40 protein-coding genes (2 of these 40 only partly in view) are annotated in these 57,671 nt (G+C 33.5%); 35 read left to right on the forward strand and 5 right to left on the reverse strand.

Annotated elements, in window-relative coordinates; translation table 11 throughout:
• The 3 genes from EV142_RS05395 to EV142_RS05405 form a co-directional block, all read left to right on the forward strand.
• Positions 1-808, forward strand: the 3' portion of a protein-coding gene (locus EV142_RS05395; protein ID WP_132033416.1) for a helix-turn-helix domain-containing protein. It extends 332 nt beyond the left edge of the window; the window shows 808 of its 1,140 coding nt (coding positions 333-1,140); its start codon lies off the left edge, out of view; its stop codon occupies positions 806-808.
• A gap of 91 nt (positions 809-899) precedes the next feature.
• Positions 900-1,760 (forward strand): alpha/beta fold hydrolase, encoded by an 861-nt coding sequence (locus EV142_RS05400; RefSeq protein ID WP_132033418.1) that lies wholly within the window; start codon positions 900-902, stop codon positions 1,758-1,760.
• A 33-nt stretch (positions 1,761-1,793) separates the two neighbouring features.
• Positions 1,794-2,039 (forward strand): transposase, encoded by a 246-nt coding sequence (locus EV142_RS05405; RefSeq protein WP_262710761.1) that lies wholly within the window; start codon positions 1,794-1,796, stop codon positions 2,037-2,039.
• Positions 2,040-2,134: 95 nt separating this feature from the next.
• On the opposite strand, the gene EV142_RS05410 is transcribed toward EV142_RS05405, so the two are convergent.
• The 4 genes from EV142_RS05410 to EV142_RS05425 all read right to left on the reverse strand — a co-directional run bounded on the left by EV142_RS05410 (position 2,135) and on the right by EV142_RS05425 (position 11,550).
• A complete protein-coding gene (locus EV142_RS05410; RefSeq protein ID WP_132033420.1) occupies positions 2,135-3,766 on the reverse strand; it encodes a RagB/SusD family nutrient uptake outer membrane protein in 1,632 nt (543 codons plus the stop codon).
• A gap of 20 nt (positions 3,767-3,786) precedes the next feature.
• A complete protein-coding gene (locus tag EV142_RS05415; RefSeq protein WP_202978483.1) occupies positions 3,787-6,942 on the reverse strand; it encodes a SusC/RagA family TonB-linked outer membrane protein in 3,156 nt (1,051 codons plus the stop codon).
• Between the two features lie 126 nt (positions 6,943-7,068).
• Positions 7,069-9,810 (reverse strand): glycoside hydrolase family 95 protein, encoded by a 2,742-nt coding sequence (locus tag EV142_RS05420; protein ID WP_132033422.1) that lies wholly within the window; start codon positions 9,808-9,810, stop codon positions 7,069-7,071.
• 681 nt (positions 9,811-10,491) lie between these two features.
• On the reverse strand, positions 10,492-11,550 hold the full coding sequence (locus EV142_RS05425; RefSeq protein WP_132033424.1) for a hypothetical protein: 1,059 nt from the start codon (positions 11,548-11,550) through the stop codon (positions 10,492-10,494).
• 741 nt (positions 11,551-12,291) lie between these two features.
• On the opposite strand from EV142_RS05425, the gene EV142_RS05430 reads away from it, so the two are divergent.
• The 14 genes from EV142_RS05430 to EV142_RS05495 all read left to right on the forward strand — a co-directional run bounded on the left by EV142_RS05430 (position 12,292) and on the right by EV142_RS05495 (position 31,305).
• Positions 12,292-13,299 carry a hypothetical protein gene (locus EV142_RS05430; RefSeq protein WP_132033426.1) on the forward strand — a complete coding sequence of 336 codons (1,008 nt, stop codon included), beginning with the start codon at positions 12,292-12,294 and terminating at the stop codon, positions 13,297-13,299.
• A 228-nt stretch (positions 13,300-13,527) separates the two neighbouring features.
• On the forward strand, positions 13,528-15,315 hold the full coding sequence (locus EV142_RS05435) for an endo-1,4-beta-xylanase (RefSeq protein ID WP_132033428.1): 1,788 nt from the start codon (positions 13,528-13,530) through the stop codon (positions 15,313-15,315).
• A gap of 118 nt (positions 15,316-15,433) precedes the next feature.
• A complete protein-coding gene (locus EV142_RS05440) occupies positions 15,434-15,790 on the forward strand; it encodes a hypothetical protein (protein ID WP_132033430.1) in 357 nt (118 codons plus the stop codon).
• 137 nt (positions 15,791-15,927) lie between these two features.
• Entirely contained in the window at positions 15,928-17,859 is a 1,932-nt protein-coding gene (locus tag EV142_RS05445) for a glycoside hydrolase (protein WP_132033432.1), read from the forward strand.
• 318 nt (positions 17,860-18,177) lie between these two features.
• A complete protein-coding gene (locus EV142_RS05450; protein WP_132033434.1) occupies positions 18,178-19,014 on the forward strand; it encodes a phytanoyl-CoA dioxygenase family protein in 837 nt (278 codons plus the stop codon).
• Positions 19,015-19,031: 17 nt separating this feature from the next.
• Positions 19,032-19,970, forward strand: coding sequence for a sugar phosphate isomerase/epimerase family protein (locus EV142_RS05455; RefSeq protein ID WP_132033436.1), 939 nt, complete (start codon positions 19,032-19,034; stop codon positions 19,968-19,970).
• A gap of 28 nt (positions 19,971-19,998) precedes the next feature.
• On the forward strand, positions 19,999-21,204 hold the full coding sequence (locus tag EV142_RS05460; protein WP_132033438.1) for a Gfo/Idh/MocA family protein: 1,206 nt from the start codon (positions 19,999-20,001) through the stop codon (positions 21,202-21,204).
• A gap of 9 nt (positions 21,205-21,213) precedes the next feature.
• On the forward strand, positions 21,214-22,911 hold the full coding sequence (locus EV142_RS05465) for a GMC oxidoreductase (protein WP_132033440.1): 1,698 nt from the start codon (positions 21,214-21,216) through the stop codon (positions 22,909-22,911).
• 112 nt (positions 22,912-23,023) lie between these two features.
• On the forward strand, positions 23,024-23,596 hold the full coding sequence (locus EV142_RS05470; RefSeq protein WP_132033442.1) for a gluconate 2-dehydrogenase subunit 3 family protein: 573 nt from the start codon (positions 23,024-23,026) through the stop codon (positions 23,594-23,596).
• Between the two features lie 127 nt (positions 23,597-23,723).
• Positions 23,724-23,933, forward strand: a complete 210-nt coding sequence (locus EV142_RS24205) for a hypothetical protein (protein WP_202978484.1) — start codon at positions 23,724-23,726, stop codon at positions 23,931-23,933.
• Between the two features lie 313 nt (positions 23,934-24,246).
• The gene (locus EV142_RS05480; protein ID WP_202978485.1) at positions 24,247-25,446 is read left to right on the forward strand and encodes a glycoside hydrolase family 88 protein; all 1,200 of its coding nucleotides are present in this window, start codon (positions 24,247-24,249) and stop codon (positions 25,444-25,446) included.
• 515 nt (positions 25,447-25,961) lie between these two features.
• A complete protein-coding gene (locus tag EV142_RS05485; RefSeq protein ID WP_132033444.1) occupies positions 25,962-28,604 on the forward strand; it encodes a glycoside hydrolase family 3 C-terminal domain-containing protein in 2,643 nt (880 codons plus the stop codon).
• 136 nt (positions 28,605-28,740) lie between these two features.
• Positions 28,741-29,697, forward strand: coding sequence for a nucleoside hydrolase (locus EV142_RS05490; protein WP_132033446.1), 957 nt, complete (start codon positions 28,741-28,743; stop codon positions 29,695-29,697).
• Positions 29,698-30,234: 537 nt separating this feature from the next.
• A complete protein-coding gene (locus EV142_RS05495) occupies positions 30,235-31,305 on the forward strand; it encodes a hypothetical protein (RefSeq protein WP_132033448.1) in 1,071 nt (356 codons plus the stop codon).
• 557 nt (positions 31,306-31,862) lie between these two features.
• Here EV142_RS05495 and EV142_RS05500 read toward each other — a convergent pair.
• Positions 31,863-36,050, reverse strand: coding sequence for a two-component regulator propeller domain-containing protein (locus EV142_RS05500; RefSeq protein WP_132033450.1), 4,188 nt, complete (start codon positions 36,048-36,050; stop codon positions 31,863-31,865).
• A 1,044-nt stretch (positions 36,051-37,094) separates the two neighbouring features.
• On the opposite strand from EV142_RS05500, the gene EV142_RS05505 reads away from it, so the two are divergent.
• The 18 genes from EV142_RS05505 to EV142_RS05590 form a co-directional block, all read left to right on the forward strand.
• Complete coding sequence (locus EV142_RS05505; protein WP_132033453.1) at positions 37,095-37,661, forward strand: RNA polymerase sigma-70 factor; 567 nt, start codon at positions 37,095-37,097, stop codon at positions 37,659-37,661.
• A gap of 409 nt (positions 37,662-38,070) precedes the next feature.
• Positions 38,071-39,966 (forward strand): glycoside hydrolase family 2 protein, encoded by a 1,896-nt coding sequence (locus tag EV142_RS05510; protein ID WP_238698654.1) that lies wholly within the window; start codon positions 38,071-38,073, stop codon positions 39,964-39,966.
• Positions 39,967-40,056: 90 nt separating this feature from the next.
• Positions 40,057-40,899, forward strand: a complete 843-nt coding sequence (kduI, locus tag EV142_RS05515; protein ID WP_132033455.1) for a 5-dehydro-4-deoxy-D-glucuronate isomerase — start codon at positions 40,057-40,059, stop codon at positions 40,897-40,899.
• Between the two features lie 22 nt (positions 40,900-40,921).
• Complete coding sequence (locus EV142_RS05520; RefSeq protein ID WP_132033457.1) at positions 40,922-41,710, forward strand: gluconate 5-dehydrogenase; 789 nt, start codon at positions 40,922-40,924, stop codon at positions 41,708-41,710.
• 12 nt (positions 41,711-41,722) lie between these two features.
• The gene (locus EV142_RS05525) at positions 41,723-42,853 is read left to right on the forward strand and encodes a DUF4861 family protein (RefSeq protein ID WP_238698655.1); all 1,131 of its coding nucleotides are present in this window, start codon (positions 41,723-41,725) and stop codon (positions 42,851-42,853) included.
• Positions 42,854-42,877: 24 nt separating this feature from the next.
• A complete protein-coding gene (fucP, locus tag EV142_RS05530) occupies positions 42,878-44,347 on the forward strand; it encodes an L-fucose:H+ symporter permease (protein ID WP_238698656.1) in 1,470 nt (489 codons plus the stop codon).
• A 16-nt stretch (positions 44,348-44,363) separates the two neighbouring features.
• A complete protein-coding gene (locus tag EV142_RS05535) occupies positions 44,364-46,013 on the forward strand; it encodes a UxaA family hydrolase (RefSeq protein ID WP_132033459.1) in 1,650 nt (549 codons plus the stop codon).
• A gap of 39 nt (positions 46,014-46,052) precedes the next feature.
• Positions 46,053-46,817: an SDR family NAD(P)-dependent oxidoreductase gene (locus EV142_RS05540; protein ID WP_132033461.1), complete on the forward strand. Its 765-nt coding sequence runs from the start codon at positions 46,053-46,055 to the stop codon at positions 46,815-46,817.
• Positions 46,817-47,554 (forward strand): (Fe-S)-binding protein, encoded by a 738-nt coding sequence (locus tag EV142_RS05545; RefSeq protein ID WP_132033463.1) that lies wholly within the window; start codon positions 46,817-46,819, stop codon positions 47,552-47,554. Before EV142_RS05540 ends, EV142_RS05545 begins: the two co-directional genes overlap by 1 nt.
• A 31-nt stretch (positions 47,555-47,585) precedes the next feature.
• Positions 47,586-48,260: an SGNH/GDSL hydrolase family protein gene (locus tag EV142_RS05550; RefSeq protein ID WP_132033465.1), complete on the forward strand. Its 675-nt coding sequence runs from the start codon at positions 47,586-47,588 to the stop codon at positions 48,258-48,260.
• A gap of 77 nt (positions 48,261-48,337) precedes the next feature.
• Positions 48,338-49,717 carry a lactate utilization protein B gene (locus tag EV142_RS05555; protein WP_132033467.1) on the forward strand — a complete coding sequence of 460 codons (1,380 nt, stop codon included), beginning with the start codon at positions 48,338-48,340 and terminating at the stop codon, positions 49,715-49,717.
• Positions 49,718-49,720: 3 nt separating this feature from the next.
• A complete protein-coding gene (locus EV142_RS05560; protein ID WP_132033469.1) occupies positions 49,721-50,305 on the forward strand; it encodes a LutC/YkgG family protein in 585 nt (194 codons plus the stop codon).
• Positions 50,306-50,351: 46 nt separating this feature from the next.
• The gene (locus EV142_RS05565; protein ID WP_132033471.1) at positions 50,352-51,206 is read left to right on the forward strand and encodes a fumarylacetoacetate hydrolase family protein; all 855 of its coding nucleotides are present in this window, start codon (positions 50,352-50,354) and stop codon (positions 51,204-51,206) included.
• An 89-nt stretch (positions 51,207-51,295) separates the two neighbouring features.
• The gene (locus EV142_RS05570; protein WP_132033473.1) at positions 51,296-52,123 is read left to right on the forward strand and encodes an amidohydrolase family protein; all 828 of its coding nucleotides are present in this window, start codon (positions 51,296-51,298) and stop codon (positions 52,121-52,123) included.
• Positions 52,124-52,132: 9 nt separating this feature from the next.
• Positions 52,133-52,912, forward strand: coding sequence for an SDR family oxidoreductase (locus EV142_RS05575; RefSeq protein ID WP_132033475.1), 780 nt, complete (start codon positions 52,133-52,135; stop codon positions 52,910-52,912).
• A 966-nt stretch (positions 52,913-53,878) separates the two neighbouring features.
• Positions 53,879-54,973 carry an AraC family transcriptional regulator gene (locus EV142_RS05580; protein ID WP_132033477.1) on the forward strand — a complete coding sequence of 365 codons (1,095 nt, stop codon included), beginning with the start codon at positions 53,879-53,881 and terminating at the stop codon, positions 54,971-54,973.
• Positions 54,974-55,199: 226 nt separating this feature from the next.
• Complete coding sequence (locus tag EV142_RS05585; RefSeq protein WP_132033479.1) at positions 55,200-57,365, forward strand: T9SS type A sorting domain-containing protein; 2,166 nt, start codon at positions 55,200-55,202, stop codon at positions 57,363-57,365.
• A gap of 189 nt (positions 57,366-57,554) precedes the next feature.
• Positions 57,555-57,671 carry the beginning of a PA14 domain-containing protein gene (locus EV142_RS05590; protein ID WP_132033481.1) on the forward strand. Its footprint extends 2,619 nt past the window's final position, so 117 of the gene's 2,736 nt are visible here — the first part of the coding sequence; it begins with the start codon at positions 57,555-57,557; its stop codon lies beyond the right edge, outside the window.

Genomic DNA, 57,671 nt, shown 5'->3' on the forward strand with positions numbered 1-57,671 from the left:
TATTTCTCACTTCCTTGAAAATGATAAAATAAAAACAGCCAGTGATAAGAAAATTGAATATTATGCTGTATTCGTTTTTGGTATTTTATTTTGTGTAATGGTAACTGCATATTGTATTGCCGCGTATATAAAAATTGATAAGTATCAAAAAAAGCTCTATTTATATTCTTCTAATATTGAGGCTGTAAACCTAAATTGGCTAAAGCAGATCAGTATCTGCGTATTAGTTTTAGCCTTTATTTGGCTGGCAGATATTTTATTTCAGTTATCCGATGCTTTTTTCTTGTATGATTATTTTTCAAGTTTGGTTAATTTTTTTGGAATTTGTTTCATTGCTTTTCATTCATTAAAACAAAAAGAAGTTTTTCCATTTAATAACGAGCAGAAAAATGAAATTAATGCTGTAATCAGTGAAACTTCTATTGTAGATGACAGCAGAAAAAAACTAATCTCTGATGAAAAATTAATCGAAATGAAACTTTTACTGACTGAATTAATGGAAAAAGAAAAACCATTTTTAGATTTTGAACTGAGCCTATTAAAACTTGCCTCACTGTTAAATACGTCCCCACATTTACTTTCTTATATTATCAATACCGGATTTAATGAAAACTTCTATCAATTCATCAATAGATATAGAATTGAGCAGGCCAGGAAAATGATACTCGATCCTAAAATGGAAAATTTAAATCTAATCGGTATCGCTTACGAATCTGGATTTAATTCCAAAACTGTATTCAATACCACCTTTAAGAAAATAACAAATCAAACCCCGTCAGAATTTAAAAAAGCATCAAATAAAATCTGATTTAAAAAAAACATGTTCGGATTCATAAGTTAGAACTTTCCTTAAGCAGATAAACCAAATATTTGCCGGTAATTAACTTAAATAAAGAATCATGTTTAAAGCAAGTTCCAATCTTTTTAAAACCCTTTTAATAATAGCGATTTTTTTCATTTCATGCTCAAAAGACGATGAAAATGCCGCAGGTTATTCTGAATCCTTTGTAAATCTAAACACTCACAAATTAAGAGCCTACAACGTCAATATAAAATCAAAATATCTGGTTGTATGTGAATCTGGCTTAGGAGACGGACATGAATCGTGGATGCCTTCGGGGAAAAAATCCGAATTAGTTAACCTCTCGTCCGCAATCAATTCCGATATTTTAATTTACGACAGGGGAGGTTATGATAAGTCTGGTATTGATAATGAGCCAAGAAATATTAATACATTACGTCGTGAATTGGAGGCTGTGATTGCTCAATATGCAGACGGACGCAAAATTGTATTAGTAGGACATTCATTAGGCGGCATGATAGTACGTGATTATGCCATAAAAAATCCCGATAAAACAGCCGCAATATTGTTTATAGACCCAATGCATGAGAAGTACAATAATCCAGACGCAGGAAACATACTTTATGATGCAATGGTAAAAGCGTATGGTATAAATTACGGGCCTACAAGAGAAACTAAAGAAATTGCTGTGGATATTGCTTATGGTGCTTCATTACCAGTCCTGCCTAATGTTCCTGTAGTTGTACTGACAAGTATGAAATTGGATAAAAACAATAATGCAGCTGATGAAATCAATAAATTAAATAGAGAAAAATGGTTTCAGGCTCATGAAGAATTAGGAAATGGCCTTACCGATTTTACACATATCGCCACAGTAAAATCGGGACATTATATCCATCATGAAGAACCTGCGCTTGTAATTGATAATATAAAATTTCTTCTTTCGAAATTACCTTAAGTTTTGTGTCAAAAAGAAAGTAACTTCACAGCAATTAAAGTTTATAACAGGCGTTCTTTCTCAAAGATTAAAATTCGGCAGTGTAAATATCTCAACAATATTGTCGAACAGGACCATCGTTTCATCAAGTGGCACATCCAAAACGGATTAGGTTTTAAAAGTTTTGAATCAGCCAAACGAACGCTAAGCGGAATTGAAGTTGTGCATATGCTGAGAAAGAATCAAATGGTTGGATCAGGGATATCTATGTTTAAATCATTATGTAAATTGGCGGGCTAACTGTTAAATTACTTAAATTCTTATATTTGATTCTGGCAGATGCGACAGAACCAAAAAAAAGTCGTTTAAAATTAATTAAACGACTTTTTGTTATATTACCAATTTGGATTTTGTTTTAAATTTGGATTCAAACCTATTTCATTATTTGGAAAAGGCCATAAATAATCTCTGGAAGCGTTGAATTTTCGAGTGGTACTTCTTTGAGTAATTATAAAATTTTCTTCGTTTAGTAGAGGGATGGATGAGGTACCAAATTCGGTGAAGAAAAAGCTTCCTAAAACTTCTTTTGGGAGCTCTATCTCTGCGGTTTTCCATCGGATCAAATCCCAATAGCGAAAACCTTCAAGTGCTAATTCTACTCTGCGCTCTCGTCTTATCTCGGTTCTCATGTCCAAATTATTTGCTGCCACAAAAGCATTTGTTAGTTTTGGCATCGAAACTCTTTCTCTTAATAAATTAATAGAAAGGTTAAGATCATTATCACTAATACTGTTATTTAATTCAAAAGTAGATTCCGCGTAAATTAATAGTACTTCCGCATACCTTGTAACTGGCTGGTCAATATAGGAATTCGAATTAGTCCAATCTGCCATATTAGCATAAGATCTGTTAGCAAAACCTGTTTTTGTAAACCCTAAATTAGGTACTGTAAATACGGGAGTTGAGGTAATATAGGGATCTCCTGTCTTTAAAAACCTCGCTCCCATTCGGGGGTCTCTGTTTATGAAAACTTCGGCTGTTTTAGTAGGGGTAACATATAGCGGAGATTTTGTTATCGTTAAGCCATCTGTCATCAGGTAAGAATCTGCCAATGCTTTTGTGGGGTTTGAACCTCCTAATTCTAAAGTTCTTTGAGAATTGTGAGAAATGGTGTTTTCAGTAATACTTTTACCATATTGTTTTACTACTATATTTTCTTTATTAAGAAAGCCTTCACCTTCGTATTGTAATAACTGGAAGTAATTATTGAACAAACGATGCTGGCCTGAATTCATTACCTGATAAGAAGCATTTTTTGCTATGGTGAGATGTTTTATAGGATCTCCATATCCGTGGAATTTTGCCCTTGTACCTTCAAACAAGGCCACTTGAGCTTTTAAAGTCAAAGCAGCAGTTTGTGAGATTCGCCCATAATTTTCTGTTCCTAATTGTGTAGCTGTTCTTAGCTTTAGAACTGCATCATCCAAATCGGCATATATAGCATTTATAATTTCCTCCCTTGATGCCTGTGGAGCCTGCAGCTCAGGTGAGTTTTCTGTTAATGTTTTTAAGATTAGCGGAACCCCTCCATAACGTTGCAGCAATTGATAGTAGGACCATGCCCTAAAATATTTAGCCTCTCCAACGTACCAATTTACATTTTGTTCCAATACTCCCGATGACAGTGCAATTGTAGATTTTTCTATTAAATTATTAGCAGCTCTTATGGTAGTATAATCATATTTATAAGTGTAGATTAAGTTATCATCTGTGGATCCGGCAATTCTTGATCCATCGCTAATGGCATCCGGAAAAGAACCATAAGCATCATCAGACATGATATCTGAAGTCACTGGTAAAATGGCAAATCTTGAATAAAAATAATTTGCTGCTGACTTTAAATCATTTTCGGTTTTCCAGAATGACTCGTCGCTTACAGTTGTTTCTGGAAGTCGATCCACATCACACGAAATGATAGTTGCCGTAAAAAATAATAGGGCAACGATTGTTTTATATTTTAGTATCATAATTAATAGTTTAGGAAAAATTAAAATATTAGGTTAATTCCCAATGAAGCCGTTCCAAATAGTGGGTAATCAGCATAATTAGCGTTCTTTTGTTCTGGATCAAAGGTTTCTTTAAAAATACCTAATTTGGATATTGTAGCAACATTCTCTGCTGAGAGATAGAATCTGATTTTGGTAAAAAACAATTTATCACTTTTTGGTAAAGAATAACCAAATTGTATATTTTTAAGTCTGGCATAGGCTCCATTTAAAACCCATCTGTCAGAGGTAATGTAATTGTGAGATCCTCTTAAGTAAGGTCTTGGAAATGCAGCATCTTGATGCTCTGGTGTCCAATAATCCGCATGAATAGCTAATGGACTAATCCAAGGTTGTGCGAATGGTGTTATCATTTCTGAGTTAGGCATAAAAGACCTTTTTCCAACTCCTTGAATCATCATGCTAAAGTCAATATTTTTCCAACTTGCATTTGCATTAAAACCAAATAAATATTGTTGTTGATCTTTACCTAATAATACCAAATCACCGTGGTCGGCTGCTGTACCCTTACCAGCATTTATTTTGCCATCTCCATTTTGGTCTACATAGGCAATATCACCCACACCTGTTAGCGGAGAATATACCGGTGCTGCTGCCAATTGCTCCGGGGTGTTAATATATCCTGCAGCGGTTTGATATCCCCATATAGTATTTAAGGAATATCCTTCGATTAAGGTGTTGGTTCCGATTCCTAAGACACTGATTCCAGCATACTTGGTCAATTTGTTTTGATTATCTGATAGGTTAAATCCGACTCCATAGTTAAAATAGCTTCCTATTTTACCATTATAATTAACAGCTAATTCCCAGCCCCATGATTCTAAGACTCCATTATTAATTTTTGGTGTTCCAACACCAAGAGTTGCAGGTAAACGCAAAGGCGTTAACATGTTTTTATTTTTTTTGGTGTAGTAGTCAAAACTACCGGTCAGTTTATTTTTGAAAAAACCAAAATCAAGTCCGTAATTGAATGTCTCCACTGTCTCCCATGATAAATTGGAAGAAGGTATTGTACTTTGGTAGAAGTAAGTCGTCTTTGTTTCGGAACTTCCTAATACTATATTAGTATTATTGGTAAGCATGTTTAGGTAATCGTAATATCCAATACCTTGAGCGTTACCTAGTTGCCCATATGAAATCCTTGGTTTAAGTACAGAAATAAAATTTACATGTTGAGAAAACCATTCTTCGTTCTGTATATTCCATCCTGCAGAGATCGATGGAAAAGTTTTTGTACGTAATCCAGTGGCCAAGCGGGAACTCTCATCTGTTCTTATAGTAGCTTCAATTAAATATCGTTCTTTATAATTGTAGTTAAAACGTGCGAAAACAGATTGACTTGCATACGTGCCAATATTTTGGCTATTGGTTTTAGAAGTTGGATCTCCCAAATTTAGTGCAGGAAGATCGTTACTTTTTAAACTTGTTGCACCAGAATTAACACTTGAAAATCTATAATCTTCCATTTGATAACCCACTAATACTGACAACTTATGATTTTGAGCTATTGTCAGATTATAATCGGTCAGGAATTGGAAATTGTCAGTATTTAATACTGATTGGTCCAAGGTATATGAGTTTGGATTATTCTGATATGAAATTGGTTTTATTTTGCCCCATAATTCTACAGTTCGTTTAAAAACTTCGGAATCTTCGGATCTTATTTTATGTCCATATATTGCTCTAAATTTAAGCCCTTTTGCTAGATCCTTTATTGTCATTTGGAAGGAACCATCAATATCATCAATTGTGCGTCTGTTATATCCCCCTTGTGAAAGTAGGGCATAGGAGATATATCCGCCTCCAATACCGTTTAAACGTCCTTCAGGTGTGAATATAGGATATCTTTGCCTCTGTTTATAAAGATTGCCAAGTAATCCATTACTGCCATTAATAGCCATCGAAGGTTGATTGGTATCGTGCTGTGCATAAGATACCTTTGTATCCAGGTAAATGTATTTATTTAATTCAGTTCCAATATTCATACGAACATTCAAACGTTTGAAGTTATCTTCACCCACTTTAAACATTCCTCCTTGATCTAAATAGCCTAAAGAAAACAGATAATTTGTTTTAGCAGTTCCTCCACGCGCACTTAAATTATAAGTGTTAATGATTGAGTTATCTCGTAGTATCTCTTTATTATTATCTTTTTGGTTATAAAAAGTATACCCATTAGGATCTTGTGGGTTTTCGATATAAGGTACGCCATTTTGAATATTAAGTAAATCAGCAGCAGAATATTCATCAGCAACTCCAGCGTTTTTTCTTGCAAGATTTGCCATACTTGCTTCGTCAAATAGCGAAAGTCTTTGCGGTATATACAGTGGTTTTTGAATTGCTAGATTATTGGAAAAGTCAAAGGTAGTTTTACCTTCTTTTCCTTTTTTAGTAGTTACCAATATTACCCCTCCCGCTGCTTGTGCGCCATAGATGGCTGCGGCTGCCCCGTCTTTTAAAACACTTAAGCTTTCAACATCTGTAGGGTTTATAGTTTGTAAGTTAAACAAATCAGTTGCAACCCCGTCAATAAGTAATAATGGATTCACTGCTCCATTTGCTGAAGTTGCGCCACGTATTTGAATATTTAGGTTTTCATTACCCGGTTGCCCGCTTGTTCTGGTTATGTTCATTCCAGGAACTGTCCCTTGTAAGGCAGTTGCTAAACTTGTTACTGGACGGTTTTCAATTGACTTTGAAGTTACAGTAGAAACGGCCCCGGTTAAAGTTGCTTTCTTTTGAGTTCCATATCCGACTATGATTACTTCATTTAGTTTTGCAGTAATTTCTTTTAAATTGATATTTAATACCGATGAACTTCCGATTACCACCGTCCTAGTTTCAAATCCAATAGAAGAAAAAACTAATTGGTCATTTGTGGATGCATTAATTTTAAATCGCCCATCGTAATCGGTCTGAGCGCCATTTCTAGTTCCTTTGACCAATATAGAAACGCCAGGAAGCGGCATTTTATTTTCATCTTCAACCAGTCCGGAAATCACTTTATTTTGTGATTGTCCGTGGATAGATGTAAGCAATAAAAAAACAGCAATAAACAACTGTCTTAAAATTCGGAGACTAGATTGTTTTTTTTGATCTTTTTTATTTGCCATTTTTTTTGTGGTTTTTAATTTCATAATATTTTACTATTTAATGATTGGTTTTAATTTTTGTTAGTTAGTTAAGTTTTTTCTTTTCACAGGCAATTTTAATTTAGAGTGTATAATTGTTTTATAATATATTGACCAAGCAAATACTTGTTTTTATAATTTCTGTTTTTCAGGTGCTAAGTTTACTGTTACACCATTACTTTCTGTTCCATTTTTGTTAATTGCAATTACTTTAAATACATAAAGTTTTCCTTTTGCATTTGCCGGTATTATAAAAGGTACAGATGTGTCGGTAACTTCTTTGGCTATTAGTTCGTAATCAGGTAGATCTCCTGTATGGGAGTAAACATTGTATACAGTAGCATTTGCACTTTTCTCCCAGTTCAATATTATTTTTTCACTACTGATTTCTTTAATAAGAAGATTGGAAACATCGAAAACTTTGCTGTTTAATGGGATGGATTTGATATGATAAATTTCTCCTGGGTTTGTTTCAAATGAAACAAAATTCTTTTTATTTGCTGATTTGATAATTACTTTATTAGAGACTTTTTCAATAATTGATTTTTCTAAATTTGGATATCGCAAAGTGCAAATGCCACCTTTGTTTGATTTCACAAATATATCATAGGGGCTGCTATTGCTCCATGCTACCGAAATTTCAAAGTTTCCTCGTGCCATCAGACCTTCATAAAAACCTTTATCCCATAGTGTGGGCAAAGCAGGTAAAATATCAATATATCCTTCATGACTTTGTAAAAGCATTTCAGCCACACCTGCAGTTCCTCCAAAGTTTCCATCTATTTGAAACGGTGGATGAGTGTCCCATAAATTAGGTAAAGTGCCCTTTTGCAGCAAGTTTTGATAAATTTTGTACGCCCTGTCTCCATCTTTTACGCGCGCCCAAAGATTTAGGCGGTGCGCCATTGCCCAACCTGTTGATAGATCTCCTCTTAAATTGAGGGTTTTTTTTGCTGCATCTAGCCATGCAGGGGTATTGCTGTTGATCATTGTGCCAGGATATAATCCCACCAAATGCGAGATATGCCTATGATGAGGGTCGCCAATTTCACCATAAAAATTTTCTTCTCTATATTCTTTAATTTGTCCCGAAGCCCCAATTTGAATGGGATCTAATTTAGCAAGCTGTTCAGTTAATTCCTGAACAAACTCATTTTCGTTATTTAAAATTTTTGAAGCTTTAATTACATCATTATGGTTTTCAAATATCATCTCTTGGTCAAAGAGACATCCAATAGTAGAATAGTGAATACCTGTTTTCTTGTCTCTTTGTTCCGGTGAATATGAAGGAGATGTCAAAAGGTATTCACCTTCTTTTTTTACCACTTTTGATAAAAAGTTTGCCATTCCTGTAATTGCCGGATAAACAGTGTTTTCTAAAATAATAGGATCACGAGTAAAATCATATTCATCCCAAAATAATTTAGCGGTTAAGCCCCCGGTACCTGGTCCAGAATGTCCCCCCGGACTACTAATACTATAGGCGTTTGCTCCCGTACCAATTGTCCAGCCATTATCTCCATTATTTGGGGATAAAGCTGCTGGATTGTATTTTTTAATATAAGAAGTAGCCAGTTCTTCAGCTTGTTTTCTATAAGCTTCGTTATAATCAACAAATGGTTGGAACAGCTCAGAGAGATTGGTGTTGAAAACGGGCCAGTAATTCATTTGAATATTGATATTATGCCAATATCCTCCTGTCCATGGAGTTACATCATACTGGCTCCATATTCCTTGTAAATTTGGAGGGAGAGTATGTGGTCTTGAGGAACAAATAAGGAGGTATCGTCCATATTGGAAATAAAGTTCTTCCAAATAATGATCAATCTGCCCATTTTTATAATTTTGAAGTAACTCGTCAGTCGGTATTTCAGGTATTTTAGAATTTAAAGAAATATTTACTCGTGAGAATAAATTTTCATAGTCCTTTTGGTGACTTTCAAGCAGTTGTTTATATGTTTTACTTGATGCTTTTTCAATAATAGATGTTACATTTTCATGCGGGTCAGGATTTCCTGCTAGTTTTTTACTTGGATTATTCTCCGTAAAAATAGTAGGCTTAAGTTGGTAATTTGTTCCCACAGTAACAATAATTGTTACTTCATTTGCATTTGTCACTTCAATCTTGCCGTTGTTGCCATATTGGTCGTTAACAGCCTTCATACTCCCACCTGTAGGAATTACTTTAAATTGGCCTTCAAATTTGATTCCATAATATTCACCATTTCCTGATAAGGTGATTAAATCATTTTTGGCAATTACTTTTCCATTTCGTCCATTAAAATTTGATGCTTTACCAAATTCTTTTTTATAAGGTATTTCGGGTCTTAATGTAAAAGATATTTTAGATTTTTTGTCTGCGGTAAGTCTTATTACAAGTACTTTATCCGGATAACTGGCAAAATATTCTCTATTATAAGTTACTCCGTTTTGCTTGTATTGAATAGTTGATAAGGCATTATTTAAAGATAAACTTCGCTGATAATTAGAAGTAGTTGTGTGATTAAAATCTATATAAAGTTCAGCAAAATTGGTAAGTCCACCTCCGCCATATAAACTTTTACCAGCCATGCTATTTTCTGTTATTTGTATTCGTTCTGTTGTGGTTCTTCCAAACACACTTGCACCAAAATAACCGTTGCCGAGAGGTAAAGACCACTCTTCCCAAGCCCTATCTACTGGTGTAGCCTCAACTAAACTTTTTTTATTCAGTGAATCATTATATATTTTTGGTATTTCTGGCGCAGGTTCGTTGTACCATAGTTTCCAAGTTGTTTCCGGATGTTTCTTTTGGGCAAAGGATTGATAGCTGACAATTATAAAAAAAAAGCAGAAAATTCTAAGACAGATACCTTTGATAGATTTTTTTTTCATTTTATATTTTGTTTATAAAATTATAAGATTTCGATTTGTGATGAAATAGCACTCTATATTACATAAACATCTCAAACATGTAATAGGAGTACTTTGTGATGAAATTATAATTATAAAATACCATATTAAGAACTCAAAATTTTGATTATTTGATAAAAAAATGTCTTTTTAAGTAGATTAAACATCAACAATATACTAAAGCAGCGTTTTGTTGTATAGTTTTGATTTAAAAAAAATAATTGAAACCTAAGATTTTAATTATATGATAAAAAACATCTACTTTATTGATAAACATCTGAGATAGGTCAAAGGAGTACTGTGTCATAAAATTTAATTTTATTTGACAGAAAAACATTTTATTTAGTAAAAAACATCCTACTTTTATGATTTGGTTTGTAAAGTTTATATTTTCTAATACTACCTATTTATTGAAATAGCAAAATAAATTTTTATTTGCATTACTTCAATTTGAAAAAAATAACGTTTGCAATTATTCAATTAAAATATCAATTTAAAAGTTATATAAAAGTTGTTTGCTAGATTTTAAAAATGAGAGCTTACTGTATTATAAAATAAAAATATCTTTGCTGATAGAGGAAGAGTAAAACATCAGAAATAGCATTATATAGATTCATAATGCCATTTCTGAAGATAAAAAAATCATATGATTGTGGTAAGTCACTAAATTTTCAATGATCTGTTTTGCCATATTTCCAAATCGTCAAATAATACTTTTAATGTCCTGCCTTGGGATGTAAAAGCCTTAACAACATCATCACTGCAATATAATTTTAGGGCATTAAATTCTTCGATTCCATCTGGTGTTTTGCTTAGAGAACTATTATAGGTATACCCTGTTTTGTTAAATACAACAATTGTCTTTCCTCCAGTCGGTGTTACTGCAACATAAAACTTTCCATTGTCGGCATTTCCTTCCTTGATATAGATTTCTAGGGTCATCCAGGTGTTTGTTGGTACTTGGAAATTAGTATTAAGCTCTTCCCATGCCTTGGACCAGCTGGCACCTCCATTTATGCAATTTTCACCTTTAATGTAAAAACGTAAAGGGCCTGTATTTCCAGGTATACTCTTTGTTATCCGTAGGCTAGCTTTAAATGCTTGATTAATATTTTGAAGGTCATTGTCATTGCCATATTCAAATAAGATAAACCATCTGTATAATTCTGGGGCAGTAGATTGCTCCAGCGTTTCCCATTGCGGAAAATAAACTTTTATTTTCTGGTAATATTCTTTGGGTTTAGTAGCAGGGTTAGCAATTAACTCTCCTGCGATTCTGGCTTTGCAGAGGCCATTTGGGTACGATTGATCTGGCGCATAACATGTGGTGGCATTTTTAATTTCGCATTGTAACACTTTAGCGTTTAATGCTGGGTCTACATTTGGAGCCATAACAATACTTGCCTTACGGTCATTATTGTTTCCGGACTCATAGTTTATGTGAAAATCGTTGAAAGGTGTGCCATCTTGAAGGGTGGAGGTCCAGTCATTTCCAGATTCAAGTCCTATAATATCTTCCCTTTGTGCATTAGTACCGTATGGACCAACAATTGTATTTCCTTGAAAACCTGATTTAAATACGATTGTCCCACCAGTAAAGTCTGACTCAGAATCAAGTTTATCAGTTGCTGTTACGTTTTCATTTTTTTCATTTTTTTCGCATGCTATTAGTACCCCTAGGAGTATAGATGTAAAAACAAAATGTTTTATTCTTATTATCATAATATTTAATTTAGTTAATTTTTAGTTTAGGGTTAATAAATTACCATTTTGGTTTTACTTGGAATTTTTATACATGGGCAGTTTAATTTAGGTTTGTTAATTATTTATTAATATAAGCACATTATTTATTTCTTTAAAAACTGCAGGAATTATTAAAGACACTTCTTTGTCCGTAACTTTTCAGTCGTGCCTAAAGTTCAGTGAGATTTACGTCTATTTGTATAGCTATTTCAAAGATTCTAAGTTGTTGAAGGTTTTTTGAATAAAAGAATGAGTGCTTACAATTATATAAACAATTGAAACATGTTGGCGGAGTAGTTTGTTATGTACTATTTTACTATTGGAAATAATCAGTTTCATTTATGGTGAAAATTATATTTTATATATCAATACAGTATTTTACAAAATAACACATATGAAATTATTGAAAGTAACAATTAGAGGCTTAATAATCTTTGTTTTATTAAAGTATTGTAGTAGTTGAGTTATAAGTAGGGAGGTGAATATTAATAAAAATGGCACATTTAACATAATTTTCCAAATTGCAGTACTCTGCATGTTTGATTTGAATGTATAGTATTAAATGCTTTTATATTAAACTTTAATTTTTGTGATTATTTGAAAAAAATATAATCCTAATTAGTTACTTGTAAACTGAAATTTTTAAATCAAAAAACAATCAACTTTATTATAAAAATACTGTTTAATTGTAAAGTAATCTAACTAAAAAAATCAATACTTATGAATACAAAATATTTTATTATTTCCTCTTTTCTTTTGATGTCGTTATTAAGTGGTTGTACAGCAAATAAAAATACTGTAAATGGAAATTCTACTGTTTTAACGGGTGGTGATTTACTTTTTCAAACTGGTTTTGAAGGGACTTCTAAAATGGTACCTAGAACCAGAAATGAAGCGGGTGTAGAATCACATCATTATGAAACTGATGATATTGTTGGAGTTGATAACACTTTAGCTGACCACAATGATTTTGTAAAAGATTTAGATGAAAACCCTAAAGCAGGTGAGTTTTTTGTTGAATATACTGGAGGAGATTCTACAAAAAGATATGTGAAAATAATACCTGAAATTGGCAACCCTAAAAACCACGTTCTACAATTTTGGCTAAACGACTGGTGGTTAGCAACAGAAAATCAAAAGAAAGCTCGTATTCAGGCAGATATATATAATATTAAGTCAGGGTTTAAAGAGTTCCACCAATCTGTGAGAGTTTTTTTGAATGATGATTTTAAAGCATTAGAGAAATATCCCAGTCCAATCACTTGGCTGACTATTTCAGAATTTTGGAATAATGAGTGGTGGGTAACTACCGAAAAGTATGGATTTAGAGTTACTCTGGGTATTGGAAAACCTACAGCAGCCGAAAGTAAATTACATTTTATTCTAAATGCAGAAGATGCTGGACAAAAAGAAGTTTGGAATGATAATGACCACTCTGCAGTAGAAGTGCCTATTGGAAAATGGTTCACTATGAATTATTATTATAAAGAAGGTAATGATAAAACTGGAAGATTTTATATGACCATCACTCCCGAAGGAGAAAAAGAACAAGTGGTTTTTGATGTTACAGGCTTTACACACAATACTTATGATCCTGCTCCAAATGGGGTAACAGGATATAGCCCACTTAAATTATATACTTCTAAAGAATTAGTACAGTTTATGAAAGATCAAAACAAGACCCTTCAAATTTTTTGGGACGATTTTAAACTTTGGAGGAATAAGTGATTTTTAATAATCATTCTATATAACCCTCAAATTGATTTCAAACTAACGTTTTTTAGAGCTTTTTCTTCAGTTTCATAAAACCTTTTGCCTCAGTTAGAACGGATTTAATATGTAGCTAAATTCATTTTTTTAGTATGATTCTAAAATGTAGATTTTTATCTGCACAGCCAAACCTATGTCCATTTTGTTCGTAGTGTTTTAATAACAACAATTAATTTTTTTAAAAAAATGTATAAAATTTTCACTCTATTCCTATCGTGGTTATGTTTTATTAATGTAGCTGAGGCTCTAGCTCAAGTTCCTTCAGGAACTTTCATTTTATTGACAGACGGAATAGCCGCATTGCAGCCCTTTGGATATTTGCAACAAGATGGTGTTGTAAAAATGATAGATGTTACAAATCAACCTTTTCAACAAGCTTTAGAAATCAACACCTATAATTTAGAGTCAAAAAAAGGAGATATAGGTTTTAATGCAAATATCAATACTACTTTGGATAAAGGAGAAGTTCTTTTAATTTCTTTTAAAGCCAAAAATATAGAAAGCAAAAGAGAAACCGGAGAATCTTTTATAGAAGTGAGATTGGATCAATTGGTTAATAATAAATACGTTTGGCCTTCTCATATTGAACGTGGAGTTTCTATAGGAAACCAATGGACTGATATTAATATTCCTTTTGTAATTGAAAAAGATGCAGAAGCTAAAGATTTAAAATTTGTTATAAAATTTGATTCTTATTCAGAAAAATTTCAAATAGGTGATTTTAAATTTATTAATTATGGTTCAAATATAAAGTTGAGTGACTTACCTCGTTCTGTAGTAAGATATAACGGAGATAAGCCTACTGATAGCTGGCGAAAGGAAGCTGATGAAAGGATTGAGAAGTATAGAAAAGGAGATGTTGCTGTTACGGTTTTGGATAGTAAAGGAAAACCAGTTTCCGGAGCAAGCGTTTGCATTAAATTAAACAGGATTGCATTTAATTGGGGTACGGCAACCAATTCATCTATTATATTGGATAATACAAGTAAAGATGCTAAGATTTACAGAGATACTATCTCAAGATATTTTAACCAAGTTGTTTTCGAAAATGAGGTTAAAGCTAAAAATTGGGAAAGTACCGATCATAGTAAAACGGTTCAATCATTGGATTGGTTTAAAAGTCATAATGTTGATGCTCGTGGACATGTCATGTTGTGGCCTTCTTTTCAAAATTCTCCTCAATTGAGAAAATTTAAAAATGATACTACAGCACTAAGAAAAGCCATTTTAGATGGAATTGACGTAGAAACTACAGTGATGAAAGGTCGATTTACAGAATGGGATGTGATTAATGAGCCTACTTTGCATCATGATGTTTTTGATTTATTAGGTAAATCCGAAATGATAAATTGGTTTAAAAGAGCTCGAAAAGATGCGCCAGGAGTTAAATTATTTCTTAATGATTACACTATGTTTCATGGTAAAGGAGTAAATTCATCAAGTGAGAAATTTTATAAAATTGCTAAATATTTAGTCGATAATAAGGCAGAAATTGATGCCATAGGGGAACAAGCACATATAGGAGGTACTCCGCCAGGAATTCCAGAAGTTATTGAAAGATTAGAATACTTTGCAACTTTAGGTTTACCAATACAAATCAGTGAATTTGATATCAATAGTAATGATGATGAATTCAAAGCTAATTATATGCGCGATTTTATGAAAGCCGTTTTTAGCCAGCCCTCAACCATTGGTTTTGTACAATGGGGTTTTTGGGAAGGCATGCATTGGTTTCCTGTAGCTGCACTATGGGATAAAGATTGGAATATTCGCCCACAAGGTAGAGTATATACTCAGTTAGTTGATAAAACATGGAATACTAGTGTTTCGGGAGAAACGGGTAAGAATGGAATTTTTAAAACTCGTGGATTTAATGGTAATTATGACATTATTGTAAAGTATAAAGGTAAAGAAATTACTAAAACAGCAGTTCTGAACCAGAATGGGTTAGCTATAAATGTAAGTGTTCAATAATATTATTTTTTAATTAAATAGAAATGAAAAGAGTAATAGTATGCATCAGGAATGATAAGAGAAGATTTTTTTGAAACCATAAAACTGATTAAATAATTATATAAAATTATACCACATCATGAAATTTAGATATGTTTTTTTTAAAAGAATATTTTTTAAATGCCTACTTATTTGGAGTCTTATTTTTGCTTTAAACGGTTCAGCCCAAACAAATGGAGTCTTTATAAATGCTGGAGATACTTTAGAGAACATTACGGTTTTAAACAACTATCAAAAACCTTTGGTTTCTATTTCTTCTCCTTGTGATTTGTTAACCATGAGGAATTATTCCTTAATAATGGTGTGGAGTTTAAACAATCAAAAGATTTTGAATCTTATCCCAAAACGCATGTGGTTTATGCAAAATGTATTTTCAAAAATAAAGGGGAATCAATTCTGGTTAAGAACAATTGCAAAGGGAAAGAGATTTATCTAAAAACAAGTGGAAGCATGGCAATTGAATCTGATTTTTCTGCAAAACTGATTCAGGGTGAAGGTAAAGTATATGTAGAATCTGACATAAAGGGCTTAAGCCTTAATCTTTAATTTTAGTTATTAATAAATATATTTCAAATGAAAAATAAATTCCTTTTAACAATAGTATTGTTATTCGCCTTTAGTCATGGTTATGCCAAGATATGGAAATTGTCAAACCAAAATATAGAAGTAAGTTTTGATGATCAAACGGTAAAATTTAGCTTTTTAGATAAAAGATGTAATAAAGTTTGGAAACAAGATTTACCTACAGACGGTGCAAAGCTGATTAAAACCACTCAAAATAAGGAGAATCTTGTTTTGAAATTTTCTGGAAAGTTGCCATTTGAGCTAGTTCTTACTCTAACTCAAGAAGCCGCTGTACAGCTAGAAATAATTGCAGATAAGAAAGCCTCAATGCAGGATTTTGCATTCCCATCTGCTTTACAGGCACCTGATAAAAATCATTATGTTTTATTTACAGAAACTGAAGGATTGTTAGTCCCTGTTGATGATACCAACTATCCAATGATAGATGGTAATATGTATTTCTGTGGTGGAGGAACAGCAATGTCTTGGATTGGTATGACTGATAAGGATTTTAAAACGGGCTTTATGGCTATAATAGATACTCCTTATGACGCTAAATTTGTTACTAAAAGAGCAAACGGATTAATTTCTTTTGAGCCAGTTTGGCAACCTTCTATGGGAAAATTTGGGTATAATCGTAAAGTTACTTATCATTTTTTTGATAAAGGGGGCTATGTGGCACAATGTAAAGAGTACCGAAAATACATTTGGAAACAAAACAACGTCATTACACTTAAAGAAAAGGAAAAAAGATTTCCTGCCATTTCAAAATTGATTGGTGCAGTAAATTTATATGTTTGGGATGCGGCAAGAACTATAGATTTTGCAAAAGAATTAAAGCAATCTGGTATTGATAAAGCATTGTTTTTATGGGATGCCAATCACACCCCTTATCCTGTAGTGGGATATGATAAAATGTTAAAAGATTTGGGTTTTGCCACTGGAGCTTATGATATTTATACAGATTTGCATTACAGAGATTCTATCAATTATAGAGTAGATCTTAAAGGACCTATGCGATTTGAACGTACCGCATTCCCAGGTTTATTTAAAAAATTGGCGGCCATCAACAAAGATGGTAAAACCTATTTTAATCAATATGGACATACCATTTGTCCCGCTACTGTCCAGCCTCATATGATAGAAAGAATGGATAGAGAATTGAAAGAATATGAGCATGAAACATACTTTTTGGATGTTTATCAAGCAAATGGATTATTTGAATGTTACAATCCAGAACATCAGCTCACTCGTAAGCAATTTGCTGAACAAGTAAATAAAAATCTTCAATTGATAGAGGATAAATATGGTTTATATACTGGAGGCGAGTGGGGCGCTGATTATGTAGGATCAAACAGTATATATGCTCATGGGATGATGACGCTTCAGAGAACTTGGTGGGGAAAAGAAATTGATGAAAAAGGAAGTATTTATTGGTCAGGGGACTGGAAAAGCAATCCAAATCCTTCTATTATGAATAGAAGTAGTGTTGCACCAGATAAATATTTAAAGTATTCTATAAACGAATATACAAGAGTACCACTTTACGAGTTAGTGTATCATGATGCAGTTATCACTTCATGGCGTTGGGAAGATGGAAACCATCACATGCCTGCCATTTGGTGGAAAAAAGATTTGTTTAATATTTTATACGGTACTGCACCATTGTGGAGTCTTAATAAAGAAACTTGGGATGATTATAAAAAAACATTCATTCAAAGTTATCAAAATATTTGCCCTTGGCTGCAAAAAATAGGGTACGATGAATTAGTTTCTCATCGCTTTGTAACACTTGACCATGAGGTTCAGGAAAGCATTTTTTCTTCAGGCAAAAAAGTGGTTGTTAATTTTAGTGATGATGATGTGACCTTTGAAGGAAAGAACATCAAAGCAAGAGGGTTTATCACATTTGAAAATTTATTATCAAAAAGTCATATTTAATACTTGAATCCGATTTTTAATTGATTTAAAGTCTTTTGCTTTTCTCGGACAAGTTTCTTTAACCTTATAGTTATTTCAATTAATAAAATATTTTGTTTATTTTAAAAATCAGCACTTTAAAAGCGAAAGATCAATCGAATTCAGGTTAATAAATTTCTATTAATTCATTATCAATAAGTACAATTTGCTACACTGTTTAAAAAAAAGAATATTAGATGTACTCCATTGATAATATTCAGTTGTATGGTATAATAAGAGCAAGGAATTTCTAATAACCTGATTCTTGATTTATTTTGTATAAACTTAATATTTTATATCATGTCTAATTTATCACAAACACAAGTTGAAGACTTTCATCGTGACGGTTTTATCGTTATTAAAAACTTTTGCAGTGCAGAGGAAACTCAAAAACTTTATAACACAGCAACTGGAGATCAAAATCTGATTAATAATGCCTTGGATTTAAACGATCAAACAGGTAAAAAAACCAAACTTTCTTTATGGTTCAAACCTGGTAATGACGTTTTTGGATACTTAACCCGTAGTAAAAAAGTGGTTGAAGCAGTAACTGATTTATTAGATAGTGATGCTCCAGTATGCCATTTTCATTCTAAGTTAATGCAAAAAGAACCAAAAGTAGGTGGCGCATGGGAATGGCATCAGGATTATGGTTATTGGTATAAAAATCAATTTATGTTTCCTGATCAATTAATTAGTATAATGGTGGCTTTGACTCCTGCAAACAAAGCAAATGGCTGTTTGCAAGTCATTAAAGGGTCACATAAATTAGGAAGAATTAATCATGGTTTTGCTGGCGAGCAAGTTGGTGCAGATATGGTGATGGTTGAAAATGCATTAAAAACAATGGAATTAGTCTATTCCGAATTAGAGGCTGGTGATGCTCTTATCTTTCACAGCAATTTACTCCACCGCTCAGAGGCAAATTTATCGGATCATCCAAGATGGTCTATTATTTCCTGCTATTGTTCACAATCTAATTTAGCATATAATGAAACTTCTACCTCATGGAAAACTCCCGTTGAAATTGTACCCAATGAGGCTATTTTAAATTGGGAATCAGAGGCTACAGTAGATGCAGATTTTTTGAAAAAAGAAAATGATCCTGCACTTAAATCAACAGGTTGGGAAGGGTAATTTTTATAAAATTAAATATGGAAAAATCAAATTCTTCAAGGAGAACTTTTGTAAAAAATAGCGGACTCTTTTTGGCTGGAGCATTGTTAGCTCCAAATATTTTTAGTGCCAGTGCAACTACTATGGATTTAGTAAAATCTAAGGTAAAAGTAAATGGTCATTTATGGCTTTATGCCAGTAAATATCCACCCAATTGGGATTCTACTCCTAATTTGGAAGCAGCTTTCGCCGATATGAGCGCCGCTGGGTTGGATGGTATCGAATTAATGGATATCAATCTTACACACGATGACTCGGTAAAAAACATTAAACATTTAATTGATAAATATGATTTTCCAGTTTCAGGTACTTCTTATGGTGTAGGTCCTCAAATGTGGGATAAAAATCAACATGATTTTATCATTAAAGATGTGACACAATCATTAAAAAGGTTGTCACAGCTAAAAGGCAAAACCTTCGGAATATCAGTAGGAGAAGCTAACCGACTAAAAACCGAAGCTGAACTTGATGCACAAGCTGAGGTTTTAAAGAAGATTTTTGCAATAAGTAAAGAAGAAGGAATAGAGGCTAATCTCCATAATCATACTTATGAAGTAGAAAATGGAATGCATGATCTAAAAGGGACATTGGCCAGAATACCAGATATTAATCTTGGACCCGATTTAAACTGGCTGATTAGAGCTGGAATAAACCCTATTGATTTTATAAAACAATACGGCGATAACATTGTTTATATGCATCTTAGAGATCAATATTCAGATGGAACTTGGACAGAATATTTAGGACAAGGAGCAACAGATTTTAAAGCCATTGCAAATGCATTAAAAGCAATTCCTTTTAAAGGGTCTAATGTTGCTATAGAACTTGCTTTTCCTAAAGATTTCCAACCCGTAAATCCCTTAAAAGAAGATTGGAAATTGAGTAGAGAGTATGTAAAAAACACTTTTGGCTGGTAAACAGCTACTAACTATAAAAAAATAAATAATGCGAATAGCAATTTTAGGTTCTGGTTTTATTGCCAGATTTTACGCTACATCTTTGCACGCTCAACGCCGTAAAGATTATATTTTAACTGTGTATTCAAGAGATATTGAGAATGCCAAACGTTTTGCCGATGATTATCAATTGGCACATTTTACCAATGATATTGACGAGGCTATTAATCATCCCGATGTGGATGTGGTTTTAATATCCTTACCTAATGATTTACACGAAATGGCTGTAGCCAAATGTGCTGATGCCAAGAAACATGTTTTATGTACAAAACCTTTAGGACGAACTGCTGCTGAAGCCAAGAGAATGCTCGATATGGTAGAGAAAGCAGGAATATTTGGAGGTTATTTAGAAGATTTGTGTTATACCCCTAAGTTTTTAAAATCAGTCTCCGCCATTCAGCAGGGGAGTATAGGTCGAATTTTATGGACAAAATCCAGAGAAGCGCATCCTGGGCCTCATAGTGATTGGTTCTGGAATAAAGACAAATCGGGTGGAGGTGCTATTATAGATTTAGGATGTCATTGCATAGAAATTGGAAGAAATTTTATTGGTAAACAAGTAAAACCTATTGAAGTAATGTGCTGGGCAGATACCCAAGTGCATCCTATTGAAGCCGAAGATCATGCCATAGGATTGGTTAAATATGCAAATGGAGCTATGAGTCAGTTTGAAGTAAGCTGGACATTTAGAGGCGGAATGGATTTGAGAGATGAGGTAATGGGAACTGAAGGTTCTATTTGGCTAAACAATTTTCTAAGAACAGGTTTTGAAATTTTTAGCACCGGAAAAGGAGATAATTATGTTGCAGAAAAAGCCGAAATAAGTAAGGGCTGGTTATTTCCAGTAGGAGATGAAGCGCATGAATTGGGCTATCCAAATATGTTTACAGATATGTTTACGGCTATTGAAGAGGGCAGAGATGCTTTGGAAACTTTTTATGACGGCTATGTTGTGAATGCCATAATTGATGCCGCTTATTTATCGGCCAAAACAAAAAAATGGGAACCCGTTATTTTGGAAGACTGGAGAGGTGAGGAGATTGTGGACAAAAAACAAGAACTGGTATCCTTTGATGAAAATTATTTTCTGATTAAAGAGGAGCTTATGCCTAATGAAGATTTAAAACGAATTTTAAAGCATAAGGCTACAGGAGAAGTAATCCAAAAGATATTTAAAATAGAACAATTCAAATAGCATAATTATATGGTTAATATAAATAGTGGAGGGGTTGAATCCAACTCCTATGATGCAATTGTAATTGGCTCTGGTATCACTGGAGGCTGGGCAGCGAAGGAATTGTGTGAGCAAGGTTTAAAAACACTGGTGATTGAAAGAGGAAGAATGGTAGAACATATTAAAGATTATCCAACTGCTCTGTTAAATCCGTGGGAATTTGAAAATAGAAACAATTTAACTTTAAAACAGAAACAAGAAAATCCCATTTTAAGCCGCTGTTATGCTTATGAAGAAGCCACAGACCACTTCTTTGTAAAAGATGATTATCATCCTTATATTCAAAAAAGACCATTTAACTGGATCAAAGGATATCAGGTAGGGGGAAAATCCCTTATGTGGGCAAGATGGACTCAGCGTTGGGGAGTGACTGATTTTGAGGCAAATGCCAAAGAAGGAATTGCTGTCGATTGGCCAATCCGATACGATGATTTAGCTCCCTGGTATAGTTATGTAGAGCGTTTTGCTGGCATCAGCGGCAATAGAGATGGACTTGCTCAAATTCCGGATGGAGAATTTCTTCCTCCAATGGACATGAATTGTATAGAAACGCATTTGCAAAAAAGTTTAAAATCTAATTATAATAACAGGCATCTGGTAATTTCCAGAACTGCAAACCTCTCCCAGGCTTTGTCAGGAAGAGGGCCATGCCAATACAGAAATCTTTGCTTTAGAGGATGTCCTTTTGGCGGATATTTCAGTAGTAATTCTACTACCATACCTGCAGCTGAAAAAACAGGAAACCTGAGTATGCTTACTAATGCTGTTGTACATTCCATTATTTACGATGAAGACAAACAGAAAGCCAAAGGTGTTAGAGTAATAAATGCGTTAACCAATGAAGTTACAGAATATTTTGCAAAAATAGTTTTTGTTAATGCTGGTACACTTAATTCTACATTAATACTAATGAATTCGACATCTTCTCGCTTTCCTAACGGGATGGGGAATGATAGTGGTGAGCTTGGTCATAATTTAATGGATCATAATTACAATGGGAGAATAAGTGGCGAATATCATGGCTATGAAGATCAATATTATGCAGGGCGTAAACCAACGGGAAGCTATTTGGCCAGATTCAGAAATTTCGGAAATGACAAACAAAAAGATTTTTTGCGAGGATACGCATTTGCCTGTAATGGTTCAAGAGAAATAAAAGATGATAAAGGAGTTTCGTTTGGGGCTGATTTAAAGAACACTTTGACAGAACCCGGGGTATGGAAAATGGGTTTGGTAAGTATGGGAGAATGTTTGCCTTCACATGAAAACAAGATTAGTTTAAGCAAAGATAAAAAAGATCGATGGGGAATACCTTTATTAGAAATTGACGCATCATTTGGTGAAAACGAAAAAAATATGATGAAGGATATTCTCAAAAGCGGTGCAGAGATGCTGGATAAAGCAGGCTTTATAAACATAGAGGCTTTTGATACCAATGATGCAATGGGCTTAGGGATACATGAAATGGGGACAGCCAGAATGGGACATTCTTCCAAAACATCAGTACTCAACAAACATAATCAGGTATGGGGAGCAGAGAATGTTTTTGTTACAGATGGATCTTGTATGACCTCTGGTTCCTGTCAAAACCCTTCACTCACTTATATGGCAATAACCGCTAGAGCTGCGCATTATGCTGTCGAAGAATTAAAAAAAAACAACCTGTAATTAGGTAAGAAGGATTCATTTTTTTTATAAAAAAATGTTCATCCTTTTTCATTTAGTGGGTAGCATGTTTTTTTAACCCAACCAAGGAAACAATAGTTAAAGAGATTGACATATGAAAAGAAGAGAAGCAATAAAAAATCTGATGCTTTTTACAGGAGGGACTATTTTATTTTCCGCTGGTTTATTGGCAGGATGTAATTCACCAGCAGGAAGAACCTTTATCTCAAAACAAGACATTTACTTTTTGGATGAAATTGGTGAAACTATTATCCCTACTACAGCTAGATGTGGAGGAGCAAAAGCTGCTAAAATTGGTTTGTATATGAAAATGATGGTAAACAAATGTATTACTAATGAGGAAAGACTGATTTTTTTAGAAGGATTAAAAAAAATTGAAGATGCTGCTGTTGAAAAGTATAGAGTTGAATTTTTATCTATGAATTCTGACCAGAAGAAAGAGCTTTTTTTAAATATTCAGTTGGAAGCTGAAAAATATAAAAAAGAGAATACGAGTAAGCCCTCAGCACCTATCCATTATTTTCAATTGTTGAAAGATTTAATAGTAAAAGGTTATTTCACTTCCGAAATAGGAGCTACTGAGGCACGTCGTTATGAAGCCATACCAACGAGATATATTGGATGTATAAATTATAAAAAAGGGGATAGGGTCTGGGCTACAAGTTAATGTTTTGCTTTCATAATAAATATTGAGTACTATATTTTGAAACTATTTTTTCAAATATTCTTCACTTGATCAGGATAGTAAAGAGATAAAAAAAATAGGCCAATAATTAAATTTAAAATACAATTTTATGCAAATTAAATTTTTTTGTCCACGCTGGGGTTCGGAGTCACTTTCATGGGTTGATTTCTGTTCAAAAGTAAAAAAGGCTGGATATGATGGTGTGGAATCTCCTGTTTCTTTGGATGAGCAGGAAAAAAAGGAAATGAAAACTGCCATCGAAAGAACTCCATATTCATTCAAGAGTAGGGCATTGCCAACAAGTAGCACAAGTCTCTGATCCAAGAGCGAAAGCATGGACAAATGAACTGGAAACTCACTTAAATTGGTGGCATCAAATTATTGTAAAAAGAGCCGCTTAAAAAGCTAATTTATTAACCATTACGCCCAAATTTGGGCCTTATCCTTATATGCCGGCTCTTCCGCTTACTAATATGCCAATTGCCTATCAATGGGATATTAATCTTTACATGATGAATTTATTAAAAGACAGATAGCGGGCTTATGTATAATGGACAGTTAAATTATAAAGCACTTAATAATTACTCAGCATTATCTTATATAAATATTTTAACTAATTAAATTACATAACATTGAAAACATCAATTATAAAATATCTTTTTCTTGTGCCATTTTTATTTATACGTATTCCAATTTTTGCTCAGACAAAAATTGATGTAGAGAAAGAATTTCACGATGCAGCCTTGCAATATGAAGGAATATTAAGAACTCATCCAGATATCGCGAAATTTCCTCAATCTTATAGTCATGACGGTAAAATTATGGATAGATCCGCTGATTGGTGGTGTAGTGGTTTCTTCGGCGGTTCCCTTTGGTATTTGTTTGATTATAACAGAGAAACAAAATGGAGAAATGAAGCTTATAAATGGACTATGGCTGTTGAAAGCGAAAAAAACAATACAACTACGCATGATTTAGGATTTATGTTATACTGTCCCTTTGGAAATGGGTACCGTATAACTCATGACCCTGCCTTTAAATCGGTGATGTTAACTGGCGCAGCTTCTTTGGCAAGCCGATTTAATTATGATTATGGGGTTATCAAATCTTGGGATGAGTGGAAAGGGTACGATTATCCAGTGATTATCGATAATATGATGAATTTGGAATTCTTATTATGGGCTGCAAAAGCATCAGGGAATAAGAAATTTTATAACATTTCTGTTTCTCATGCTGATAAAACTATGAAGAATCATTTTCGTAAAGATTATAGTAGTTATCATGTAGTGTGCTATGGAAAAGATAACAAAGTGTTGAAACAAGGTACTCATCAAGGCTATGCAGATGGTTCTGCTTGGAGCCGCGGACAGGGTTGGGGTTTATATGGCTACACCGTAATGTATCGAGAAACTGGAGATAAAAAATACTTGAAACAAGCAGAGCATATTGCCCAATATATACTCAATCATGCTAATCTTCCTGAAGATAAAATTCCTTATTGGGATTTTAATGATCCGGCTATCCCAAATACAGAAAGGGATGTTTCAGCTGGAGCTGTAATCTCATCAGCATTATTTGAATTAAGTCAATATAGCAACAAACATAGTAAAGAATATAAGGACGCTGCCACAACAATGTTAAGCAGTTTGACAAGTCCAAAATACAAAGCTGAAATTGGAACAAACGGTAATTTTTTACTGAAGAACAGCGTGGGATCTAAACCACATCAATCGGAAGTGGATGTACCATTAGTGTATGCTGATTACTATTATCTTGAAGCATTGTTGCGGTACGATAAGTTGATGAAGATAGGAAAGTTAGATCTAAACTAAGATAGATTTCTTTTGAGCAATCCGTTAGGTAAACGATTATTTACGAATTATCACTAAGCATTTTACCAATTTTTTTACATGTTAATAGAAATAAACTATCTAAACATATGATTAATTTTCCATTTGTTAATTTCTATTTTTTTTTTGTAATATCTAAATATTCAAAAAAACCGTACTATTCTTTTACAAATCGTTACATACTATTTAGTCATGTATATATTTTTTTTGATTTTTTTATAAACATGTACTCCTTGAGCAAAATTGAATTGTATTAATAGTAAGATTAATATGAATTAAAAATGCCTAAAGGCATAATAATGCTCTTACTATGCTTCAAAACTTTGATAAAGACCTTGGCAAAGGTTATTGAAAACGAAGGAACAATTTTTAAATATCTTCTTTTATTTCGAAAGGTAAAAAAAATTGCTGCGTCTAAACATAATTATATTTCATATTGAGTCTATCATCCTGCTACAATAACTTAAAAAAGTCAATTAAAATTTAATACAAATTTCATGTTCAAAAAACCTACCCTACTATTACTTATTTTTATTGGTCATTGTTTTTTTGCGCAAATTTCTTTTGCACAAAATGAAAAAAACTATTTAAATCAAAAGTTAACTACTGAAGAGAGAGTGGATGATTTAGTTTCTAAACTTACCCTAGATCAAAAAATAAAACTTTTACAATATAAAGGTTCATCTATAAAAACCAACGATTTGGATATACCAGCATATAATTGGTGGAACGAATGTTTGCATGGGGTTGCCAGAGCCGGAAGAGCAACAGTTTTTCCCCAAGCCATTGGATTGTCAGCAACATGGAATGCCCCTTTTATTGAAAAAGTAGCATCTGCAATTTCTGATGAGGCAAGAGCCAAATACGATCATTTCTCAGCACTTGATAAGAGGGGAATGTACCAAGGCTTGAATTTTTGGACACCAAATATCAATATTTTTCGTGACCCAAGATGGGGTAGAGGTATGGAGACTTATGGGGAAGATCCTTTTTTAACTGGAACAATGGCGTCTTCATTTATTAAAGGGCTGCAAGGTAATGATCCTAACTATTTTAAAACCATTGCGACTGTTAAGCACTTTGTTGTGCATAGTGGTCCCGAACAAACCCGCCATCGTTTTAATGCGGAAGTGACTAACCTTGATTTTTTTGAAACCTATACTCCAGCCTTCAAAATAGCCATTCAAGATGCAGGAGTTTATTCCTTAATGTGTGCCTATAATAGTTTCAGGGGTGAGCCATGCTGCGGAAGTTCTTACCTATTAGAGGATATTCTTCGCAAGAGATGGGGTTTCAACGGATTTATTGTAACGGATTGTGGAGCTGTAGATGATTTTTTTAAAGATGGTACTCACGAGATAGTTCACACGCCAGAAGAAGCTTCGGCTTTGGCAATCAAAGCAGGAGTAAGTTTAGAGTGTGGTGATATTTTCAACGCTTTGGATAAGGCTGTAGAAAAGAAATTAGTGACAGAAGCGGAGTTGGATATTGTTATAAAGCGTTTGTTTGCCGCAAGGTTTAGATTAGGAATGTTTGATAAAAAAGGGGACAATCCGTTTGATAATATTCCTTATAGTGTTGTAGAAAGCACAAAACATCAAGAACTTTCTCTACAAGCTGCGAGAGAGTCAATAGTATTACTTAAAAACGGCAATGCTTTTTTACCTTTAAACAAGAGTGTTAAAACAATTGCTGTTATTGGTCCAAATTCAAATGATGAAGAAGTAATGCTGGCTAATTATAATGGATTTCCGACAACTATCATTACTCCCTTGCAAGGTATTAAGAATAAAATTCCAAAGGCAAAAGTGTTGTATGCCAGAGGATCTGCCCATGCAGAAGGAGCACCATCATTGGAAATTATTACACCAGCAAATTTTTTTCAGGATGCTTCCGGTTTAGAGCCGGGTTTACATGCCAAATATTATAATAACATTAGCTATAAAGGTGAACCAGTAATTTCCAGAGTTGATGAAAAAATTGATTTTAATTGGATGGATAATTCCCCAATTAAAAACTTAAATGAAGAAGATTTTTCTGCAAAGTGGTCTGGATATATTAAAATCCCTGTCAGCGGAGAAATCAATTTTAATATGTTTGGTGCCGAGGAATATGAACTTTTAATTGACGGTAAAAGCCAATTTTCTTTTTCAAGTATTTATAGCCCTGGTTACAAGTCAGTCAATTTAAATTTTAAAAAAGGCGAAATCCATAAAATAGATATTAAGTATGCCAGTCGTGGTGCAAATGCGCAATTGAAATTGTCATGGGGCTTACCAGATCAAAACCTAAAACTAGAAGCTTTGAAAATTGCCCGACAGGCTGATGTGGTGATTATGTGTATGGGGCTTTCTCCGAGGTTAGAAGGGGAGGAAATGGATGTAAAATTAGATGGCTTTGATGGTGGTGACAGAACAGAAATAGTCTTGCCTAAGGTGCAACAAGATTTGATAAAAGAAGTGAAGGCTTTGGGAAAACCAGTCGTTTTAGTTTTGCTGAATGGTAGCGCATTAGGTTTGAAATGGGAGGATGAAAATTTACCGGCCATAGTAGAGGCTTGGTATGGTGGACAAAAAGGTGGCGAAGCTATTGCGGATGTTCTTTTCGGTGATTATAATCCTTCAGGAAAATTACCAGTTACATTCTACGCATCGGTAGATGATTTGCCTGCTTTTGATAACTACGATATGAAAGGCAGAACCTATAAATATTATCAAGGAACACCAGTTTACAAATTTGGTTACGGATTGAGTTATACGAAATTCTCTTATGATAAATTAATAACTAAAGAAGTCTTTGGCATAAACGAAGAAATAAATTTGTCCGTAGATGTTGAAAATATTGGAGAAAGAGAAGGTGATGAAGTCGTGCAGGTTTATTTAAAGCATTTAGATTCAAAAGTTGCTGTTCCGTTAATTTCATTAAAAGCATTCCAAAAAATTCATTTGAACAAAGGAGAGAAAAAAACGATTTCATTTACTCTTAAACCGTCTGATTTTTCGGTGATTGTAGAGAATGGAGATGCAGTTGTCAATCCCGGTAAATTTGAAGTTTTCTTAGGAGGTGGTCAACCTAATGGAAAGAATTCAAGTGTACTTAGTAAGGAAATTGAATTAAAAAAAGAGCCCAAAAGTTTTTAATAATCAGTATTTATAAATATCAAAAACAATTCTGATTAGACCTGTTTAATATTGATTGTTTTTGTATTGCATTAAAAGTTAGCTTGAAAATTATAAAGAATCATATTTAATCAAAAAATAAATGTTATAAATTGAAATGAAAGAGTTACCAATATCCAAAATTTTTCTTTTGTTAATCCTTTGCTTGTTTATCAACCATGAAAATGCTCTTGGTCAAACACAAAAGGTGTGGCTAGATGCTGATACCGGCAATGAAACCGATGATGTTTATGCTATTGTGAGATTGTTGAATGAACCATCCATAAATCTCATTGGGCTGAGTTCCGCACATTTTAATAATGCAGATCTGGTAGCTTTTGATAAATGGAATCAATATAGTGCAAATGACATTAATACTGTGAAGATATCCCAGCAGTTGAATGAAGAAATTTTGAATTTAAGTGGTAAGTCAAATATCAGTCATCCCATAGGTGCTGATAGAGCTATGGGAAGGGCTTGGGGTGGCAGTCAACCTCGTAATTCAGAAGCTGCAAAACAGATTATTGCAGCTGTAAAAACACTTTTGCCAAAAGAAAAATTACATATAATATGCTTAGGGGCATTGACAAATATTGCATCGGCCATTGCTATTGATAGCACTATAGCAGATCATATTAAATGTTATTTGTTAGGAGCAAAATATAATATTCAAGACGAATTTTGGGACAAAAATGAATTCAATATACGTAATGATTTAAATGCATTTGATTATTTGCTCAATACTCCTTCAGTGCAGCTGATTATTATGCCTGTTACCACAGCTGAGCCTTTCAAATTTGAAAGGGATAAATTATATACACTGTTCAATGATAGTAATCCTGCTTTACAATATATGGCACAACGCTGGGCGGATACCAATCCAAACGATACAGTGAGAACTTTATGGGACGTTGCCTTGGTTGAGGCCTACTTAAACCCCGTGCACGCCACTATAAAAATGATAAAAACACCTCCAGAAAATGTTTCTCGTTCTATTGGAGTTTATATAAAATTTGATAATAAACAATTAATAAATAGTTATTTAAATTCTATTCAAATTTTAAAGAAAAGTTGATGGACAAAATAATGCACTCTTAAGTTTTTCGGGTTAAATAGTCTGCAGTTTTAAAAAATAATTTAAAAATTGAAAGCGTTTTGTTTGCGGGTGTATATCGTAAAGTTTTTTACTTAATATACTTTTTGTTTTGCATCAATAGTTTTTAGGTGCAAAGAATACTATTATAAAAAATCCGACAGCAATGATAAAGCGTGCAGAATAGTTACTTTTTGGTCATTAAAAACACAAAGTTATTGCTTATAATCGTTCGCAATCAGAAGTGTTTACAAGAAAATTATCAATTTATTATGTATTTCTGGTTTTGGCAGTTGAAGATTACCGAGTTTTTTTATTAATCAGAGCCAGGTTTGATTTTTTCAGCTAAAGACCGTTTAGGAGATAATCTTAAGTAAACATTAGTATAAACTAATTATCACCTTATAACAAACCAATGAAAAATGTAAATTCATTTTTTTTTGCGGTCTCAATTTTTAGCATTGTTTCATTTTAACGAGACAATCCTTAACTAATTACTAACCAATAATTTTTTGCAAAATGACGAAATTAAAAAAATATTGCGCATTTGCTGTAATTATGGCGATCACTCTTACGGCTTGTACCGAAAACAGCATGACACCAGAATCGCAAAGCGAGCATCTATCCAAAAAAAGTGGATCAGTACTAAAAACAGATATTTTCTTTGCATCTTCACAGTTAACAGGAGGTACATTATTATTTAAATCTGGCTTTCAAGGAGGGACACAAGTTAGCACTATAAGTTCAAATCGGGATGACATCATCGGAGATGATTATGGATATGATTGGACCAGCACGTTGCAAGGCAGTTCAAGCTTATTTAATGACTTTTACATTAATTATGAATCTGGTGCATCTACGGACAGAATAGCTAGCATTGTGCAAACTCCCAATACTGATCCTGCCATTTTTGCAAAATCCATGCAATTCAAAATAGATAATGCAACGACTTGTTATGCACCTTCTCCTTCGTATCCCAATGGAAATTGCAAAGCCCGTATTTCGGGGGAGCTTTTTTCGAGAACACCTCAAAATACAAAAGAGTATTACCAAAAAGTTAAAGTTTATCTCCCAGATTGGCAATATCTAGAGCAATCAACTGCTCCAGTGGCGGGTGGCTGGTTTATCTTATGGGAAATGGGAAATGACCCTCTTCTTTACAATAAGTTTAAAGCCAATTTACAAATTAGAAAAGCAATTTCAGGATCTACCGGGGCTTTACGTTTTTATGTAAAGGGTGAAAACACTTATAATAATGCCATAAATTGGAGTACATTATGGGAGTATTTAAACACTAGCTTTCAGGTGCCTACCAATAAATGGATGACCATTGAAATTTATATGAAGGAAGGTGATGCAAGTAATGGAAGGTTTTATGTTACTGCTACGCCTGATGGCGAGAGTACATCTGTTATTTGCAACATATATGGCACTACTTATAATATTAACAATACGGTAAATGGGTTTGAAACTTTCAATCCGATGAAAGCGTACTGTTCTTCTGAGGTAATTGATGCATTTAAAAATAATGGAAAATCATTAAAGGTGCTGTTTGATGATCTTGAAATTTGGAGCAACAGGCGTCCTTAGTTTTTTATTCTAATTTATAGGTCTCAAATAGACTTTAAAAATATACACTCTCAGCGTATCTCTCTTTAGCTTCTAAAATTTTTAGACACAGATTTTATAATTAAAAGGGTTTAATTTCTTGAAATCAATTTAATTCGATTTAGCAAAATATTTATAACCGCAAAGGACGCAAAGAAAGATTATACTTTGTCTTTAAAAACGCAAGGTTCGCAAAGCTTTGCGTACCTTGCGTAATACGTTGTGTTCTTTGCGTTTAAAAGTTAGCAACTTTTTGTCAAAGTCCGTCCACCTTCTTGACTCGAGTGATAGTGAACAGACGAGGTAAATCTGTGGGCAATTTTACTTTTTGGTCCAATTTAATCTTGAGATTTTAGCTAACCAAATCTATAGACTTTCATTCCATTGAGGTTTAAATAGGTTCCGAATTAACAATCATGCCATCGAAATCAAAAATCACATTTTTTATTTTCATAACTCTTGTAGGTCTATTGATTAAACAAAGGCATATTCTTTGTTATGCTATCAAAATTAGAAAACAAAATTTTTAAAAAATAGATTTAACCCTTTCTATCCAACTGTTGTTGAAACTTTGATGGAGTCATTCCAAACTCTTTTTTAAATGCATTGGTAAAATACGATTGCGATGATATTCCCACACGATACATCACCTCAGTAACTGAGACGTCTTCATTTGTCAAAAACTCCATAGACTTTTTCAATCGGATGGTTCTGATGAACTCGTTACTACTCTGACCAGTAATATCTTTTATTTTTTTGTAAAGTTTACTTTTACTAACACCAATTTCTCTGCTTACATAATCAATGTTCAATTCTGGATCTTCTAATTTATCCTCAATAATTTTTAACAATTGATCCATGAAATCTTTATCTTTTGTAGAGTGCACCAAATCCCTAACTTCTACCTGGTAATCTTTTAGATAACGCTCTTTAATTTTTTGTTGCTGATTGAGCTGATTTTTTATGGTTAAAAGTAATAAATCAGTGCTCACAGGCTTACTGAAATAATAATCAGCACCTGATTTTATGCCTTGTAGTCGAGACTCAAGCGCATCTTTTGCTGTCAATAGAATAAAGGGGGTATGACTTGTTTCAAAATCATTTTTGATATATTGACAAAATTCTATTCCATCCATTACAGGCATCATTACATCACTAATGATTAATGCCGGAGATCCTTCTTTAGCTTTCGTAATACCTTCTTGTCCGTCACTCGCTTCAATAATGAAATAGTCATCTTCAAGTATTTCTCTGTAAAAATTTCTTAATTCTTCATTATCATCTACAATTAAAATACAGGTTTTTGTTTTAGTTCCCAATTTTTCTTTTTTAGCAAGCTCTGTTTTGGTTGAATTAGTTATTAATGAAGCTTTTGAAGGAATACTTTCTATTTGTGCTACAATTTCATTATTATCATTAGACCAAATTTCATTTTTATTGTAATCCTTTTTGTTACATGGTATGGCAATAACAACTTCAGTTCCTTGTTCTATGGTGCTATAAACGCTAAGTTTACCTTTGTGTATAGATACTAATCTTTTTACAAAAGCCAATCCAATGCCTGTTCCAATATGTTGTTCAGACCCCCTAAAATACGGCTCAAATAAATGCTCAAGTGAACTTTTTGAAATTCCTATTCCTGTGTCAGAAATGATGATATATAGATAGCTATTGGCTACAAATTTATTTTCTATTTCTATTCCCTGTTCATGGAGAGAGTTAAAATTCTTTAGGGTCGATACAACTTTAATATTGATTTTGCCTTTCTCAGGCGTGTATTTAAAAGCGTTGTTTAAAACATTTAAAATGGCTTTTTCTAATATTTGACTGTCGAACCATACTTTGTTAAATTCCTGTTCTAAATCAAGATTAAATTCAAAATTTTGAAGGATAGCTTGATTTCTAAAATCATCGGTTATTTCTTTTATAAATGAAGAAAAGTTACCCGACATGACTTTAAGTTTTAATGCTCCTGCTTCTGCCTTTCTAAAATCCATCAATTCACTGATAAGTTTTAAGAGTCGGTTGGCATTACGATTAATAGTTTGATAATAAGGAGCAAGTAGTGAATTTTCCCCCATCTTAAAGATTTGTTCCAATGTACCCAAAATTAGCGTGATGGGAGTTCTAAACTCATGAGAGATATCAGTAAAAAATTGAAGTTGGAGCTGATGGAGCTTTTCTTTATTTTCTTCCCGTATTTTGCGTATTTCTTGTCTTCTTTTATAGTACAGTCCAGCATATAAAATTGCAAATAACAATATTAAGGCCATACTTTTAAACCACCATGTCAGATAAAAAGGTGGCTTTATTGTAATGTTTACCGAAGTAGCTTTAGTGTCCCAAAGCCCTTTTGTACTGCTTGCCTTAACATAAAATGTGTAATCGCCTGGGTCTAAATTGGTATAAGTAGCCTTGCGTTGTGTACCAGCATAGTTCCAATCTTTATCAAAACCTTTAAGTTTGAAAGCATAATTTGTTTTTTGTGGCGAAACATAATTTAAGGCTGCATATTCAAAAGAAATAACCGATTTGTCGTAGGACAATATTATATTTTCTCCACTCTCCACATATTTAGAAACGGTAGATTTGTCTTCTCCTTCGCTAATACTTTTATTAAAAATTAATAGATCGGTTAAGTGTATTGGGTAACTATAATTATTGGTTTTGATGCTGTCTGGATAAAAAGTGTTAAATCCCTCAAAACCACCAAAAAAAAGTTTTCCCTTACTGGACATAAATGCCGAATTCTGGCAAAATTCTAATCCTTGCAAGCCGTCAGAACCAGAATATCTCTTTATAAAATTGGTGTCAGGATTGAATTGGATAAGGCCATTTGTGGTACCTATCCAAAGATTCCCTCTTTTATCTTCTATAATAGACTGAATTTGCTCATTGACCAAATAAGGGTTTTTAGAATAAAGCAAAAACTTGTTTTTTTTATTATTAAAAAGATAAAGCCCTGTTTTACCAATCCATAACCTTTTTTTGCTATCGGTATAAATGGCTCTCACGTGATCCTTTAAATCTTTTGGAGTATTGCTAAAATAATGAACAAAGGTTTTTCTATTATTTGTTAAACAATTTAATCCACCATCAAGAGTTCCAAACCATACATTACCATAAGTATCTTGATGAATAGTTTCGACATATATTCCAGTAAATTTAGTTTTGCCATCAGGTGCAGAAATGATACGTTTGAATTTTTTAGTTTTGGGGTCAAAGGTATTTAAGCCACCATAAAATGTACCAACCCAAAGGGTTCCATTTTTATCTTCACAAATAATATACGGGTAATTTGAGCTTATAGTTGTTTTATCATTCGCATCATGTAAAAAACGAGTAAAAGTATTTTGACTTTCATTATAGCGATTTAGGCCAGCTCCCCATGTACCAACCCATATAACACCATTCTTATCTTTCATAAGGTCTAGAATAGCATCTGAACCAATACTATTACTGTTAGTTGGTGAAAATCTTTTTTTATCGAAAGTTCCCATTTTTTGATTAAAAACATTGATTCCGCCCCCATCACTACCAACCCAAATATCCCCTTTGTTAGTTTCTATAAAAGCTCTTACATCGTTATAAGAAAGTGCACCATTCCATATTCCTTTACTATAGTTTATGAAATTTGTTATTTTGGGAGAGTAGATATTAACTCCACCATGATGAGTGCCCACCCAAATATTTCCTTGCGTATCTTCCATAAGACATGCGGCGGTTTTGCTCGAGAATGACATAGGTTTTCTCAGGTCATTTTCATATCTTAAAAAATAATTTGCGTTATGAGGCTTTAAATTAAGTCCACCATTTTCAGTGCCAATCCAGACATTTTTGTGCTCGTCAAAAATGATACTTTTAACAACATCGTTTGATATACTTTTGCTATTATTTGCCTCGTTTTGAAAATGGTTTAAGGTGTTGTTTTTAGGATCAAGAATAAAAAGTCCTTTACCATTTGTTCCTATCCAGATTAGATTTTTATCATCCTTTTTAATTGTGATTATTCGGTAACCATCCAATGTCGCTAAAGTAGTGGTACTAGTTGAAGTAATAAACAATGCTTTTTTTGGATTGAATCTCTTGACCCCAGCGCCATCCGTACCCAACAATAGGTTTTTAGACTCATCTTCACATATAGTAATTATTTTATTTTCTAAAGATTCTCCTATTACATTCGGGTGTTGAATGAAGGATTTGAAGTTATTATCTTTTTTATCATACCTGTTTAAACCATGTTCAGTTCCCACCCATATTTCTCCCTTTTTATCTTGATAAAGGTTATGTATAACATTACTGCTAATACTGCCTTTTTTTTTAGGGTCATGCATATATCTAGTAAAACTATCCGTAAAGCTATTATACACGTTTAAACCATAATTTGTTGCAATCCAAATTCGATGTTGCTTATCTTCTAAAATATAATTAACAAAATTATTGCTTAAACTGGATGCATTACTTTGGTCATTCTTATATACAGTTATTTTATAACCGTCATATCTGTTTAAACCATCTTCTGTTGCTAACCAAATATATCCTCTACTATCCTGTAAGATGTTTGTAACATTACTACTTGATAAGCCTTGGTCGCGTGTGAGATATTTAAATTTTACCTTATCCGTTTGTGAGAATACTGATGTTGTAAAAAGGTAGATGAGACAGACAATATATATTTTTAATAAATGAAAATAGTAGTTGAAAAAAAAACGCTTTTGTTTAACCATGGTTCTATTATATTTAAGCTAGTTTAGTTTTTTTATATATATAAAGTATAAAAGGATATTATAAGTTTAAAATCAATAACTTTCTAGACGTTTAAATAAGAAAAACATAAAGAAGTACTTAATTTTTATCTCCAATTTTCTTTGGGATGAAAAGCAAAAAAATCATCTTATCAAGGCAAATATAATGCTGTTTTCTCAAATTATTTCAAAAGGGAGCCTACCAAAATTTAATTAAATAATTTTCAAGAAAGAAACTGACAGGCATAATTAAGATTCAATAATAGGGAGTGTTAAGTATCAGTGTTTTATCCTCTAATCTACAAAATTGCCGCTCGGTTTGTAATATAACTATAGACTTGTCTGGCCACAGGAAACCTAAATTACCTTGCTCTAAACAAAGATAATTCAAAGTCTTTGATTAGTTATGAAAAGATAAATTACTTCAATTTACTAAGAATAATATTCTAAACATATCCAGAGTTTAGTAATTGATTTAAGATCATGAAAATGGGTGCGTTATTGAATTTTTTAGAAATAAATTTAATTTGTACCACAAAATTCCCATAGAATTATGCAAAAATTCACTTGGATATAATCAAGCTAATAGTCATTATTAAAATTTAATCATTTCACTACAATTGATATAAGAAAATGGTTAGATAGACTATTCGAAAACAATATTGAAAACTTATCTCATAAATATTAGGAGTCTCCTTAAAAAAAACATCATTTTCAATATCACTTTGATTCCATTAATTGAAGATCTACTTTCTTCACTTTAAATCAACCTTAAGATCGGCACAATAGCAACATACTACATCACCTAATTTATTTACCCAGAAAAAAAATAATTATCAATAAAAATATTACATGAATAATTTTTAACCGAATTTTTTATCAAAAATACATAAATGAGCAAATAAAATACAGATTTCAGCAAATCATAGACATGTGTAACTCTTTAATTTGCAGTACTTATTAATAACTAACCAACCAAATCAATCCATTATATATAATGTTAATTGATTGTAAAAAAATGTTACTATGTATACCACTCAATTAAGTATTCGTGACGAAGATCGTTTTATAAAAGAACTTAATCAAGGAAGCAATAAAGCGTTTCAAGTATTCTATGAAAGATATCAAAGTAGAATTTTTTTTCTTGCTATGAGGTATCTAAAATGTAGAAACGAGGCTCAAGGCGTTGTTCAAGATGTTTTTATGCAACTTTGGATAAACCGGGAAGAAATGGAGATAGGTAAACCTGTCGAGGCTTGGCTCTATACTGTTGGCAAAAATAATATTTTAAATAAGCTTAAAAAGCAAGCTAATTTTTGGAAAGTTAAAGAGCAATTAAAAATGTCTCAGGTTTTTTCTGATAATTCTATGCAAGAGAAATTTATATATTCCGAATATGAGTTAAAGGTAAATACTACTTTAAAATCGCTTTCAGATCAACAGTTGGTTGTTTACAATATGGCAAGGCATGAGAATCTCTCTTATGTTGAAATATCAAAAAAATTAAATCTTTCACCATTAACTGTGAAAACACACATGTCTAGGGCTCTTTGTCACATTAGATCTGTTATTTCACCCATACTAATTGATTAAAATCGGAAAGTCAGAGGGGTAAAATTTTATTTGAGAAAATAAATAATATATAATGGCTTTTTAGTTTATTCATGTTGATCTTAACTTTTAGGCAATTTTTTATTTATGATATTGTATTTAATTGTACTAAAATTAATAGAATAAGTTTTGATGTCTTTATTACGGGAGTTTGTTAATGTGTAATTAGGCTAAAAATTAAAAAGCATATTAAATTACAATCCTCCTAAATAAAATCTGCGGCCTATATGGTTAGTAAATTAAAACTTCATGAGATGCTTCTCGTGCAGGTAATAAATCATTATCTTCAGTGGGATAGTGATTAGAAATAATTTATATAAATAGTGTATTTAGTTGATGTGCCTTCTGACTTGAATAATATCCTGTAATAAAAGTAATCTTTTTAAATAGTATGGAACAGCAAATTACAAAAAAAAAATATAAAGGGTCCGTTAATGAAGAACGCATGATTGTTTGTCAACATTTTTTTAATTCATTGCGTTATATAAAAGAGCTCACAACAATGAAGATAAGTGTTTTTCTTTTCATTTTATTTTTTCAAACCATCGCTTATTGCCAAGAATTAGCAGTAGTAAATAACATTGTTGGTCGAGATAAAATTTCCTTAAACGGCAATTGGCAAATCCTAATTGATCCTTACGAAAATGGTTTTTACGATTATCGTCTAAAAGAAAGTCAAAGTGGCTATTTTCTTAATGAAAAACCAAAAACAAAACAAGGCCTTATTGAATATGACTTTGTTAAATCTGATTATCTAAACGTACCAGGAGACTGGAATTCACAACGGGAAAAATTAGAGCTATATGAAGGCACAGTTTGGTACCAAAAAAACTTTGATTATCCTCTAAAAAAGGATAAAAGACTCTTCCTATATTTTGGAGCTTGTAATTACTACAGTATTGTTTACTTAAATGGTAAGAAATTAGGCGAGCACGAAGGAGGTTTTACTCCTTTTTGTTTTGAAGTGACTGGAAAAGTAAACTCAAAAGAAAACAACGTTGTTGTAAAAGTAGATAATAAAAGAAGAGCTGATGGAGTGCCAACTACAAATACCGACTGGTACAATTATGGTGGTATCACCCGTGATGTTTACGTAGCTGAAACTTCAGAAAATTTTATTCAAGATTATAAATTAAATCTAACAAATGGCGATTTTAAAACGATTCATATTTCTGTGAAGTTAAATAAGCCGGAGTCAAAAAACATAAAATTATTAATTCCTGAACTAAAAATAAGTAAGGAATTAGCAGCTAATTCAAATGGAGAAGCATCTTTAAGCATTAATTCAAAACCTATCTTATGGTCACCAGAAAACCCTAAACTCTATGATGTCTATTTAGTAAAAGATACTGATACTTTAAAAGACAGAATAGGTTTTAGAACTATAGAAACCAAAGGACAAGACATTTTACTTAATGGGAAATCGATATATCTTAAAGGGATTTCTATACATGAAGAGATTCCACAAAGAGCAGGCAGGGCAAATGGACCAGAGGATGCTAAACTGCTATTGGGCTGGGCAAAAGAACTGGGATGTAATTATGTAAGATTAGCCCACTATCCTCATAACGAAGCCATGCTGAAAATGGCAGACGAAATGGGCCTGATGGTTTGGTCTGAAATTCCCGTTTATTGGACTATTCATTATGAAGATCAAAATGTTTTGAAAAAAGCTAAAGATCAATTGAATGCTATGGTTACACAAAATAAAAACAGAGCATCCATTATCATTTGGTCTATGGCGAATGAAACTCCAGTTTCTGACGATAGAAATAACTTTATTAAGAGTTTATGCGATTACACCCGTTCTTTAGACAACACCAGATTGTTATCTGCTGCATTAGAGATTAGTCATAAAGAAAATGACACCAATATATTAGATGATCCATTGGGAGAGTATTTGGATGTATTGGGCTGCAATGAATATTTGGGATGGTATGAAGGCAAACCAGAAGATGCATTGACAAAAACTTGGAAAACCATTTACAATAAACCTATGGTGATAAGTGAATTTGGAGGTGGAGCTTTATATGGTTTTCATGGTGAAAAAGACGAACGCTTTACTGAAGAATATCAAGAATATTTATACGTAAATCAATTAGCGATGTTAGACAAAATTCCATTTTTAAAGGGGATTTCGCCTTGGATTTTGGTTGATTTTAAGTCTCCTCGTCGTCAATTGCATGGTATTCAAGATGGCTGGAATCGTAAAGGTTTACTTTCAGACAGGGGATTTAAGAAAAAAGCCTGGTTTACTTTAAATAAATATTACAAGCATAAGAAGTAGTTTCAGACTTGATCATTAAAAGATAAATACTAAAAAGTCATTGTAAAATTAAAATCATAAATAATACTCACCCATTAAGAAAAACAAATCATGAATTCAAGTTTTGAAAGCCGTTATGCAATAAGCCCGAAGGAGGCAAAACAAATGGACACGGAAACTTTACGTACTAATTTTTTGATTGATAACCTATTTGAAGCGGATAAAGTCAATCTAACTTTATCTCATTATGATCGATTTATTGTCGGCGGAGTTATGCCAAAAAATCAAAAATTAGCATTACCCAATCCCGATAATTTAAAGGCAGACTATTTTCTGGAAAGAAGGGAAGTTGGAATCATAAATGTGGGTGGAAAAGGAATTGTAACTGCCGATGCCAAACAATATGAAATCGACTTTAAGGAAGCGTTGTATTTAGGCAAAGGAATCAAAGAAGTATTTTTCGAATCCTTGGATGCCAACAGTCCTGCCAAATTTTATTTGAATTCGGCTCCGGCGCACCAGACTTATCCTTCCAAAAAGATAACAACACAAGATGCCGAAATTGTACAATTGGGTTCTATGGAAACAGCCAACCACAGAATAATAAAAAAACTGATTGTAAACAGCGTAGTGGAAACCTGCCAAGTTCAAATGGGAATGACCGAATTGAAATCTGGAAGTGTTTGGAATACCATGCCAGCGCACGTTCACGATCGCAGAATGGAAGTGTATTTATATTTAGACATTCCAGAAAATCAAGCGGTTTGTCACTTTATGGGAGAACCACAAGAAACAAGGCACATTTGGATGGACAATAACCAAGCGGTAATCTCTCCCAATTGGTCAATTCATTCAGGAGCAGGAACTTCAAACTATACCTTCATTTGGGGAATGACGGGAGAAAATTTAGACTACGGCGATATGGATGTTTGTAAAATAACAGAATTAAGATAACTAATACTATTAAATAAAAATTATGTCAACTAACCTTTTTGATTTAACTGGAAAAACGGCTCTTATTACAGGAGGAGTTCACGGATTAGGAATGTCAATGGCCAAGGGACTTGGACAAGCAGGAGCCAAAATTGTAGTAAATGATCTTTCACAAGAAGCCTTGGATAAAGCTATTGCCGAATATAAATCTGTAGGACTAGAAGTGTATGGATATGTATTTAATGTTTGTGACGAAAAAGCTGTAATTGCCAATATTGCAAAAATAGAAATAGAAGTTGGCCCAATAGATATTCTAGTAAACAACGCGGGAATAATCAAAAGAACTCCAATCATAGATATGACGGTTGAAGATTTTACGGCCGTAATTACTGTTGATTTAGTAAGTCCATTCATTGTTTCCAAAAATGTTGCCAGAGGAATGATTCAGCGTGGTGGTGGAAAAATCATCAATATTTGTTCGATGATGAGTGAGCTAGGAAGAGATTCCGTAAGTGCTTATGCTGCTGCAAAAGGTGGTTTGAAAATGCTGACCAAAAATATGGCCACTGAATGGGCTAAATTTAACATTCAAACTAATGGAATTGGTCCTGGCTATTTTGCAACAAGCCAAACAGAATCAATTCGAGTTGATGGACATCCATTTAATGATTTTATCATTAGCCGAACACCTGCTGCTCGCTGGGGAGAGCCAGAAGACCTGCAAGGCGCCGCCATTTTCTTGTCATCCAAAGCCAGTGATTTTGTAAACGGTCACATTCTGTATGTAGATGGAGGGATACTAGCCACTATTGGAAAACCATCTAATGAATAAATAGTATAAATCATGAAATCAATTCAATCATTTTTTCTGCTTGCCATTTTGTTCCCTTTAGCGCTTCTTGCACAAACAAAAGCGACCGTTAGTATTCAAAACACTACAGCTTCGGATAGAAAAGAAGCGGTAGTCTCTGTTAAATGGGAAACAATTGTATCTCATTATCCACAAATTGACACAACCAATTTTGTCGTAATTAATTCAATTACCAAAAAGCAAGTTCCTTTCCAATTGGAACATCAGGGTTTTAAAACAATTCAAAATTTGTTGGTACAAGTGAATGTAAAAGCAAAGTCGGTATTGCAACTTTCCATACAAAAAGGGAAGCATTCTGTTTTTGAAACCAAAACTTATGCTCGCTTCGTGCCAGAACGCAAGGATGATTTTGCATGGGAAAATGATCGTATTGCCTTTAGGGCTTATGGTAAAGCACTTGAAAAAACAAAGGAAGATGCTTACGGATTGGATGTTTGGGTAAAAAGAACCGACAAAATGATTCTAAACGAACGTTATAAAATTGGAGATTATCATATCGATCACGGAAATGGATTGGATTATTACCATGTTGGGTTTACATTAGGAGCTGGTAATATGGCTCCTTATGTAAAAGATACGATTCGTTATTCTGCTAATTATCACCAATGGAAAGTTTTGGATAATGGTCCATTACGTTCCTCTTTTATATTGACCTATGACACTTGGGATGCGGACAGAATTAAAGTTAAAGCCACAAAAAAAATCACGTTGGAGGCAGGTTCACAGCTAAACCGCATTGAAAATGTATACACTTATGAAAGCAATGCATTATTGCCTGTTGTAGTTGGAATAATCAAAAGACTTGAAAAAGGGATCCTTTCTTTAAACGAGCAACAAGGCATAATGGGGTATTGGGAGCCATCATATGGTAAAGATGGTACTACTGGCGTTGGTGCAATTTTAACTACTCCAGTAAGTAACATTACAGTTGGAACTGCTCAACTCTTAGCTAAAACAGAAGTTAAAAATAACGAAGCTATAGTTTATTATACAGGAGCAGCTTGGGACAAAGCAGGAAAAATTACTACTGCAACACATTGGTTTGATTATCTGAATAAGTTTTCACAAGAATTAAAAAATCCCTTAATAGTAAGTGTTAAATAATATACATTAATTAAATATATAAAAATGAAATTTTTAGACCTAATTTATCTACAAGAAAAAACAGCTATGGTAACTGTATGTAAAATTCTGGGAATATCTTCATCATCACAAATAACTACAAGTCAACGGGCATTTAGTATTCAAACCTTTCAGGGAAATAAAGCAGTTTCAAATAAAGAGTCGATAAATGAAGTATCTTCAAATGAAAAATATTTTCTTAATGATGCAAAAAATGATAATCCATTATTAAAAGGAAATAAAAACTGGTTATTACCATTTGCTTTAGTCACGAGTTTATTCTTTTTTTGGGGATTTGTGCATAATCTGGATCCTATTTTAATTCCACATTTAAGGAAGGCATTTAGTTTGACAGATTTGCAATCGTCATTAGTTGACTCTGCAGTTTTTATTGCCTATTTTGCTATGGCGCTGCCTGCGGGATATGTAATGAGAAAATATGGATATAAATTTGGTATTCTTATTGGGTTGGTTTTATTTGGAATTGGATCCATTTTATTTGTACCAGCAGCCAATTCTTTGCAATACATCTACTTCTTAGGAGCATTATTTATTATAGCCTGTGGACTTACTTTTTTAGAAACCGCAGCAAATCCATACGTAACCATATTAGGACCTCCGGAAACAGCAATCAAAAGATTGAACTTTTCGCAATCTTTTAATGGATTAGCAGCCTTTATTGCGCCAGCGGTTGTGGGACCAATGATTTTATCGAATAAAAACTTGACTGAAAAAGAAACTTCCAGGATGTCATCTACAGAGTTACAAACATATTTGGCTTCAGAAGCAGCAAGTGTAAAGATGCCTTATCTTGTTTTGGGCTTGATAATTCTTGCTGTTGCAGTAGTGATTTATTTTACCCACATGCCTGATGTAAAAGATGAAGATAAAGATGGAGTTGACGGAGCAACTTTTGCAGGTGCTTTGAAATCAATGAGATTGAGATGGGGAATTTTAGCCCAGTTTTTTTATGTGGGTGCGCAGGTTTGTGTAGGAAGTTTTTTTATTAAAATGGCAACCACCACTGCAGGTCTTGAAGAAGATGCAGCTGCGAAATATTTAGGAATTTATGGTTTAGTATTTATGTTAGGTCGTTTCTTTGGAACTTTTATGATGCAGTATGTTCAGCCAAGAAAATTATTGATCATCTACACCGCAATCAATATTTTGTTGTCAATTTTAGCAATAACTGGAACAGGTATCATAGTTGTTTATACATTGATAGCGATTGCCTTTTTTATGAGTATCATGTTTCCTACTATCTTTTCTATGGGAATTGATGGATTGGGTCACAACACTAAAATTGGTTCATCATTGATTGTGATGTCCATTGTAGGAGGGGCGTTATTACCTCCAGTTTTAGGATTGATTTCAGATGCAACGGGGAATATCCAAAATGGATATGTAGTTCCATTAATCTGTTTTTCAGTAATATTATTATTCGCATTCAACGGACACAAAACAAATAAAGCATAACTCTATATTATATACAATGTTAAACAACGAAGTAAAAAGATTGGTAGTTAAAATGGATCCAAAAGATAATGTTTTGGTGGCTTTAACAGATTTACCAAAAGATGAGAAAGTAATTTTTGAAGAGCAAACTTATATTCTTCAGGATGCTATTAAAGCAAAACATAAATTTTACACCACTGATTTAAGTAAGGGTGATGAAGTAATTATGTATGGTGTTTTGGTTGGCAAAGTAGAATATGATGTTGCCAAAGGTAGTTTGATGACTACATCAAATCTAAAACATGCCGCTGATCCTTATGAATATCGTGATGTAGCTTTTTCTTGGCAAGCACCCGATGTTTCTAAATATAAAAACAGAACTTTTAAGGGTTTTAAAAGAAAAGATGGTCGTGTAGGAACAGCTAACTATTGGTTGTTTGTACCAACAGTATTTTGTGAAAACAGAAATCTTGATGTTATAAAAGAAGCGCTACACAATGAATTAGGGTATTCTGTAAGTGATAAATACACACAATATACACATCAGTTATTGAAAGCATATCAAAATGGAGAGAATATGGCTTCAATTGATTTGCAACCAAACACTACAGCAAACCGCATTTTTAAAAATGTTGATGGAATAAAATTCTTGAATCACCAAGGTGGATGTGGAGGAACTCGTCAGGATTCGTCTACATTGAGCGCTTTGTTGGCCTCGTATGCAAACCATCCTAATGTGGCTGGAATTACAGTTTTGAGTTTAGGCTGTCAGCATTTACAAGTTCAGGATTTTATGACTGATGTTAAGAAACAAAATCCTGCTTTTGATAAACCAATGTTTATTTTCGAACAACAAACAGCACAAAGTGAAGAGGTATTAATTGCTAATGCGATTAAACAAACTTTTGAAGGTTTAATCGAAATTAATAAATTAGAAAGAACAGCACAGCCATTAAGCGAATTGATTTTAGGTGTAAAATGTGGTGGAAGTGATGGCTTTAGTGGAGTTTCTGCAAATCCAGCAGTAGGGTATACTTCTGATTTATTAGTGGCATTAGGAGGAAAAGTGTTATTGGCAGAATTCCCAGAATTGTGCGGTGTAGAGCAAAACTTGATCGACCGTTGTGAGACCAAAGAAACTGCTGAAAAATTCATCGATTTAATGCGATCTTACGATGCTTTGGCTCATAAGGTAGGTTCAGGATTTCACATGAATCCTTCTCCAGGAAACATTAAAGACGGCTTGATTACAGATGCTATCAAAAGCGCAGGCGCTGCCAAAAAAGGTGGAACTGCACCCGTAGTAGATGTTTTGGATTATACAGAGCCCGTAACAAAAGCAGGATTAAGCTTAGTATGTACTCCTGGTAATGATGTAGAAGCGACAACTGGTAAAGCAGCAGCTGGAGCAACATTAATTTTATTCACAACAGGCTTAGGAACACCAACAGGAAACCCAGTTTGTCCTGTGATTAAGGTGGCAACCAATTCTGTCTTGGCCAACAATATGAGCGATATTATTGATATCGATTGTGGTCCGATAATCAGTGGAGAAAAAACCATCGAGGAAATGGGAGAAGATATCCTGGAATATTGCATTAAGGCAGCCAGCGGTGAGATTATACCTAAGGCAGTACAATTAAATCAGGATGATTTTATTCCTTGGAAGAGAGGAGTATCTTTATAAAGATCAAAAATCTAGTATACTTTATCAAATATAGAAAATATGTTTTCATTACAAAATAAAAAAGCTGTAGTTACTGGAGGAGGAAGCGGAATAGGAAAAGCCATTTCGGCTTTATTTGCCAAACAAGGAGCAACAGTTCACATTCTTGAATTAACATCCGATAGTGCCAAAGATGCTGTAAACGAAATAACAGCAAATGGAGGCAAAGTATTTTCTCATGAGTGTAATGTGGCAAATCAACAAGAAGTGTTGTCAATATTTGAAAAAATTGGAGCCATTACTATTTTGGTCAACAATGCAGGTATTGCTCATATTGGCAAAGTTGATACCACTGCAGAAGCCGATTTTGACCGCATAATGAATGTAAATGTAAAAGGGGTTTACAATTGTCTGCATGCCGCCATTCCCCAGCTAAGAAAAAGCAATGGAGGTGTAATTGTAAACATGGCATCCATTGCATCTTGGGTAGGTATTCCGGATCGATTTGCCTATTCTACAGCAAAAGGAGCTGTAATGGCAATGACCTTATCTGTTGCTAAAGATTATATCGAAGAAAATATTCGTTGTAATTCTATTTCTCCAGCAAGGGTACATACACCATTTGTCGATGGATTTATTACTAAAACATATCCTGGAAAGGAAGCCGAAATGTTTGAAAAATTATCTAAAAGTCAACCTATAGGTCGTATGGCACAACCAGATGAAGTAGCCGCTTTGGCATTGTATTTATGCAGTGATGAAGCTTCATTTATCACAGGTAGTGATTATCCAATTGATGGTGGATTTATAAAATTAAACAACTAATGAAAGTTGCCTTATTCGTACCCTGTTACATCGATCAATTCTATCCAAACGTAGGTATTGCGACTTTGCAATTACTAGAGAAATTGGGTTGTGATGTAGCATTTCCTTTAGAACAAAGTTGTTGCGGACAGCCTATGGCTAATAGTGGTTTTGCTAGTTTAAGTACAGGTTGCGATGCAAATTTTGTTAAAAATTTCGCTGGTTTTGATTATATCGTGGCTCCATCAGGAAGTTGTGTGTTGCATATAAAAGAACATTTGCACGATGCAGAAAATCCAGAAAAAGCAAGTGAAATAAGAAAAAATATTTATGAGCTTACAGAGTTTTTGACGGATATTTTAAAAGTAAAAAGCCTTAATGCTCGTTTTCCTTTCAAAGTTGGTATGCACAACAGCTGTCACGGTCAGAGGGGTTTGCATCTTTCGTCTATGACAGAAACGATGTCCCCTGATTTTTCTAAACCAGAACAATTATTGAATATGGTAAAAGACATTCAATTGAGTAAACCAAAACGCAATGATGAGTGCTGTGGCTTTGGAGGAACATTTTGCGTATTTGAAGAAGCTGTAAGTGTAAAAATGGGTAAGGATCGGATTGCTGAGCATGAAGCAAACGAGGTAGATTTTATAACTGGAGGAGATACCAGTTGTTTGATGCATTTGGAAGGAATATTGAAACGACAAGGAAGCAAAACGAAAATTATTCATATTGCTGAGATATTGAATAGCATTTTATAGTTATGGTAATAGGAATTATAAAAAAACAACTATGAAAAAAACAATAACAATAATTTTTACCTGCATTATTTCAGTTAGTGCAATTGCTCAAAATAATAAAGAAGAAATTAAACGCGAAAATATTGAATGGACAGATATATGGATATCAAATGGCAATAAAAATGATTTACCACGTGTGCTTCTAATAGGAGATTCTCAATCTCGTGGTTACTCAAAAATGGTTGAAAACAAAATGAATGACAAGTTTTATGTTGCCCGAATCGCTAGTTCAACAGGAATAATTGATCCGGTACTTTTTGATGAAATTAAAACATACCTCATTCATTATAAGTTTGCAGTGATTCATTTCAATAACGGGCTTCATGGCATTGAATATTCTTTGGCTCAATATGAAGCAGGTATGAACAAGTTGATTAAGCTTTTGAAGAAATATGGTAAAGGCGCAAAACTAGTTTGTGCAACTTCAACCCCGGTACTGCCTGGCTATAGCTCTTGGAAAACAAAAGATGAATTTAATAAAAAACTTATTGAATCCCGTAATGCAATCGTGCAAAAGATTTGTGCAAAAAATGCAATTGAAATAGACGACTTGTATTCACTAGTAAAAGGTCATACAGAGTGGTACAAAGATGATAAAATACATTTTACAGAAGCTGGTTATAATGCACTTAGTGATAAAGTAGTAGAGAGTTTAATGAAAAATTAAAAGATGAATTTTTGATTTTTACCCAAACTGGATAATTTACCCAAATGAATATATTAATAAATTGAATTATTAAAGGTATGACAGCGAAACATGCTGCATTAGCAGAAAAATTTATTGCTGACGAGCCAAGAATCAATTGGCATGACGAAACCTTATGGTTTGTCCGTGAGAAAAGGGACAAGGCTGCTCATGGTTTGCCCGAATGGGAACAATTGAGAGAATGGGGTTCGCAGATAAAAAATCATACGCTTTCTAATCTTTCCAATTATTTGAAGGAATTTGAAGAGAAGGCTAAGGCCAATGGAATATTTGTCCATTGGGCACAAGATGGAGCCGAGCATAATAAAATTATTCATCAGATAATTCAAAAGCACAAAATTCAAAAAATTGTGAAGAGCAAAAGCATGCTTACCGAAGAATGCCATTTGAATGAATATTTACAACAACATAACATCGAAGTTGTCGATACCGATTTAGGGGAACGAATTGTCCAATTCCGAAAAGAACCTCCAAGCCATATTGTATTGCCAGCGATTCATTTAAAAAAAGAAGATGTAAGCGAAACGTTTCATCAGCATTTAGGAACCGAGAAAGGAAACAATGATCCACAATATTTAACCGAAGCCGCCAGACAGCATTTGCGAAATAAGTTTGTCGAATCTGACTTGGCAATCACAGGCGTGAATTTTGCCGTTGCCGAAACAGGTGGTTTCGTGGTTTGCACCAATGAAGGAAATGCCGATATGGGAGCACATACTGCTGCCGTACATATTGCTTGCATGGGGTTCGAAAAAATAATTCCAAGAGCGGAACATCTTGGTGTGTTTTTAAGATTATTGGCAAGAAGCGCCACCGGACAGCCTATAACAACCTATTCAAGCCATTTTCAAAAACCAAGACAAGGGCAGGAAATACATATAGTAATTGTAGATAACGGCCGTAGTAAACAATTGGGGCGCGAAGATTTTAGAAATTCATTAAAATGCATTCGCTGTGCGGCCTGTTTTAATACTTGTCCCGTATATCGCCGTAGTGGCGGACACAGCTATCATACTGCTGTAGCGGGACCTATTGGTTCTATTCTAAATCCAAATTTGGATATGAAAGCCAATGCTGATTTGCCTTTTGCGTCCACCTTGTGCGGCAGTTGTAGCAATGTGTGTCCCGTAAAGATTAACATCCATGAACAATTGTGGAAATGGAGACAAGTAATTATTGCTGAAGGTTATGCAGATGCCAGTAAAAAAATCGCTATGACCGCAATGGCTTTTTTATTTTCGAAACCAAAAGTGTATCGTCTTGCCGGAAAAATGGGACGGACTATAATGCAAGTATTTCCATTTTTAACTAATAATAAATGGAATGTTTGGTACAAACAAAGGGAAATGCCTGAACCGCCAAAAGAATCATTTAGGGATTGGTATTTGAAAAATGGAAAAATCAATAAAAACGAATAGCAGATGACTACAAGAGAAAATATATTGAATGCAATTTCAAGCAATCAACCGAATCTGGTTCCGCTTCCTATAATTTATCGTACTGAGGTTATTAAATATCACGATAATTACATACAGTTTAAATCTGTGCTTGAAAGTATAGGAGGTAAGGTAGAATTGATAAATAATTTAACGATGTTAGAGGAAAATATTAAAGTTGACAAAGTAAATAATATATTTATTATCAATACAATAACAGCCATCGGCGAGGTAAGCGTGCCTTTGGACAAATTAACGGGGTTGGAGTTAGAAAAATTAGAAAAAGTCTATATAAAAGGATGTCTTGGCGTGGCAGAAAATGGTGCTGTATGGATTTCTGAAAATCAAATGAAAAACCGATTGCTGCCTTTTATTTGTCAGCATTTAATATTAATCATAAATAAGGAAGACATTGTAGCAACCATGCATGATGCCTATGATAAAATTGATGTCGCTCAAAATGGGTTTGGCGTTTTTATTGCTGGACCTTCCAAAACGGCTGATATCGAGCAATCATTGGTTATTGGGGCGCATGGAGCAAGAAGTGCAACAGTGTATGTTGTCGAATAAATATTGTTTAAAGTATTGAATATATAATTAAATTTAAAAAAAGAAGATGAAACTTATACGATTTGGAGAAGCAGGAAAAGAAAAACCAGGAGTTATAATAGACGAAAAAAGATATGATGTATCGTCTTTAATTTCGGATTATAATGAGGCTTTTTTTGCAGATAATGGATTGGAAAAACTTAATTTTTTTTTAGATAGTAATCCAACATTGCCAGAAGTTGGAGGAGAGGTACGTTTGGGTTCTCCAGTGGCAAGACCTTCAAAAATAATCTGTATTGGCTTGAATTATGTAGATCACTGTAAGGAAACTGGTGCTCCGATTCCAACAGAACCAATTATCTTTTTCAAATCGACTACTTCTTTATGTGGTCCTAATGATGATCTGATTATCCCGAAAAACAGTAAAAAAACAGATTGGGAAGTTGAATTGGCATTTGTTGTGGGTAAAAAAGCAAGCTATGTAGAAGAGGCAGAAGCTTTGGATTATGTAGCTGGTTATGCCTTATTGAATGATTACAGTGAAAGGGCATTTCAAATAGAAATGGGTGGTCAATGGGCAAAAGGAAAAGGTTGTGATACATTTGCTCCACTTGGGCCTTTCTTGGCCACTCACGATGAAATTGCCGATGTAAATAATATTTCAATGTGGTTAACTGTTAATGGAAAGAAATTCCAAGACAGCAATACCTTAAACTTAGTTTTCAAAATACCATATTTGGTTCATTATTTGAGCCAGTTTATGACTTTATTGCCGGGAGATATTATCAGTACCGGAACACCTCCAGGAGTTGGATTAGGAATTAAGCCCGACCCAATTTATATCAAAGAGGGTGATGTTATTGAGTTAGGAATGCAAGGTTTAGGATCAAGCAAACAGGTGGCAAAGGCTTATAACAAATAATTAGACACTATATTAATAGGTCAAATGGAACTTTTTTCATTTGAATGAAAATTAATAATGGACGTTAATTGAAAAATATTTGAATTGAAATGAAAATTGACAGTCATCAACATTTTTGGAAATACCATCCTGTAAAAGACGCTTGGATTAGTGAAGAAATGAAAATAATTCAGCAGGATTTCTTACCTGCTGAACTATATTCTTTATTGGTAAAAAATAACATTGATGGTTGTGTAGCTATCCAAGCAGACCAGAGTGAAGAAGAGACCCATTTTCTTCTTCACCTTGCTCAGGAAAATGATTTTATATTGGGAGTTGTGGGCTGGATCGATTTCAAATCAGATACTATAGAAGAGCGACTTGAATATTTTTCTCAATTTAAAAAACTGAAAGGTTTTCGACATATTGTACAAGCAGAAGTAGAAGATGATTTTCTGTTAGGAGAGGACTTTTGTAACGGGATAGAAAAATTGGCGAAGTATAATTTTACTTTTGATCTGCTGATTACTACAAAGCATTTATTGTATGCAACAGCGTTTGTAAAACGATTTCCTAATCACGCTTTTGTGATTGATCATTTGGCAAAACCAGATTTTAAGCAGGCTGATTTTAAAGAATGGGAGAAAGGAATTAAAGAATTGGCAACATATTCCAACGTATATTGTAAAGTATCAGGAATGGTTACAGAAGCTGATTGGAAAAATTGGAAAGAAGAGGATTTTACCTATTGTTTGGATATAGTTACAAATACATTTGGAATAAATCGATTGCTGTTTGGAAGCGATTGGCCTGTAAGTTTGTTAGCCGCAACCTACAAACAATCCTGCAATATAGTAAAAGATTATTTTTCTAAATTTTCAAAGGAAGACCAGGACAAATTCTGGGGGAGAAATGCCCGAAAATTTTATCATTTATAAAAAACTGAGATGAACTTACATGTAGAAAATAAAATAATTATTATAACTGGTGGAGCCAAAGGAATTGGTTTAGGGATTTGTAAAGTGCTTGCTTCAGAAGGAGCTATTCCTGTTATTATAGGAAGAAGAGAGGAAGACAATCTTATGGCAATAAAAGAAATTGAAGCAGAGGGAGGAAAAGCCGTATCTGTTGTTGCAGAATTGACAAAGCCGGAAGATTGTGAGAATGCCATAAAGCAAGTTGTCGCATCCTATGGTCGTATTGATGGACTTATCAATAACGCAGGGGTAAACGATGGTGTAGGTTTAGAAAATGGTAATTATGATTCTTTTATGAAGTCTTTGCATAAAAATCTAGTGCATTATTATTTAATGGCTCAGTATGCCTTGCCCGAATTAAAAAAATCAAAAGGAAGCATCGTAAATATTGGTTCAAAAACTGCCGATACTGGACAGGGAAATACTTCTGCCTATGCTGCTTCCAATGGAGGTCGAAATGCCTTAACAAGGGAATGGGCAGTGGAATTATTAAAATATGGAATTCGTGTCAATGCGGTAATTGTTGCCGAATGTTTTACACCCTTGTACGAAACATGGATAGAAACTTTTGAGAATCCGAACGAAAAGCTAAAGCAAATTACAGATAAAATTCCATTTGAAAACAGAATGACTACAGCTGAAGAAATAGCCAATATGGTCGTTTTTTTATTATCTGAAAAATCGAGCCATACCACGGGACAGTTGATTTATGTTGATGGTGGTTATACTCATTTAGATAGAAGCTTGTAAGGATAATATATTTGTAACAAAGAAGGTAATTCAATTAGCAATTTTTGTTATAATATTATGGATTTGATAGTTTAACTTTTAACATATTCAATTTTTTGAATATGGCCTAATAATAGTAATTACTTATCTCAAATTGAATTTACAGAATTATTAAATTGAAATTAATACAGTTTCGAACTATATGACCAACTCCAACTCAGCCAAAACAATTTATTACTATAGTTTTTATTTATTTTTAATGTGTTTGGGATTAATAGTGATTCCAAACCAAATAATTACTTTTTTTGGATTTTTAGATTCAAAAGAAATATGGATAAGAATTTCGGGCCTTTTACATTTACAGTCGGAATCTATTATTATATAAGTGCCAGAAATGAACAAGAGTTCTTTTTTAAGGCATCTGTATTTGGCCGGACTTTCTTTTTTATAATGCTGACTGCTTTTGTATTCATTTTTAAGTAAAATATACGCTTTGTTTAATTGGAAGCGTACATTTAATAGGAACTGGAATTACATATCGTTTATTAAAAAAATAATTTAATGAAGCAATAACATACATCAGTAATACTATATTGGTCAGTAGTACACCTACGCAATGAACTAAAAAATGTTAAAAAATATCCCCTTTGGAATGAGAGATTATATCCATTAAATATTAAATGGGTGATCAGACTCCTAATCTTTATGCTGATAAAATTATAGATTCAGTTTTAAAACTCACGGTCAATGTCTGATTGTTGACTGTGAAAGTTTATAATAAAATAATTTTTAGATAATATTTGTTTATTAATATTGTCAGAAATACTTTATCAGCTATTTTTAACCTGTAAAAAGTCTTTTGTATATGGAAGACTTTTTTATGAATCTAAGTTTGCAAAAAGGAATGTATAACTTAATAATTTTAAAAGCACAATAACCAAAAAGTACTGAAAACTATTGTCTTACACCTACTAAAGCAATACTTCCATGAAAATTGAATCTGTTAGTCAAGTAATTGAAATCATTGGTCTGGCTCAGGGCCTAATTATTGGAGGCTATTTTATTTTAAAAAAGAACAATAGGAATATAAATATTCTGGGCTTTTTTTTACTGTCTTATTGTGCTCCGTTCATTTCTTACTTTATCAGGGAAACGGGCATGCTAAAGACTAATCCAAGTTTGTTTTTTTTACCGGTTGGATTTTATTTTATGTCCATACCCTTGTATTTTCTATATGTGGAAAATCTTATTTATAAAATAGACAGAAGCTTTGTCTTAAAGCATCTTTCAGTTGGGATCATTGAATTTTTAATCTTTCTGGTTTTGTTTTTTATACCAGTAGAATATTCATTACCATTGCTTTACAAATATGAATGGCTTTACAACGCAATTTATGCCAGTCTACTCAATTTTTTCTGCTTGTCTTATCTGATATACATTCTCCTCAGGCTTAAAATCTACAGGAAAGGATCGCTTAAGATCAATTCAAATGATACTGTAAACGCATCCTGGTTACAAAAGACGACCATATTGCTGGTAATCTTGTACTCCTTTCAATTTATAGCCTCTAATTTTATTATGCTGGATATTTATAAAGAAATAATTTATATAACGGATTCGATACTGGCTACGGTTTTTATCTATTGGATTTCAATTTTTGGAATTAAAAATAGAAGTATGCTCAAATTAGATTCTAATATTCTCAAAGCTCTAAATCAAAAAAATGAAGAGTTAGAAGAATCAGAGTATTTAAAACTAAAAGAATTAGTACAGAAAGAAAAATTATTTAAAAACACAAATCTTAATATCTACATTTTATCAGAAGTGAGCGGAATATCAACGAGAAAGATTTCACAGCTTATAAACTATTTTTATGAAAATAATTTTAATTCCTTCATTAATTCCTTTCGAATTAATGAAGCCAAAGAAATGATTAACAGCAGTAATTATGAGCAGTATACCATAGAGGCGATTGCCAAAGAAGCGGGATTCAATTCTAAATCCTCATTCAATAGCTATTTTAAGAATCACGAAGGCATGACTCCAAAAGCTTATAAAAGATTATCTAAGTTTCCTAATTAACTATCTCTAATAAAGAGAAAAAGCTTTTGTAAAGATATATGATTAGTAGCATTTTAAAGATAGATATCTCATATTGATCTCAATTTTTGTCTGAAATGGTTTCTAAAAATGAAAATAAGTGCGGATAACTGCTTTTCATACATGTATTACGTTTTGTTAATGTCAATGGTAGTTGAAGGTTTGTAATTTTAACAAAAAATTATTTACCAATTAAAAACCTACTATTATGTATTATTTTGTCAAAAGAATCTTTGTTTTATTTGTTTTTCTAAGCTCGCTGGTTATTAGCTCCCAGAACCAGATTGTTACCTATGCAGGAGGCATTGGGTCTGAAATTTTCAACGATGCTACGCAGTTATCAAATGGAAACTTTATTGTTGTTGGTGGTGCTGATAATATGAATTGGATTCCCCAGTCTGTTAGTATTATTACCCTGCCTAATCCAGGAATTGTCAATGCATCGGGGACTCGAGCTGCATTTTTAATAGAGTTTGACAATACTCTTCAAAAAATGCTCAAGGTCTATCGCCTTCCATCGGGAGCTGCAGAAGATTTTCGCTTTATTAAAGTAACAAACTTAAGTCAGGATCCAACCGGATCAATATACATAAGTGGCAAAACTTCTCAGGGATATTTTATCGGAAAATTGAATAATAATTTTGTTACAGGTTCACCTACCGGTTTTCAATGGGTAAAAAATATCCTTGCCAATCCTGGTAGTTATCAGAAAGATAACCAGCCCTGGGATGTGGGAGGTGATGGAAAAGTGGTGTACGCAACTGGTGAATCACACGGTAACAATTGGGCAGCAATTCACAGATTGAACAGTCAGGGATCTGATGAAATTGTCAACAATTGGCGGATCCATTGGAAAACAACAGGAGGAGAATATTATGGCAAAGCATCCAATTACCCTGGTGGTATTTCCGGACTATTATATAGTGGTATCGTATTTAAAAAAGATGCATCCCGTTGTGAATTAAGATCAACTAACCAGGCTGATTATGATCTTTGGCAGTCAGATGGAAATGGAGGTACAAAAAAAGGAAAATGGCCTTTGGACGTTTTATTTAACGGTCCATGCAACCCCGGTGCCGCAGGCAATAGTGCATCAGGTCCCGGATATACAGGATACAGACCAGCATCTACTGCTACTTATGGACCTTCCACAATAGCTATTGATAAACGCAACAATTATATATATATAGGCTTTAATGCTAAAAGTACATTACCAGGTGGCGAGCCTGATTTTGAACCAGCTGTAATGGCTATGGACAATCAGGGGGAACTTATTTGGTGGAACAGGCTTTATCATGAAAAAAGAAGCGACGGTTCTTTACATGTTTCAAGCCCGGACCAATATATAGATGCTCTGGCTATAGATTATTCACTTGCGCCTGCACTTGGTAATATTGTTGTTGGTGCGCGTTGCCATGGAAACAATACAGAAAATTTTTGGGAAGGCAATACCGTAAAGGCAACACCATCGGCAAGCGGTTTTCAAAATAATTTTACCGGCAATACCGGCAATATTCATATTTCCTGGTTAGGCAAACTATCGTTATTGTCCGGTACTTTGAAAAACAGTACATATATGGCCGAATATGCTGATAACGCTACAAATCTGGGAAAGGTGCATCCTGATCCGAATCTGGATGGATGGCCTAATCCTAACGAAGGATGGCCCACTGTAAATACAACAAGAATGAGCCCAAATACCTTAAAGGTAGCGGCAGATGGATCAGTGATAGTATTGGCTAAAGGCCGCAGGACAATAACTACAGCTAATGCATATCAAAAAATGATCAAGCCTTCCCAGGGCGCTTCGGCTTGGAATTCTTTTGTCAGAGTATATTCACCTGATCTGTCAAAACCATTGTACAGCTCGCTTATTGTTGGTCAATGGAACACCTCTACCGGCGCAGAGGGAGACAATGTGCAACTATGCGGAGCTTTTAAAACTGCCGATGGGATCGTAGTAGTTGGTCAGCATACAGGTACTGGAGGTCAAATCCCAGTTTCAAATGTTCCGGCATGGGGAAATAACCTCTATAATGGGCAAAGCGCTATTCTTACACATTTGAAAATTGATAATTTGAAAAATACGTTAGGTAAGCAAGCGTCGTTAAGTGTAAGCGATCCTATTATTTTAAAAGACGCAGAGATTTTCCCTAATCCATCCGATAATATTGTAACTATTTCATTGGATCAAGCAAATATACATGCTATTACAGTTTCTACGATGGAAGGCAAAACGGTATTGAAAAAGGATTTTCCAAATGAGAAAACAAGCACAGAACTTGATATATCTGCATTGCCAACTGGTATCTATTTGATTAGAATTGAAGATAACAACAAAAATTTTGTTGTAAAAAAACTGATCCGTAAGTAGATAAAATTATTAGGCATCAATAAAAACTCATGTGTAAGGATGCAGGTCTAAGCTTTTATCTAAATCTAAAGGTATTTTAATATTCAATATTGAGCAGTTAACTACACTAATACAATAGATTTTTTTAAAATATAATTTCAGGCGATACATATGATTTAAAATAAATTCCAAATTTAACCCCCAACTATTATGAACAAAAAAAAGACGTTATTCCAACGAAGCAAGCACAGAAAAAAGAATGTCATTACTCTTTTAATTTGTGCCATGCAATGTATTTCCTTTCAGGTGTACTCCCAGACTCTGGTT

It is taken from the genome of Flavobacterium circumlabens, from assembly GCF_004345565.1.
Lineage (GTDB): Bacteria > Bacteroidota > Bacteroidia > Flavobacteriales > Flavobacteriaceae > Flavobacterium > Flavobacterium circumlabens.

Coding starts and splice junctions, on each gene's coding strand:
- EV142_RS05565 (WP_132033471.1), top strand. CDS start 50,352: ATGAAACTTATACGATTTGGAGAAGCAGGAAAAGAAAAACCAGGAGTT.
- EV142_RS05470 (WP_132033442.1), top strand. CDS start 23,024: ATGAAAAGAAGAGAAGCAATAAAAAATCTGATGCTTTTTACAGGAGGG.
- EV142_RS05540 (WP_132033461.1), top strand. CDS start 46,053: ATGTTTTCATTACAAAATAAAAAAGCTGTAGTTACTGGAGGAGGAAGC.
- EV142_RS05510 (WP_238698654.1), top strand. CDS start 38,071: ATGGAACAGCAAATTACAAAAAAAAAATATAAAGGGTCCGTTAATGAA.
- EV142_RS05430 (WP_132033426.1), top strand. CDS start 12,292: ATGAATACAAAATATTTTATTATTTCCTCTTTTCTTTTGATGTCGTTA.
- EV142_RS05570 (WP_132033473.1), top strand. CDS start 51,296: ATGAAAATTGACAGTCATCAACATTTTTGGAAATACCATCCTGTAAAA.
- EV142_RS05445 (WP_132033432.1), top strand. CDS start 15,928: ATGAAAAATAAATTCCTTTTAACAATAGTATTGTTATTCGCCTTTAGT.
- EV142_RS05450 (WP_132033434.1), top strand. CDS start 18,178: ATGTCTAATTTATCACAAACACAAGTTGAAGACTTTCATCGTGACGGT.
- kduI (WP_132033455.1), top strand. CDS start 40,057: ATGAATTCAAGTTTTGAAAGCCGTTATGCAATAAGCCCGAAGGAGGCA.
- EV142_RS05560 (WP_132033469.1), top strand. CDS start 49,721: ATGACTACAAGAGAAAATATATTGAATGCAATTTCAAGCAATCAACCG.
- EV142_RS05525 (WP_238698655.1), top strand. CDS start 41,723: ATGAAATCAATTCAATCATTTTTTCTGCTTGCCATTTTGTTCCCTTTA.
- EV142_RS05505 (WP_132033453.1), top strand. CDS start 37,095: ATGTATACCACTCAATTAAGTATTCGTGACGAAGATCGTTTTATAAAA.
- EV142_RS05415 (WP_202978483.1), bottom strand. CDS start 6,942: ATGAAATTAAAAACCACAAAAAAAATGGCAAATAAAAAAGATCAAAAA.
- EV142_RS05585 (WP_132033479.1), top strand. CDS start 55,200: ATGTATTATTTTGTCAAAAGAATCTTTGTTTTATTTGTTTTTCTAAGC.
- EV142_RS05425 (WP_132033424.1), bottom strand. CDS start 11,550: ATGATAATAAGAATAAAACATTTTGTTTTTACATCTATACTCCTAGGG.
- EV142_RS05400 (WP_132033418.1), top strand. CDS start 900: ATGTTTAAAGCAAGTTCCAATCTTTTTAAAACCCTTTTAATAATAGCG.
- EV142_RS24205 (WP_202978484.1), top strand. CDS start 23,724: ATGCAAATTAAATTTTTTTGTCCACGCTGGGGTTCGGAGTCACTTTCA.
- EV142_RS05485 (WP_132033444.1), top strand. CDS start 25,962: ATGTTCAAAAAACCTACCCTACTATTACTTATTTTTATTGGTCATTGT.
- fucP (WP_238698656.1), top strand. CDS start 42,878: ATGAAATTTTTAGACCTAATTTATCTACAAGAAAAAACAGCTATGGTA.
- EV142_RS05495 (WP_132033448.1), top strand. CDS start 30,235: ATGACGAAATTAAAAAAATATTGCGCATTTGCTGTAATTATGGCGATC.
- EV142_RS05575 (WP_132033475.1), top strand. CDS start 52,133: ATGAACTTACATGTAGAAAATAAAATAATTATTATAACTGGTGGAGCC.
- EV142_RS05465 (WP_132033440.1), top strand. CDS start 21,214: ATGGTTAATATAAATAGTGGAGGGGTTGAATCCAACTCCTATGATGCA.
- EV142_RS05490 (WP_132033446.1), top strand. CDS start 28,741: ATGAAAGAGTTACCAATATCCAAAATTTTTCTTTTGTTAATCCTTTGC.
- EV142_RS05555 (WP_132033467.1), top strand. CDS start 48,338: ATGACAGCGAAACATGCTGCATTAGCAGAAAAATTTATTGCTGACGAG.
- EV142_RS05550 (WP_132033465.1), top strand. CDS start 47,586: ATGAAAAAAACAATAACAATAATTTTTACCTGCATTATTTCAGTTAGT.
- EV142_RS05410 (WP_132033420.1), bottom strand. CDS start 3,766: ATGATACTAAAATATAAAACAATCGTTGCCCTATTATTTTTTACGGCA.
- EV142_RS05455 (WP_132033436.1), top strand. CDS start 19,032: ATGGAAAAATCAAATTCTTCAAGGAGAACTTTTGTAAAAAATAGCGGA.
- EV142_RS05435 (WP_132033428.1), top strand. CDS start 13,528: ATGTATAAAATTTTCACTCTATTCCTATCGTGGTTATGTTTTATTAAT.
- EV142_RS05420 (WP_132033422.1), bottom strand. CDS start 9,810: ATGAAAAAAAAATCTATCAAAGGTATCTGTCTTAGAATTTTCTGCTTT.
- EV142_RS05500 (WP_132033450.1), bottom strand. CDS start 36,050: ATGGTTAAACAAAAGCGTTTTTTTTTCAACTACTATTTTCATTTATTA.
- EV142_RS05440 (WP_132033430.1), top strand. CDS start 15,434: ATGAAATTTAGATATGTTTTTTTTAAAAGAATATTTTTTAAATGCCTA.
- EV142_RS05545 (WP_132033463.1), top strand. CDS start 46,817: ATGAAAGTTGCCTTATTCGTACCCTGTTACATCGATCAATTCTATCCA.
- EV142_RS05535 (WP_132033459.1), top strand. CDS start 44,364: ATGTTAAACAACGAAGTAAAAAGATTGGTAGTTAAAATGGATCCAAAA.
- EV142_RS05520 (WP_132033457.1), top strand. CDS start 40,922: ATGTCAACTAACCTTTTTGATTTAACTGGAAAAACGGCTCTTATTACA.
- EV142_RS05460 (WP_132033438.1), top strand. CDS start 19,999: ATGCGAATAGCAATTTTAGGTTCTGGTTTTATTGCCAGATTTTACGCT.
- EV142_RS05580 (WP_132033477.1), top strand. CDS start 53,879: ATGAAAATTGAATCTGTTAGTCAAGTAATTGAAATCATTGGTCTGGCT.